Source organism: Pseudomonas sp. fls2-241-R2A-110 (assembly GCF_030209165.1).
Classification (GTDB): Bacteria; Pseudomonadota; Gammaproteobacteria; order Pseudomonadales; family Pseudomonadaceae; genus Aquipseudomonas.
Genome location: NZ_JARVSN010000014.1, coordinates 1 through 56855, shown reverse-complemented (window position 1 = coordinate 56855; position 56855 = coordinate 1). Strand labels below are relative to the sequence as shown.

The 56855-nt window shown below is 57.8% G+C and carries 57 protein-coding genes and 1 tRNA gene (1 of these 58 running past the window's edge); 23 read left to right on the top strand and 35 right to left on the bottom strand.

Translation table 11 applies throughout. The features are described from left to right. The 8 genes from hscA to trmJ all read right to left on the bottom strand — a co-directional run. Window positions 1-1109: the 5' portion of a Fe-S protein assembly chaperone HscA gene (gene hscA, locus QRN31_RS12195; protein WP_285432244.1), read on the bottom strand. Its footprint begins 754 nt before the window's first position; 1109 of the gene's 1863 nt are visible here — the first part of the coding sequence; the start codon lies at window positions 1107-1109; the stop codon falls past the left edge of the window. Between the two features lie 51 nt (window positions 1110-1160). Continuing rightward, window positions 1161-1682: a co-chaperone HscB gene (gene hscB, locus QRN31_RS12190; protein WP_285432242.1), complete on the bottom strand. Its 522-nt coding sequence runs from the start codon at window positions 1680-1682 to the stop codon at window positions 1161-1163. Between the two features lie 8 nt (window positions 1683-1690). After that, window positions 1691-2014: an iron-sulfur cluster assembly protein IscA gene (iscA, locus tag QRN31_RS12185; protein ID WP_007903589.1), complete on the bottom strand. Its 324-nt coding sequence runs from the start codon at window positions 2012-2014 to the stop codon at window positions 1691-1693. A gap of 34 nt (window positions 2015-2048) precedes the next feature. Further along, window positions 2049-2435: a Fe-S cluster assembly scaffold IscU gene (iscU, locus tag QRN31_RS12180; protein WP_003443374.1), complete on the bottom strand. Its 387-nt coding sequence runs from the start codon at window positions 2433-2435 to the stop codon at window positions 2049-2051. An 83-nt stretch (window positions 2436-2518) separates the two neighbouring features. Beyond that, window positions 2519-3733 (bottom strand): IscS subfamily cysteine desulfurase, encoded by a 1215-nt coding sequence (locus QRN31_RS12175; RefSeq protein ID WP_090180466.1) that lies wholly within the window; start codon window positions 3731-3733, stop codon window positions 2519-2521. Between the two features lie 51 nt (window positions 3734-3784). Next, window positions 3785-4276, bottom strand: coding sequence for a Fe-S cluster assembly transcriptional regulator IscR (gene iscR, locus QRN31_RS12170; RefSeq protein ID WP_007903581.1), 492 nt, complete (start codon window positions 4274-4276; stop codon window positions 3785-3787). Window positions 4277-4460: 184 nt separating this feature from the next. After that, on the bottom strand, window positions 4461-5237 hold the full coding sequence (gene cysE / locus QRN31_RS12165; protein WP_090180462.1) for a serine O-acetyltransferase: 777 nt from the start codon (window positions 5235-5237) through the stop codon (window positions 4461-4463). Window positions 5238-5239: 2 nt separating this feature from the next. Next, window positions 5240-6010: a tRNA (cytosine(32)/uridine(32)-2'-O)-methyltransferase TrmJ gene (trmJ, locus tag QRN31_RS12160; RefSeq protein WP_201193707.1), complete on the bottom strand. Its 771-nt coding sequence runs from the start codon at window positions 6008-6010 to the stop codon at window positions 5240-5242. Window positions 6011-6156: 146 nt separating this feature from the next. On the opposite strand from trmJ, the gene suhB reads away from it, so the two are divergent. Further along, window positions 6157-6975 carry a type III secretion system regulator SuhB gene (suhB, locus tag QRN31_RS12155; protein ID WP_008014726.1) on the top strand — a complete coding sequence of 273 codons (819 nt, stop codon included), beginning with the start codon at window positions 6157-6159 and terminating at the stop codon, window positions 6973-6975. 250 nt (window positions 6976-7225) lie between these two features. Here the strand turns inward: suhB and QRN31_RS12150 are convergent, their stop codons facing one another. From QRN31_RS12150 to queA, 6 genes are all read right to left on the bottom strand, one after another. Beyond that, window positions 7226-7777 (bottom strand): glycine zipper 2TM domain-containing protein, encoded by a 552-nt coding sequence (locus QRN31_RS12150; RefSeq protein ID WP_285432238.1) that lies wholly within the window; start codon window positions 7775-7777, stop codon window positions 7226-7228. 120 nt (window positions 7778-7897) lie between these two features. Then, complete coding sequence (gene secF, locus QRN31_RS12145) at window positions 7898-8812, bottom strand: protein translocase subunit SecF (protein ID WP_285432237.1); 915 nt, start codon at window positions 8810-8812, stop codon at window positions 7898-7900. A gap of 9 nt (window positions 8813-8821) precedes the next feature. After that, the gene (secD, locus tag QRN31_RS12140) at window positions 8822-10690 is read right to left on the bottom strand and encodes a protein translocase subunit SecD (protein ID WP_090180453.1); all 1869 of its coding nucleotides are present in this window, start codon (window positions 10688-10690) and stop codon (window positions 8822-8824) included. A 63-nt stretch (window positions 10691-10753) separates the two neighbouring features. After that, window positions 10754-11092: a preprotein translocase subunit YajC gene (gene yajC / locus QRN31_RS12135; protein WP_285432235.1), complete on the bottom strand. Its 339-nt coding sequence runs from the start codon at window positions 11090-11092 to the stop codon at window positions 10754-10756. Window positions 11093-11135: 43 nt separating this feature from the next. Beyond that, window positions 11136-12251, bottom strand: a complete 1116-nt coding sequence (gene tgt, locus QRN31_RS12130; protein WP_167360532.1) for a tRNA guanosine(34) transglycosylase Tgt — start codon at window positions 12249-12251, stop codon at window positions 11136-11138. A gap of 14 nt (window positions 12252-12265) precedes the next feature. Further along, window positions 12266-13315: a tRNA preQ1(34) S-adenosylmethionine ribosyltransferase-isomerase QueA gene (gene queA, locus QRN31_RS12125; protein ID WP_285432234.1), complete on the bottom strand. Its 1050-nt coding sequence runs from the start codon at window positions 13313-13315 to the stop codon at window positions 12266-12268. Between the two features lie 107 nt (window positions 13316-13422). On the opposite strand from queA, the gene QRN31_RS12120 reads away from it, so the two are divergent. Further along, window positions 13423-13507: transfer RNA gene (locus QRN31_RS12120), tRNA-Leu, on the top strand. Between the two features lie 149 nt (window positions 13508-13656). After that, window positions 13657-13986, top strand: coding sequence for a hypothetical protein (locus QRN31_RS12115; RefSeq protein WP_285432233.1), 330 nt, complete (start codon window positions 13657-13659; stop codon window positions 13984-13986). Window positions 13987-14189: 203 nt separating this feature from the next. On the opposite strand, the gene QRN31_RS12110 is transcribed toward QRN31_RS12115, so the two are convergent. The 3 genes from QRN31_RS12110 to QRN31_RS12100 form a co-directional block, all read right to left on the bottom strand. Further along, window positions 14190-14939, bottom strand: coding sequence for a hypothetical protein (locus QRN31_RS12110; RefSeq protein ID WP_285432232.1), 750 nt, complete (start codon window positions 14937-14939; stop codon window positions 14190-14192). A 5-nt stretch (window positions 14940-14944) separates the two neighbouring features. Beyond that, a complete protein-coding gene (locus QRN31_RS12105; RefSeq protein WP_285432231.1) occupies window positions 14945-16039 on the bottom strand; it encodes a DUF8426 domain-containing protein in 1095 nt (364 codons plus the stop codon). Between the two features lie 218 nt (window positions 16040-16257). Next, window positions 16258-18528 carry a KAP family P-loop NTPase fold protein gene (locus QRN31_RS12100; RefSeq protein ID WP_285432230.1) on the bottom strand — a complete coding sequence of 757 codons (2271 nt, stop codon included), beginning with the start codon at window positions 18526-18528 and terminating at the stop codon, window positions 16258-16260. Between the two features lie 533 nt (window positions 18529-19061). On the opposite strand from QRN31_RS12100, the gene QRN31_RS12095 reads away from it, so the two are divergent. After that, window positions 19062-19376, top strand: coding sequence for a DUF3077 domain-containing protein (locus tag QRN31_RS12095; protein WP_285432229.1), 315 nt, complete (start codon window positions 19062-19064; stop codon window positions 19374-19376). 206 nt (window positions 19377-19582) lie between these two features. Here QRN31_RS12095 and QRN31_RS12090 read toward each other — a convergent pair whose 3' ends face one another. Together QRN31_RS12090 and QRN31_RS12085 are read right to left on the bottom strand one after the other, a co-directional pair. Continuing rightward, window positions 19583-19951: a PH domain-containing protein gene (locus QRN31_RS12090; RefSeq protein WP_090180398.1), complete on the bottom strand. Its 369-nt coding sequence runs from the start codon at window positions 19949-19951 to the stop codon at window positions 19583-19585. Between the two features lie 76 nt (window positions 19952-20027). After that, complete coding sequence (locus QRN31_RS12085; RefSeq protein WP_285432228.1) at window positions 20028-20369, bottom strand: potassium channel family protein; 342 nt, start codon at window positions 20367-20369, stop codon at window positions 20028-20030. A gap of 417 nt (window positions 20370-20786) precedes the next feature. Between QRN31_RS12085 and QRN31_RS12080 the strand changes: the two genes are divergently transcribed. From QRN31_RS12080 to QRN31_RS12050, 7 genes are all read left to right on the top strand, one after another. Further along, window positions 20787-21263: a formate dehydrogenase subunit gamma gene (locus tag QRN31_RS12080; RefSeq protein ID WP_285432227.1), complete on the top strand. Its 477-nt coding sequence runs from the start codon at window positions 20787-20789 to the stop codon at window positions 21261-21263. Next, window positions 21260-22807, top strand: a complete 1548-nt coding sequence (locus QRN31_RS12075) for a formate dehydrogenase beta subunit (RefSeq protein WP_285432226.1) — start codon at window positions 21260-21262, stop codon at window positions 22805-22807. The genes QRN31_RS12080 and QRN31_RS12075 overlap by 4 nt, the downstream gene beginning before the upstream one ends. Continuing rightward, window positions 22804-25686, top strand: coding sequence for a formate dehydrogenase subunit alpha (fdhF, locus tag QRN31_RS12070; RefSeq protein WP_285432225.1), 2883 nt, complete (start codon window positions 22804-22806; stop codon window positions 25684-25686). Before QRN31_RS12075 ends, fdhF begins: the two co-directional genes overlap by 4 nt. Beyond that, window positions 25683-25904, top strand: a complete 222-nt coding sequence (locus tag QRN31_RS12065) for a formate dehydrogenase subunit delta (RefSeq protein ID WP_285432224.1) — start codon at window positions 25683-25685, stop codon at window positions 25902-25904. The genes fdhF and QRN31_RS12065 overlap by 4 nt, the downstream gene beginning before the upstream one ends. A gap of 298 nt (window positions 25905-26202) precedes the next feature. Next, window positions 26203-26583: a hypothetical protein gene (locus QRN31_RS12060; protein WP_259156720.1), complete on the top strand. Its 381-nt coding sequence runs from the start codon at window positions 26203-26205 to the stop codon at window positions 26581-26583. An 80-nt stretch (window positions 26584-26663) separates the two neighbouring features. Beyond that, the gene (locus QRN31_RS12055; RefSeq protein ID WP_285432223.1) at window positions 26664-28586 is read left to right on the top strand and encodes an alkaline phosphatase D family protein; all 1923 of its coding nucleotides are present in this window, start codon (window positions 26664-26666) and stop codon (window positions 28584-28586) included. Window positions 28587-28600: 14 nt separating this feature from the next. Beyond that, window positions 28601-29101, top strand: coding sequence for a P-loop NTPase family protein (locus QRN31_RS12050; protein WP_285432222.1), 501 nt, complete (start codon window positions 28601-28603; stop codon window positions 29099-29101). A 338-nt stretch (window positions 29102-29439) separates the two neighbouring features. Here QRN31_RS12050 and QRN31_RS12045 read toward each other — a convergent pair whose 3' ends face one another. Then, on the bottom strand, window positions 29440-30615 hold the full coding sequence (locus QRN31_RS12045; RefSeq protein WP_285432221.1) for an aspartate aminotransferase family protein: 1176 nt from the start codon (window positions 30613-30615) through the stop codon (window positions 29440-29442). Between the two features lie 102 nt (window positions 30616-30717). Here QRN31_RS12045 and QRN31_RS12040 point away from each other — a divergent pair, with 102 nt between their 5' ends. Both QRN31_RS12040 and QRN31_RS12035 read left to right on the top strand, forming a co-directional pair. Further along, window positions 30718-31623 carry a LysR family transcriptional regulator gene (locus QRN31_RS12040; RefSeq protein WP_285432220.1) on the top strand — a complete coding sequence of 302 codons (906 nt, stop codon included), beginning with the start codon at window positions 30718-30720 and terminating at the stop codon, window positions 31621-31623. A 75-nt stretch (window positions 31624-31698) separates the two neighbouring features. Then, complete coding sequence (locus tag QRN31_RS12035) at window positions 31699-32712, top strand: sensor domain-containing diguanylate cyclase (protein WP_285432219.1); 1014 nt, start codon at window positions 31699-31701, stop codon at window positions 32710-32712. Here the strand turns inward: QRN31_RS12035 and msrA are convergent. From msrA to msrB, 3 genes are read right to left on the bottom strand one after another with little or no spacing between them, the layout of a single operon-like run. Next, complete coding sequence (msrA, locus tag QRN31_RS12030; protein ID WP_285432218.1) at window positions 32709-33422, bottom strand: peptide-methionine (S)-S-oxide reductase MsrA; 714 nt, start codon at window positions 33420-33422, stop codon at window positions 32709-32711. The two genes, QRN31_RS12035 and msrA, sit on opposite strands and share 4 nt — an antisense overlap. Window positions 33423-33453: 31 nt before the next feature. Next, entirely contained in the window at window positions 33454-35217 is a 1764-nt protein-coding gene (locus tag QRN31_RS12025) for a cytochrome c biogenesis protein DipZ (RefSeq protein WP_285432216.1), read from the bottom strand. 43 nt (window positions 35218-35260) lie between these two features. Next, window positions 35261-35779: a peptide-methionine (R)-S-oxide reductase MsrB gene (msrB, locus tag QRN31_RS12020; protein WP_285432215.1), complete on the bottom strand. Its 519-nt coding sequence runs from the start codon at window positions 35777-35779 to the stop codon at window positions 35261-35263. A gap of 152 nt (window positions 35780-35931) precedes the next feature. On the opposite strand from msrB, the gene QRN31_RS12015 reads away from it, so the two are divergent. The 4 genes from QRN31_RS12015 (at window position 35932) to QRN31_RS12000 (ending at window position 39838) form a co-directional block, all read left to right on the top strand. Beyond that, window positions 35932-36648 (top strand): response regulator transcription factor, encoded by a 717-nt coding sequence (locus QRN31_RS12015; RefSeq protein WP_285432213.1) that lies wholly within the window; start codon window positions 35932-35934, stop codon window positions 36646-36648. Then, a complete protein-coding gene (locus QRN31_RS12010) occupies window positions 36645-38162 on the top strand; it encodes a sensor histidine kinase (protein ID WP_285432212.1) in 1518 nt (505 codons plus the stop codon). Before QRN31_RS12015 ends, QRN31_RS12010 begins: the two co-directional genes overlap by 4 nt. Window positions 38163-38220: 58 nt before the next feature. Continuing rightward, window positions 38221-38961, top strand: coding sequence for a DUF72 domain-containing protein (locus tag QRN31_RS12005; protein WP_285432210.1), 741 nt, complete (start codon window positions 38221-38223; stop codon window positions 38959-38961). A 172-nt stretch (window positions 38962-39133) separates the two neighbouring features. After that, window positions 39134-39838, top strand: a complete 705-nt coding sequence (locus QRN31_RS12000) for a hypothetical protein (protein WP_222588362.1) — start codon at window positions 39134-39136, stop codon at window positions 39836-39838. 60 nt (window positions 39839-39898) lie between these two features. Here the strand turns inward: QRN31_RS12000 and QRN31_RS11995 are convergent, their stop codons facing one another. After that, window positions 39899-40390, bottom strand: a complete 492-nt coding sequence (locus QRN31_RS11995; protein WP_285432208.1) for a RidA family protein — start codon at window positions 40388-40390, stop codon at window positions 39899-39901. A 122-nt stretch (window positions 40391-40512) separates the two neighbouring features. Here QRN31_RS11995 and QRN31_RS11990 point away from each other — a divergent pair, with 122 nt between their 5' ends. Then, entirely contained in the window at window positions 40513-41922 is a 1410-nt protein-coding gene (locus tag QRN31_RS11990; RefSeq protein ID WP_285432207.1) for an aminotransferase-like domain-containing protein, read from the top strand. 7 nt (window positions 41923-41929) lie between these two features. Here the strand turns inward: QRN31_RS11990 and QRN31_RS11985 are convergent, their stop codons facing one another. The 9 genes from QRN31_RS11985 to hmpA form a co-directional block, all read right to left on the bottom strand. Further along, the gene (locus tag QRN31_RS11985) at window positions 41930-42382 is read right to left on the bottom strand and encodes a hypothetical protein (RefSeq protein WP_285432206.1); all 453 of its coding nucleotides are present in this window, start codon (window positions 42380-42382) and stop codon (window positions 41930-41932) included. Continuing rightward, complete coding sequence (locus tag QRN31_RS11980; RefSeq protein WP_285432204.1) at window positions 42366-43004, bottom strand: DUF6036 family nucleotidyltransferase; 639 nt, start codon at window positions 43002-43004, stop codon at window positions 42366-42368. Before QRN31_RS11980 ends, QRN31_RS11985 begins: the two co-directional genes overlap by 17 nt. Window positions 43005-43303: 299 nt before the next feature. Further along, on the bottom strand, window positions 43304-44191 hold the full coding sequence (gene cyoE, locus QRN31_RS11975; RefSeq protein ID WP_090180333.1) for a heme o synthase: 888 nt from the start codon (window positions 44189-44191) through the stop codon (window positions 43304-43306). An 11-nt stretch (window positions 44192-44202) separates the two neighbouring features. Continuing rightward, window positions 44203-44544 carry a cytochrome o ubiquinol oxidase subunit IV gene (gene cyoD, locus QRN31_RS11970; protein WP_027922712.1) on the bottom strand — a complete coding sequence of 114 codons (342 nt, stop codon included), beginning with the start codon at window positions 44542-44544 and terminating at the stop codon, window positions 44203-44205. After that, window positions 44544-45170 (bottom strand): cytochrome o ubiquinol oxidase subunit III, encoded by a 627-nt coding sequence (locus tag QRN31_RS11965; protein ID WP_027922711.1) that lies wholly within the window; start codon window positions 45168-45170, stop codon window positions 44544-44546. Before QRN31_RS11965 ends, cyoD begins: the two co-directional genes overlap by 1 nt. Before the next feature lie 3 nt (window positions 45171-45173). Then, window positions 45174-47204, bottom strand: a complete 2031-nt coding sequence (cyoB, locus tag QRN31_RS11960; protein ID WP_285432202.1) for a cytochrome o ubiquinol oxidase subunit I — start codon at window positions 47202-47204, stop codon at window positions 45174-45176. A 3-nt stretch (window positions 47205-47207) separates the two neighbouring features. Continuing rightward, window positions 47208-48152: a ubiquinol oxidase subunit II gene (gene cyoA, locus QRN31_RS11955; protein WP_285432201.1), complete on the bottom strand. Its 945-nt coding sequence runs from the start codon at window positions 48150-48152 to the stop codon at window positions 47208-47210. Between the two features lie 816 nt (window positions 48153-48968). Next, the gene (locus QRN31_RS11950) at window positions 48969-49478 is read right to left on the bottom strand and encodes a disulfide bond formation protein B (RefSeq protein WP_285432200.1); all 510 of its coding nucleotides are present in this window, start codon (window positions 49476-49478) and stop codon (window positions 48969-48971) included. Window positions 49479-49762: 284 nt separating this feature from the next. Continuing rightward, window positions 49763-50944: an NO-inducible flavohemoprotein gene (gene hmpA / locus QRN31_RS11945; protein WP_285432199.1), complete on the bottom strand. Its 1182-nt coding sequence runs from the start codon at window positions 50942-50944 to the stop codon at window positions 49763-49765. A gap of 146 nt (window positions 50945-51090) precedes the next feature. Between hmpA and norR the strand changes: the two genes are divergently transcribed. The 5 genes from norR to QRN31_RS11920 all read left to right on the top strand — a co-directional run bounded on the left by norR (window position 51091) and on the right by QRN31_RS11920 (window position 55467). Then, the gene (gene norR, locus QRN31_RS11940) at window positions 51091-52641 is read left to right on the top strand and encodes a nitric oxide reductase transcriptional regulator NorR (protein WP_285432197.1); all 1551 of its coding nucleotides are present in this window, start codon (window positions 51091-51093) and stop codon (window positions 52639-52641) included. Between the two features lie 123 nt (window positions 52642-52764). Then, a complete protein-coding gene (locus tag QRN31_RS11935; RefSeq protein WP_017340667.1) occupies window positions 52765-53667 on the top strand; it encodes a chemotaxis protein CheV in 903 nt (300 codons plus the stop codon). A 27-nt stretch (window positions 53668-53694) separates the two neighbouring features. Then, entirely contained in the window at window positions 53695-54153 is a 459-nt protein-coding gene (locus tag QRN31_RS11930) for a GNAT family N-acetyltransferase (protein WP_285432297.1), read from the top strand. 153 nt (window positions 54154-54306) lie between these two features. After that, complete coding sequence (locus QRN31_RS11925; protein WP_285432195.1) at window positions 54307-54633, top strand: hypothetical protein; 327 nt, start codon at window positions 54307-54309, stop codon at window positions 54631-54633. An 84-nt stretch (window positions 54634-54717) separates the two neighbouring features. Continuing rightward, on the top strand, window positions 54718-55467 hold the full coding sequence (locus tag QRN31_RS11920) for a YkgJ family cysteine cluster protein (protein ID WP_285432193.1): 750 nt from the start codon (window positions 54718-54720) through the stop codon (window positions 55465-55467). A 137-nt stretch (window positions 55468-55604) separates the two neighbouring features. On the opposite strand, the gene QRN31_RS11915 is transcribed toward QRN31_RS11920, so the two are convergent. Continuing rightward, window positions 55605-55862, bottom strand: a complete 258-nt coding sequence (locus QRN31_RS11915) for a hypothetical protein (RefSeq protein WP_259156762.1) — start codon at window positions 55860-55862, stop codon at window positions 55605-55607. A gap of 213 nt (window positions 55863-56075) precedes the next feature. Next, complete coding sequence (locus tag QRN31_RS11910) at window positions 56076-56447, bottom strand: DUF6124 family protein (protein ID WP_285432190.1); 372 nt, start codon at window positions 56445-56447, stop codon at window positions 56076-56078. Between the last annotated feature and the right edge of the window lie 408 nt (window positions 56448-56855).

Below are 56855 nucleotides of genomic sequence, written 5' to 3'. Positions count from 1 at the left end.
GCACCAATGGCCACCACTTGATCCGGATCGATTTCGGTCAACGGCTGACGACCGAAGGCTTCGGCAACTGCTTCGCGAACACGCGGCACGCGAGTCGAACCGCCGACCATGACCACCGCGTGCACTTCTTCCAGCTCAACGCCGGAATCACGCACTGCGCGACGGCAAGCTTTCAAGCTGCGAGCAACCATCGGCTCGATCAGCGCATTGAAGGCTTCGCGGGTCAGCTCGGCTTTCCAGTCGCCATAAGCGACTTCAACGGAAGCGGCATTGGTCAGCGCTTCCTTGGCCGCACAAGCGGCTTGCAACAGATGACGCTGCGCGCCCGGATCGAGGTCGGCGGACAAACCGGCGCTCTCGATGATCCAGCCAGCAATCGCGTGATCGAAATCGTCGCCGCCCAGGGCGCTGTCGCCACCGGTGGCGAGCACTTCAAACACACCGCCAGTCAGGCGCAGAATCGAAATATCGAACGTACCGCCGCCCAGGTCATAAATGGCAACCAGGCCTTCGGCGTGTTGATCCAGACCGTACGCCACGGCAGCGGCAGTCGGCTCATTGAGCAAGCGCAGCACGTTCAGACCGGCCAGCTTGGCCGCATCCTTGGTGGCTTGACGCTGAGAGTCGTCGAAATAGGCTGGAACGGTGATCACCGCGCCCACCAACTCGCCACCCAACGTCGCTTCGGCGCGCTGACGCAGCACTCTGAGGATATCGGCGGAGACTTCAACCGGGCTTTTCGGCCCCTGAACCGTGTCAATGAACGGCATGTGCGATTCGCCGCCGACAAAGCGGTACGGCAGTTGATCGCCCAATTGCTTGACGTCGGACAGACCACGACCCATCAAGCGCTTGACCGACAGCACGGTGTTCAAGGGATCGGTAGCGGCAGCCAGCTTGGCCGACTCGCCCACTTCGACGCGGTCGGCGTGGTAGCGCACGGCGGACGGCAGGATGACCTGCCCGTCAGCGTCGGCCAGGGGCTCGGAAAGACCACTGCGCAACGCAGCGACCAGCGAATTGGTAGTGCCCAAGTCGATCCCCACAGCCAGACGACGCTGGTGCGGTTGAGGACTTTGGCCGGGTTCGGCGATCTGCAGTAGGGCCATCGTGATCAGGACTTATCTGTATATCAGGCGTGCGACCGGAGCGGCACTGGGTTAATCGTCGAGGCGCTCTTCTAACTGGCGCACTTCGTAGGTGAGCTTGTCGAGGAACTGCATGCGCCGCATCAGGCGTTCGGCCTGCTCACGTTGCGCTGCATCATTCCAACAGGCTGCGAAGCTTTGGTTCAGTTCATCCTGCGCCGTTTTCAGGCGACGCTTGAACGCTGCAATACCGGCCATGTCGGCGCTGTCTTGCAGGTCTTCGAGCTCTTCACGCAACTCCATCTGCTGCAGAAGAAACTCCGGATCATGCACCGTGACCTCCAGCGGCAGCTCGCGACCACCCATGGCGAGCAAGTAACGCGCGCGCTTGGGGGGACTTTTGAGCGTCTGGTAGGCCTCGTTGAGGCTCGCGGATTGCTCTAGCGCCAGCCGTTGCTCGCGCTCGGAAGCATCCGCAAAACGGTCCGGATGAACGCCGCGCGCCAACTCACGGTAGCGCGTAGCCAGCTGGTCGAGATCCAGATTGAAGCTCGGTTGCAGCTCAAATAAAGCGAAATGACAAAGAGTACCCACAAGCAGCCTCAGATGTTGAAGCTTTCGCCGCAGCCACACTCACCGCGCACGTTGGGGTTGTTGAACTTGAAGCCTTCGTTCAACCCTTCCTTGACGAAATCGAGCTCGGTGCCGTCCAGGTACGCCAGGCTTTTCGGGTCGATGATCACTTTCTCGCCGTGACTTTCGAACACCTGATCCTCTGCAACCACCTCGTCGACAAACTCCAGCACGTAGGCAAGGCCGGAACAGCCTGTGGTACGAACACCCAGACGAATCCCTTCACCTTTGCCGCGCCCGTTGAGGGAGCGCCGCACGTGTTGAGCAGCCGCTTCTGTCATGCTGATAGCCATCGGTGACTCCTTACTCGTCGCCAAATCTTGAAAGTCAGATCAAGCCTTTCTTCTGCTTGTAATCGCGAACAGCCGCTTTGATAGCGTCTTCAGCGAGTACGGAGCAGTGAATTTTTACCGGCGGCAGTGCCAGTTCTTCGGCCAGCTGAGTGTTCTTGATGGTCTCTGCTTCATCCAGAGTCTTGCCTTTCATCCACTCGGTCGCCAGGGAGCTGGAGGCGATAGCCGAACCGCAACCGTAGGTCTTGAACTTGGCGTCTTCGATGATGCCTTGCTCGTTGACCTTGATTTGCAGACGCATTACGTCGCCGCACGCTGGCGCGCCGACCATGCCGGTGCCGACATCCGGGTCTTCCGCGTCCATCTTGCCGACGTTACGCGGGTTTTCGTAGTGGTCGATGACCTTTTCGCTGTAAGCCATGATTCTTAATCCTCACTCATCAGAGAGTCGCTCTAGAGCCCTACACCCGAAGGTTCACAGGGCCGGTTGGCGGCGACTTGAAATCAGTGTGCCGCCCACTCGATTTTCGAGATGTCGACACCGTCTTTGTACATGTCCCACAGCGGCGACAGGGTGCGCAGCTTGGTAACGGCCTCGCAGACTTTCTTCGCGGCGTAATCGATTTCTTCTTCGGTGGTGAAACGACCGAAGGTGAAGCGGATCGAGCTGTGTGCCAGTTCGTCGTTGCGACCCAGGGCGCGCAGCACGTACGAAGGCTCAAGGGACGCCGAGGTGCAGGCCGAACCGGACGAAACCGCCAGGTCCTTGAGCGCCATGATCAGCGACTCGCCTTCAACGTAGTTGAAGCTCAGGTTCAGGTTGTGCGGTACGCGAGCGGTCATGCTGCCGTTGACGTACAGCTCTTCCAGGCCTTCGACCTGCTTGAAGAAACGGTCGCTCAACGCTTTGATGCGCACGTTCTCGGCAGCCATGTCTTCCTTGGCTACACGGAAAGCTTCACCCATGCCGACGATCTGGTGGGTCGCCAGGGTGCCGGAACGCATGCCACGTTCGTGACCGCCGCCATGCATGGTCGCTTCGATGCGAACACGCGGCTTGCGGCTGACGTACAACGCGCCGATGCCTTTAGGGCCGTAGGTTTTGTGAGCCGAGAACGACATCAGGTCGACTTTCAGCTTCGACAGGTCGATCTCGACCTTGCCGGTGGACTGAGCCGCGTCGACGTGGAACAGAATGCCCTTGGAGCGGGTCAGTTCGCCGATGGCTTCGATGTCGTTGATGGTGCCGATTTCGTTGTTCACGTGCATGACGGAGACCAGGATGGTGTCATCGCGCAGCGCGGCTTCAATCATTTCAGGGGTGACCAGACCATCGGTGCGAGGCTCGATGTAGGTCACTTCGAAGCCTTCACGTTCCAGTTGGCGCATGGTGTCGAGGACAGCCTTGTGCTCAATCTTGGTGGTGATCAGGTGCTTGCCCTTGGTGGCATAGAAATGCGCCGCACCCTTGATAGCCAGGTTGTCGGACTCGGTAGCACCGGAGGTCCAGACGATTTCACGCGGATCGGCGTTGACCAGGTCAGCGACCTGACGACGAGCGTTTTCGACGGACTCTTCAGCTTTCCAGCCGAATACGTGGGAACGGGACGCCGGGTTACCGAAGTTTCCGTCGACCAGCAGGCATTCACTCATCTTTTGCGCGACACGCGGATCAACCGGGGTGGTCGCAGAGTAATCAAGGTAAATCGGCAATTTCATGGACTATCTCCTAAATCAGGCTGGCTGGCGTGCCGCTTGGCTCTTTGGCTGTCATTCGACGGCGGACGCTTCAATCTTGTCCAGGCGTGGCGCCTTGCTGTTGCAACGGCGCTGGTCCTGACGCTGGGCTACTTCTTGTACCTCACGGCGAGTGACAAGGTCAGCCAAGCTGATACCGCTCAGAAATTCGTGAATCTGCAGGCTCAGATCGCACCACAAGTGGTGAGTCAGGCAGGTGTCGCCTTGATGGCAATCACCCTGGCCCTGGCATTTGGTCGCATCGACCGATTCGTTTACCGCATCGATCACCTGGGCGACCTGGATGCCCTGCATGTCGCGGGACAGTTGGTAGCCACCGCCTGGGCCACGAACGCTGGAAACCAGATTGCTGCGGCGCAATTTGGCGAAAAGCTGTTCGAGGTAGGACAGGGAGATGCCTTGGCGCTCGGAGATATCGGCCAGGGACACCGGCCCGTGCTGCGCGTGCAACGCCAGGTCAAGCATGGCGGTCACGGCGTATCGGCCTTTTGTAGTCAGTCGCATGGACAATTACCACGGAGTTCGGAATGGGGCGAGTATGCAATTCCCGAGTGTTTAAGTCAACTATAAGACCTAGTACTTTAGTCAGGATTACCCGCAAAATAGCGGCGGCATCATATCAGGGTCTGCGGCCTAATGGCACACCGCCGAGCGCTGCGCCATTGCCTGAATACGACCTGCCTTGGCCTTAACCGGCCTTTGTTTCGTCTTTGCCTTTTACGCAGGCAAAGTCTTCTTCGCGCAGCTCAGGCAGATCCTTGGCACAGTAATTACTGCCCAGGTCCTTCAACGCCCCGCACATCCCTTCCAGGCGACCATCGACCGCCTGCAAGTGATCCAGCAACTGGCCGATCGCACGCGCCACCGGATCCGGCATGTCTTCGCCGACACCATAGGCATCGAAGCCGATCTTCTCGGCCATGGCCTTGCGCTTGGCGTCCTGCTCGTCATCGGACTTGACGATGATCCGCCCCGGAATCCCAACGACTGTCGCACCCGGCGGAACCGCTTTAGTCACTACCGCATTGGAGCCGACTTTGGCACCGGCACCGACCGTGAAAGGGCCGAGCACCTTGGCGCCCGCCCCCACCACAACACCATCTTCGAGAGTCGGGTGACGCTTGCCCTTGTTCCAGCTGGTGCCACCCAGAGTCACGCCCTGGTAGAGGGTGACGTCGTTGCCGATCTCAGCGGTTTCACCAATGACGATGCCCATGCCATGGTCAATAAAGAAGCGACGGCCGACCTTGGCACCCGGATGGATCTCGATCCCGGTCAACCAGCGACCGAAGTTCGACACCAGTCGCGCCAGCCACTTCCAGCCCATGCCCCACAGGGCCGACGACAGGCGATGGATCCAGATGGCGTGCATGCCGGGGTAGCAGGTCAGGACTTCAAAGGCGTTGCGCGCTGCCGGGTCACGATGGAAAACACTCTGGATATCTTCACGCAAACGCTCGAACATTTTTAATCCTTCCGCTTTAGAAGCTCGCCACGGGCCGCTTTCTGGGTTTCCGTGAGGATGCCACGCAATATATTCATTTCCGCCCGGCTGACCGAGCTGCGTCCGTACAACCGGCGCAGGCGCGCCATCAAGTGCCGTGGTTTTTCCGGGTCGAGGAATTCGATGGCCACCAGGGTTTGCTCCAGATGCTCATAGAATCGTTCCAGCTCATCCATGGTCGCCAGTTCACCGCTTTTGGTGGACGCCACTTCATCCTTCTCGACCTTGCTCGGCTGCCCTTGGGCTGCGAGCCAGGACATGCGCACTTCATAACTCAACACCTGCACCGCTGCCCCAAGGTTCAGCGAGCTGAACTCAGGGTCTGATGGGATGTGCACGTGATAATGACATCGCTGCAGCTCTTCGTTGGTCAGGCCGGAATCTTCACGACCAAAGACCAACGCGATCTCAGCGCCCTGCCCAGCTTCCTCAACCACTTTCACACCGCATTCGCGGGGATCAAGCAGCGGCCAGGGAATACGACGATCACGGGCGCTGGTGCCGAGCACCAGGTTGCAGCCGACCAAGGCATCTTCCAAGGTGGCGACGACTTGCGCGTTTTCAAGGATGTCCCCGGCGCCGGATGCACGCGCATCGGCTTCGTGGTGCGGGAACAACCGTGGCTCGACCAGCACCAGCCGCGACAGGCCCATGTTCTTCATGGCACGCGCAGCCCCGCCGATATTGCCGGGGTGGCTGGTATTGACCAGGACGACACGAATGTTTTGCAGCAAGGGAGGCGCTCTCGAACACAATAATCGGGAGCAGAATCTTACAGCTCAACCTACCGTTAAGCTATGAATGCGAACACCAACCTTCACCTGTAGAAAAGTTCTGATAGAATGCCCGGCTTTCTTTAACAACCTTAGGTGACACATCCATGCAGCCCATGCTGAATATCGCGCTGCGCGCCGCCCGCAGCGCCAGTGAATTGATCTTCCGCTCCATCGAGCGCCTGGATACCATCAAGGTCGACGAAAAAGACGCCAAGGATTACGTATCCGAGGTGGATCGCGCTGCTGAACAGAAAATCATCGACGCGCTGCGCAAGGCCTACCCGAACCACTCGATCATGGGTGAAGAAACCGGCATGCACGCTGGCACCGGGATCGAAGGCGAAGAATACCTGTGGATCATCGATCCGCTGGACGGCACCACCAACTTCCTGCGCGGCATTCCTCACTTCGCTGTCAGCATCGCCTGCAAATACCGCGGTCGCCTGGAACACGCTGTTGTTCTGGACCCGGTTCGCCAGGAAGAATTCACCGCCAGCCGTGGTCGCGGCGCTCAACTGAACGGTCGCCGCCTGCGTGTCAGCGGTCGCACCAGCCTCGACGGCGCCCTGCTGGGCACCGGCTTCCCGTTCCGCGACGACCAAATGGACAACCTCGACAACTACCTGGGCATGTTCCGCGCCCTGGTTGGCCAGACTGCCGGCATCCGCCGCGCCGGTTCGGCGAGCCTGGACCTGGCCTATGTAGCTGCCGGTCGTTTCGATGCGTTCTGGGAGTCGGGCCTGTCCGAGTGGGACATGGCTGCAGGCGCCCTGCTGATCCAGGAAGCCGGCGGCTTGGTGAGCGACTTTACCGGCGGCCACGATTTCCTTGAAAAAGGCCACATCGTTGCCGGCAACACAAAGTGCTTCAAAGCCGTACTGACGGCCATCCAGCCGCACCTGCCGGCCTCGCTGAAACGCTAAGCGACCGCGCACAAAAAAGCACCCTTCGGGGTGCTTTTTTTATGCCTGCATTTCCACCCAAGGCACACCGCAGATCCCTGTGGGAGTGAGCCTGCTCGCGATAGCGGCCTCACATTCAACATCTGTATTGTTTGATCCACCGCCATCGCGAGCAGGCTCACTCCCACAGGGGTTTTGCTGTGTCGCTTAAATCGTGAGCACAAAAAAAGCACCCCGAAAGGTGCTTCTTTTTGACTCTAAGCCTGAATATTTAGCGATTCTGTTCGTTGTTCTGCGACAGGATCAGCTTGCCTTCTTTGTCGACCGGAATCTGGTTGCCCGGATCACGATCCATCCGCACCTTGCCTTCCTTGCCATCGAGCGAATAACGAACGTCATACCCTACGACTTTGTCGCTGATGTCATTCACCGTGTTACAGCGAGTTTGGGTCGTGGTGTAGGTGTCACGCTCCTGCATGCCCTCCTGAACCTTATTGCCCGCGTAACCGCCACCGACCGCGCCCGCCACCGTGGCGATTTTCTTGCCGGTGCCGCCGCCGATCTGGTTACCCAACAGGCCGCCTGCCAGCGCACCCACCACCGTGCCGGCGATCTGGTGTTGGTCTTTCACCGGCGCTTGCCGGGTTACAGCTACATCCTTGCACACTTCACGTGGCGTTTTGATCTGTGTCTTGACCGGTTCAACGGCTAGAACTTGCGCATACTCAGGGCCGCTTTTAACCAGGCTGTAGGTGGCAACAGCACCCCCGGCAGTCACACCGACAGCACCCAATACCGCACCAACCAGCAACGACTTGTTCACATGAACCTCCTGACCATCACCCGCGGAACATGTCCGCGCTTCTCCCAGCCTTGGAGCACAAAAAAAGGCGCGAGTTCAACTCGCGCCTTTTTGGGCTGACAACTGGAAGAGCGATGGCCGTTATGGACGGTCGTCGACTTCCTTCTCGCTTGCCGCAGGAGGAATCAGATCCTCGCTGTTCAGGTTCAGCCAGATCAGCACCACGTTCGCGATGTAGATCGACGAGTAAGTACCCGCCAGTACGCCGATGAACAGCGCAATGGAGAAGCCGAACAGGTTGTCGCCACCGAAGAACAACAGCGCTGCAATCGCCAGCAAGGTGGAGATCGACGTCGCCATGGTCCGCAGCAGAGTTTGCGTGGTCGAGATGTTGATGTTCTCGATCAGGTTGGCCTTGCGCAAAACACGGAAGTTCTCACGAACCCGGTCGAATACCACGATGGTGTCGTTGAGCGAGTAACCGATGATCGCCAGTACCGCCGCCAACACCGTCAAATCGAAGGTGATTTGAAAGAACGACAGGATACCGATGGTCACGATCACGTCGTGGATCAGGGAAACGATGGCACCGATCGCGAACTTCCACTGAAAGCGGAAAGCCAGGTAGATCAGGATGCCGCCCAACGCCATCAGCATGCCGAGGCCGCCCTGGTCGCGAAGCTCTTCACCTACCTGAGGACCGACGAACTCAACGCGCTTGACCACCGCTGGGTTATCGCCACCGACCTTCTGCAAGGCCTCGGCAACCTGGTGACCCAGCTGCGGGTCTTCACCCGGCATGCGCACCAGCAAATCGGTAGTTGCACCGAAGCTCTGCACGATTGCCTCGTGATAACCCGCTGTAACCAGTTGCTCACGCACTTTGGTGACATCGGCCGGACGCTCGTAGGTCAGCTCAATGAGCGTACCGCCGGTGAAGTCCAGGCCCCAGTTCATGCCCTTATGAAAGACACTGAAAATGGCCAGCGCGGTGAGGAACAATGTGACGCCGAACGCAAAGTTGCGAACGCCCATGAAGTTGATTGTACGTAACATGGCAGCCCCTTAAATCCACAACTTCTTGAAGTCACGACCGCCGAAGATCAGGTTGACCATCGCGCGGGTCACCATGATGGCCGTGAACATCGAGGTAAAGATCCCGAGGGACATGGTCACTGCGAAGCCTTTGACGGGACCGGTGCCCATCGCAAAGAGAATCCCGCCGACCAACAGTGTTGTCAGGTTGGCGTCGAGAATCGCGGTGAATGCCCGGCCGAAGCCTTCGTTGATTGCCCGTTGTACCGTCATGCCTGCCGCGATCTCTTCACGAATCCGCGAGAAGATCAGTACGTTGGCGTCGACCGCCATACCCATCGTCAACACGATACCGGCGATACCCGGCAGGGTCAGCGTTGCACCCAGCAGCGACATCAGGGCCAGCAGCAACACCATGTTCACAGCCAGTGCGACGGTGGCGATGATGCCGAAGAAGCGGTAGATGGCGATGATGAACAGCGAGACAAACAGCATGCCCCACAACGATGCATCGATACCTTTGGTGATGTTGTCGGCACCCAGGCTCGGGCCAATGGTGCGCTCTTCAGCGAAGTACATTGGTGCAGCCAGACCACCGGCACGCAACAGCAGCGCCAGTTCGGACGACTCGCCCTGGCCGTTCAGGCCAGTGATGCGGAATTGAGCACCGAGCGGCGACTGGATGGTCGCCAGGCTGATGATCTTCTTCTCTTCTTTAAACGTTTGTACCGGTACGTCTTTCTCGACGCCGTTGACCATTTGCTTGACGTAAGTGGTCACCGGGCGCTGCTCGATGAAGATCACCGCCATGCTGCGACCGACGTTGCTGCGAGTCGCACGACTCATCAGCTCGCCACCGTGGCCATCCAGACGGATGTTCACTTCTGGCGTGCCGTGCTCGCCGAAGCCAGCCTTGGCATCAGTCACCTGGTCACCGGTGATGATCAGGCCACGCTCGATCTGTGCAGGCGGACGCTTGCCTTCACGGAACTCGAAGGTTTCGGAAGTGGCTTTCGAGGCACCCGGCTCAGCAGCCAGACGGAACTCGAGGTTGGCCGTCTTGCCGAGGATACGCTTGGCTTCTGCGGTGTCCTGCACGCCTGGCAGCTCAACCACGATGCGGTTGGCGCCCTGACGCTGGACGATCGGTTCGGCAACACCCAGCTCGTTGACGCGGTTACGTACCGTGGTCAAGTTCTGCTTGATGGAGTATTCGCGGATTTCCGCCAGCTTGGCCGGGGTCATCGCCAGACGCAGCACCGGTTGGCCATTGAGGTCGGCCGGAACAATGTCGAAATCGTTGAAGTTCTTGCGGACCAGCGCGCGGGCCTGTTCGCGGGAAGCTTCATCACTGAAACCCAGCTGAATGGCACCGTTGAGTTGCGGCAGGCTGCGATAGCGCAGTTTCTCTTTACGCAACAGGCTCTTGACGTCGCCTTCGTAGACTTTCAGGCGTGCGTCGAGGGCTTTGTCCATGTCCACTTCGAGCAGGAAGTGCACACCACCGGACAAGTCCAAACCCAGCTTCATCGGGTGCGCGCCCAGGCTGCGCAGCCATTGCGGGGTGGTTTGCGCCAGGTTCAGTGCAACGACGTAGTCATCGCCCAAAGCCTTGCGCACGACGTCTTTGGCCGGCAGCTGATCTTCAGCCTTGGTCAGACGGATCAGGCCGCCCTTGCCGTTTGCCGCCAGAGTGGCCGCCTTGACGCTGATCCCGGATTCCTTGAGCGCAGTGCTCACACGGTCCAGATCAGCCTGATTGACCAACAGCGCAGTACTTGCACCGCTGACCTGAATGGCCGGGTCATCAGGATATAAATTGGGAGCGGAATAAATCAGACCGACCGCCAGCACCGCCAGGATCAGAATGTATTTCCACAGAGGGTATTTGTTCAGCATCACGCCGCCCGCTTATGACGCGGGGCGCCTTGCGCGCCCCGTCGATTGAGTAGAAGTTGAAACTTAGATCGCTTTTAGCGTGCCTTTTGGCAGCGTGGCGGCAATAGCGCCTTTCTGGAACTTCATTTCGACAGTGTCGGAAACTTCCAGAACAACGAAATCGTCGGCTACTTTAGTGATCTTGCCGGCGATACCACCGGTGGTCACAACTTCGTCGCCTTTCTGCAGGCTGCTCAGCAGGTTCTTCTGCTCTTTGGCGCGCTTGGCCTGTGGACGCCAGATCATCAGGTAGAAGATGACCAGGAAACCGACCAGGAAAATCCACTCAAAACCGCCACCCAGTGGGCCTGCAGCTGCCGGTGCAGCAGCGTCAGCCATGGCATTAGAGATAAAAAAGCTCATTTAGCACTCCAGTTGCAAATGTTGAATCTTGGGGTCAGAAAACTCAGTCCAAAGGCGGAACAGGTAACCCGCGTTTGGCGTAGAAGGCATCGACAAAGGCGGCCAATGTACCCTGTTGAATAGCCTCGCGCAAACCAGCCATAAGCACTTGATAATGACGCAAGTTATGGATGGTATTGAGCATGCTTCCCAGCATTTCGCCGCACTTGTCCAGGTGGTGCAGATAAGCACGGGAGAAGTTCTGGCAGGTATAGCAATCGCAGGTCGGATCGAGCGGCGAATCATCATGGCGATGGAACGCGTTACGGATCTTCAGCACGCCGGTATCAATGAAAAGATGCCCATTGCGGGCATTACGGGTTGGCATCACGCAATCGAACATGTCCACACCGCGGCGCACACCCTCAACCAGATCTTCCGGTTTGCCAACGCCCATAAGGTAACGAGGTTTGTCAGCCGGCATCTGACCCGGCAAGTAATCCAACACTTTGATCATTTCGTGCTTGGGCTCGCCCACCGACAGACCGCCAATGGCCAGGCCATCAAAGCCGATGTTGTCGAGGCCTTCCAGGGAGCGCATGCGCAGATCCTGGTGCATGCCGCCCTGAACGATGCCGAACAGCGCCGCCGTGTTGTCGCCATGGGCTTCCTTGGACCGCTTGGCCCAGCGCAACGACAGTTCCATCGATACCCGCGCGACGTCTTCGTCGGCCGGGTACGGCGTGCATTCGTCGAAGATCATCACGATGTCCGAACCCAGGTCGCGCTGGACCTGCATCGACTCTTCCGGCCCCATGAACACTTTGGCGCCGTCCACAGGCGAGGCGAAGGTCACGCCCTCCTCCTTGATCTTGCGCATGGCGCCCAGGCTGAACACCTGGAAACCGCCGGAGTCGGTCAGAATCGGGCCTTTCCACTGCATGAAATCGTGCAGGTCGCCGTGCTTCTTGATCACTTCGGTGCCAGGACGCAGCCACAAGTGGAAAGTGTTGCCCAGAATGATTTCCGCGCCGGTGGCGACGATATCCCGCGGCAGCATGCCCTTGACCGTGCCGTACGTGCCCACCGGCATGAAGGCCGGGGTCTCGACGGTACCGCGAGGGAAGGTCAAACGACCGCGACGAGCCTTGCCGTCTGTGGCAAGCAACTCAAACGACATACGACTTTGGCGACTCATTCTTTGTCCTCAGGGCCACGTGGTGCGGGATTACGGGTGATAAACATCGCATCACCGTAGCTGAAAAAGCGGTATTCGTTGTCGACGGCGGCTTTATAGGCGGCCATGGTCTCGGGATAACCGGCGAACGCCGAAACCAACATCAACAGCGTGGATTCGGGCAAATGGAAGTTGGTGACCAGGGCGTCGACCACATGAAAAGGTCGGCCCGGGTAGATAAAGATGTTCGTGTCGCCACTGAAAGGCTTGAGCACGCCATCACGCGCGGCGCTTTCCAGGGAACGCACGCTAGTGGTCCCCACCGCCACCACACGACCACCGCGAGCGCGGCAAGCCGCCACGGCATCAACCACGTCCTGACCGACTTCCAGCCATTCAGTGTGCATGTGGTGATCTTCGATCTTCTCGACGCGCACCGGCTGGAACGTGCCCGCACCAACGTGCAAGGTCACGAACGCGGTCTCGACGCCCTTCGCGGCAATCGCCTCCATCAGCGGCTGATCGAAATGCAGCCCCGCCGTCGGCGCCGCCACCGCGCCCAGGCGCTCGGCGTACACCGTCTGATAACGCTCGCGGTCCGAGCCTTCATCCGGGCGATCTATATAAGGTGGCAGCGGCATGTGCCCGACGCGGTCGAGCAGCGGCAACACCTCTTCGGCAAACTCCAGCTCGAACAACGCATCGTGACGCGCGAGCATCTCGGCCTCGCCACCGCCATCGATCAGGATCTTCGAACCTGGCTTGGGCGACTTGCTGGACCGCACATGGGCCAGCACGCGATGACTGTCGAGCACCCGTTCCACCAGGATTTCCAGCTTGCCGCCGGAAGCCTTCTGGCCAAACAGCCGCGCCGGAATCACCCGGGTATTGTTGAACACCATCAAATCGCCCGGGCGCAAATGCTCGAGCAAATCAGTGAATTGACGGTGTGCCAGGGCGCCGCTGACCCCATCAAGGGTCAACAGGCGACTGTTGCGACGCTCGGCCAAAGGGTGGCGAGCAATCAGCGAATCAGGGAGTTCGAAAGTAAAGTCAGCAACGCGCATGATGGGGTTCGTCTAGCAGGGGCCGGAAGTCTAGCCGAAATAGTGAAAATTCTCTATGTACCTGATTGACCGACGGTAATCTCATCTCTATACTTCGCCGCCATTGAGCCCTGATGGCGGAATTGGTAGACGCGGCGGATTCAAAATCCGTTTTCGAAAGGAGTGGGAGTTCGAGTCTCCCTCGGGGCACCAAAATTAAGAAAGGTCTTGCTTAGCAAGGCCTTTTTTTTCGCCTGCCAAAAAGTGCCTGACACAACGCCGACCTGTAGGAGCCGGCTTGCTGGCGATGCTTTTGACCCTCTCGTTCACGAGTGTTACGACACCTCTCAAGGATTCATCCCATGGAACTGCTGCTGGAAACTGTTGCTCTGTTCTGCCTCAAGCTTGCGTATGAGACGGAGGATTCGAGTCCGATTCTGCGGGATGATCCGATCATGAGCGATTACGAGCGGGAGGTTTTTGGATTGTTGGTGCGGCGGGGGGATGTTGAGGGGATTCAGGTGAAGGTGGGTGAGTGCCTGAGATTGTCGCTGAATGCTGTCGGTGGTGTTGATACGGTTTTGGGGCGTGAACTGCATAGATTGGCGACAGATTTCAGCACTGTACGGTCGATGGAGCAGTTAGGCACCCCACTTATCGCGCTCAAGGATTATCTGAAAGACATTCAATGAATGAAGGCGGGCAGCCTGAAAAGCGGGAACGCCCGATAGCCGGAACGATACTGGTCGCCATGCTTTATCTAATAACTCAGTGCCTTTTCCGTTTGTTTTTGTCTGAAAATAATCTGCTCGAGCCCCCCCCCCAAAAAAAACACACAAACACACAAACACACAAACACACAAACACAGGAATAATAAACCGCACGCCTTACAATTCAATTTTTCTTAATTATTATATAAGCCGAAGCAAACCATATTGAGTCCTTACCGTTAATTCTAGTCTCGTCCGCTCTACCTAAAATATTATTTCCCTGCGTAAAGCTGCAATCACCATTCCGCTTTTGATTATTCGGCGTTTTTGAAGACAGCGCCGAAAACGTCACATAGTAGACACCCGACTCCTTGACCGGCAAAAAGAAATTTAAATTACGCTCTGAGGATATCGGCACTCTAACATCGTAAATCGGGCTATTATTAACCTTCAGATCATCCGAAATCATCTCATAGAAAAGCGGGTGGTTTGTACACATAGACATGACCCTACCCTCAAAATTATAAGAAAGCTGGCTTATCGACAAAGAATCCTTACACAGTTGAAAATACATCGCCTCATTGCTACTATTTTTTATAGTCACCACAGGAGTCAAATAAAACCCACCAGAATATTTTGTACTACCAACTGCAACACTAAGAAATGTAGCCTCCGTATCCTTTATTCTTTTTTGTATTTCAGACAGTTCAGCCAAAGCTTTCCCTTTCTGCTGTAGTGCATCAAACGTGTACGCTCCCCAAATCAATGTAAGCAAGGCACACGTGGCCATAACAACATTGTTATAAGCTAACTGATCAGGAAAAACCCCGCGAACAAAACGAACACAGGGATCACGAAAAGCCCAAAACAGAGTTAGCAGCAGAGCGCCAGCAAAAAAATAATACCACTCAATCCCAGCAATAGAGCTAACCATATTATTCACCTAGTAGAATAGCGGGGATCGCCATCATTCGGAAACTCTTGCTTCGGCGATTGCTCTCGCTCTACAAAACTTTTATTCTGTTTGGAAACTCCTACCCAGAGCTTCTTCTTCACATCCACGAAGTCAACATCCTTTTTCAGCGTCTCGATATTCTGAGCCACAATCGGAGTAACTTCTTTACATACTGCATTCAGATGAGGATCGGCAAATGCTATGCTTTGATCAAAAAGCAGCGCAACGCCAACTAAAAAAGCAACACCAGTCCGAACAGATGTGCTTTTCAGTCCGTACCATAGATCACCTGGCGACATGACAACTTGCTGAGACGTCAGGAGTAACAGACCCTGCTCATCAAACTGCGACATAAAACTCAAAATTTGATCTAGCGAAAGATTCTCTACAAACTCTTGATCAAGCCTACCACCATGGCACTCTCCAATAAGTATGGAAAGAACTTGCAGCCTATCCATTATCTCTGACAGATTTTTAAGAGAATGGTGACTTAAGGATCCCGCCTGATCTACTCGAAGACTGCTAAAATAATGCTCATCACTTATGAAAAACGAACTGAGCCAGTGATGAATTTCTTTCGAACTTTCACCCAACGAAAATACAGCTTGGTAAGCATTGAAGCTTTTGGTCAGCGTTACGGGTATTTTTTCCCTATCAATTCTATCGCCCCAATTCACTCTTCGTCTAACCTGAAAGCTTTCATTTGCAGAAAGGGCTAAACGTTCAACAATTGGGTCAGAAGTGATCACGCCAGGGTAGATATAGTTTTTGGAAAGCGTGAAGACAACATCGCCCACACACATTTCATTCACAAACGAAATTACTTGAGCCCGCGTATTTATGGAAAGCTTCTCGTTAATCTCACTGCAAATTGAATAGATCCGCTCCCCTTCCGCATCCCTCAAACAATCAAGACTTTCTTGCTCAAGCCATTCATCGTCCAAATGGCCCATTGCAACAAAGCCATCATCCAAAAAATGCTCAATAAATCGATATCTAACCCCAGGCCTAACAACCCAACATTTCGACTTTAAATTAGCGCTTTTAACAACGATATTACTACTTTTAGTATCATCCATGCCGAATATTCAACTCAACCATAATGTTCATCCAAGTTGTTCCTGCTAAAAACAGCAGCGACAACCCAATTAGCAATGATGGCAAATTTATATCACCAAATCTAATTTGTCAATTTTTGAAAAAAATCAGAAAATCTCTCAGCAATAGATACTGAAAACAGAACAGTATTTATCTTTTTTCAAAAATAAAACCACCACCCCCTTTCCCTTTATTTAAATCATTTTCCCACGCCGGAATCGACATCTTCAACAAGCCATATTGGTTTCGGCATATTTTCGACAGAAACATTGATTCCTATTAAATCTGCATGCAACTTTCGTAATGTAGATCTCATCCGAAATGGAACCGCAACGTCAATTATTGCAGACCATGCAGTAGGGATGAGCTCGGGGAGTACTTCATTTATTGCGATTGCATGCTCAACCCCACCCCAACTAGCATCCCGTGTCTGAAAGATAAGTTGCCTCAGATAAAGCTGCGTATTTTTAGATAACTCAGTGCGAACTGACTCACTTTCTCCACGTCCAGATTTCAGAGTTTCGACCAACATATTTGACATCTCTGCACTTGTGTACAAAGGGGATTCTTTATTTTCTACCAGCCATGGACCGAGCAACTCGTCTCCCGCGGAAACAGAGAGCAACCCGTCAATTTCCAGAAATTTTTGACAGAGTCGAGAGACAACACGTGGTGCTAATGCGTCCCTTAAGATGCAACGCCACTCCTTCATTATTTCCACGCCCTGTCTACTATCTGTCAAATATGAGTTCCAGAACGGGTCCGTTTCCGCATAAATCAACTCAGGATCAACACAATGATTAGTTGCGATAAGCGCAAGGCACTTCTCCCGCTCACGGAGACTAAGTTCCCCTTCGTTTTTCGTCCACGTTAGCCATCTAGTTACGAGGCCGTGAAGTTTCACTGTTATCGGCCCCAAGGCAGTTGCTCCAACGAGAGCCACATTGTTTTTTTGGGTCCACAAGTATTCAAGCAGAAGCAGTGACTTCTGCGCGACAACATGCCGTTTTTCCCATTCGCCATTCGTGCGTGCTTCCGCCATCGCATCGAGTGCCTGATCGTAGATTGATACCGCAGCTGCGAGGTAGTCAGTTGCAGACTCAACCTCAGAAACTCCGGCTATATCCATTGCTTGACGGATACCAGCGTCGATAGCAGATGGAAGCTCGTGATTATCAAATTGATCGCGCAGTTCTCGGATTTCACTAAGAGTGACTGCAGGCTCGTGATACACGATCCCCACCCAATACAAGATCGTGTCACTGGATGTCATGTCCCAATGTTGGAGTAGGCGCAAAGCAGCTGCAACGACTCGTTCAGCGTCGACAGGAGGCTTGGGGGTAGATAGCAGCGCTAGTAACTCTGCTCTTGTGTCTTCTTCCTTTTTCTTTCTCTCTTGCTCATTGCCAGCCCAAAGAATCCAATCCGTTCCATCAGCCATCGCCGACTTCACAACCCAATCTGCCAGCAACTCACTTGACTCTTTAACCACGAGGTAGAGACTAATTCCAACCCAATCGACTTCATCGATTGAGTGTCGAACTAAAGATGGACGTAGCGCTCCCATCATTCGAGCAATCAACTTTACCCGTCGAGGCTGACTCGGTAAGACAGGCAAAATTGCTACAACAGCCTCCATAGGCATGACGTCACAACACGCTTTAAATACAGGTAATGAGAGCCGCTTTTTCAGTGCTTCTCCTGCAACCGGTACTTCAAACGGTACATCAATTACCTTTTCGAGAAAGCCTTGCGCATCATCTCCGAAGGCCGTTGAGTATTCTGAGAGCGCACTGGAAATTGCACGTTTGTCAAAAGCAAGGACGAAGGAGAATCCTGGCCAATCCAAGAGTTCTCGCATCGCCAACAAAGTCTTAGGTATGAGTCTCGGATCCGCCCTGTCCAAGTCATCGATGAACACAACGACTCGTCGACCTTTAAGTAACTTAGCGATAGCCTCCAGATCCTTAGCGCCAATCTTTGTCCAGTCTGACGTTGCCGATGACAGTTTAGAAAGCGCTTCTGTCGCAATTTTTGTTACCGACGGAGGTACAAGAGCCAACTCCTCAATACTCGTTTTGAAAAATCCTGCAACGCCCCCGAAACGCCCAAATTTTGCCATAACTGACTTTGTACGTTGCTTGATAGGCAACCGAAAACTTTCCCGCCGAAGCCGCTCCTCAAGTGTCGTGTAAAACTGACTGATCACACCGCACTCGCCTGCAGCAAACCAAGCTGAAAAGCTTAGAACCATCGCACCATCAGCCTCCTCAAGCGTTCTTAGTAAGTTAAGGATGCTTGTCTTTCCGCTTCCCCAAGCGCCGTATAACCCGACACGAGTCGACCAATTTGATGGTGTCGTAGTGAGTACACGATGAATCGCACGCGCTACCCCCAGGCCATTAAGTAGGTCGTCGTTGATCGACTCAATTGGCGCATCATGTCCACCAACTGATGAATATTGAATCACTCTACCTCCTGCCATCACGATCCAAATCAAGAGTTCATAAGCGGTTTGGGGGGCGTGCAACTAACTCCTACAGAATCTAGGTTAGTGGGTATTGAGAAAAGGGTGTACCCGATTGCCTCGCCTCGCAACGATGGTCAAAACGTTCGAAGGTTGCAGGAAAGGGGTCTCCACGATACCCTCCCACCGTCGCTGCCAATTCAGCGACCGGGTGTGGTAACCCGAGTTATTCAAGGCGCAACAGCGCCCCAGACACGTCATCAGGCGCTTTTTTTATGCCTGCGGCGTGAGTCATGGCGGCTGTGCGTGGGACGCCTTCGGGCGTGCCGGTTTCCTTGATACCCGGTTTACCACCCTGCGCACAGCTGTCACCCATTCGTGTGGTAACGAATCTGGCAGCTCCATATATCAAGGAGTCTGATAATGCGCAGCATCAATCCGTACACAATTTGGCTTTTCCCTCAACGCGACGCCCAGTTGCGTAACGCCCCACCATCCGCCCTCTCCCACCGCCTCTCCATCATCGGAGGTGGCCAATGACCGATCAATCCGAGCTGAAAACCATCGGCCTAACCCCTGCCATTTACTGCGCAGATCAACCGCTCTTCCATGTCACTCGCGGCGTCCCGCTCGGTGATGCTCTATCCATGGCTTCTGACTTTCTCTTCCTCGCCAAAAAGCTGAACGAGGATGCAGCCTACGCCACAGACACCGACCGCCACTCTTGGGCCGCGCATTATTTGACGGCGATGAGTAAGGCGGTGGTGGATGATGCGGTGAAGGTGCTGACTCGGGATCGGGCTTCTGCATCGACATCTAAGCAGCAGATGTCGGAGAAGTCTGAAGCGTAGCGGTTGAACGATGACGGGATGGTTTTGATGCCTGTCGTTGTTGGGTATGACGCTTGGGGGAGTGAGCTGCTTGGGAGGGTCGTCGGGCTTCAGCATTGATGCTGGCTGGTCTGGCGCTTTCGCGGGCAAGCCCGCTCCCACAGGAATTGCGGCTGACTTTAGTGTGTTGTTGGCCCCGAGTTTTTCGGGGCTTTTTCGTGTTTAGGTCACAGCAAGTGTTGGGATATCAGTTTGGAAATTTCAACCATCGATGTCCTGCCGGTGAATTCGAATTTCACTTTTCCCAGCGACGAGAAGTAAATCTCCAGTTCGGAGTCCAGGTCGAACGTGCCAGAGGTTTCCACCGAGTACGCCACGATGTTTTTGTAGGGCAATGAGGTGAAGTCTTTTTTGCTGCCGGTGATGCCTTGGACGTTGACTGCGATGATGCGTTTGTTGGTAAACACCACGCCGTCGCGCATGGATTTATAAGAGTCGATGACGTGTTCGCCGTCGATCAAAAGGTCGGAAACGCGTTCGGCGTATTCGTCGTTTTGCTTGAGTTTGAAGAATCCTTTGTTGTTGAAATCAATCATCAGTCTTTCCCTGCTTTTCAAATGAGCGTCGTGAACATGATGTCATAGCGCATTTCGCATTACGTCGCCGCGCCCCCTACTCCAAGTGTTCTGTCGCCCGCACCGCATTCTCAATCGCCCGAATGCTGATCGCCGCAAATATCGCCGTCATCAGCACCCCGTTGAACCCCAGCATAATCGCCAGCACCCGCGAGACAGCCAGTTTCGGGACGAGGTCTCCATAACCGATGGTCAGGCCGGTCACGAACGCGAAGTAGATACCGTCAAACGGATCCCATCCTTCCAGATAGCTGATGATCAGACCGAACAGCACAATCAAGAACAGCAGGACGGAAAAAATCGGCCAGACCACGTGAAAGTAGAACTTGACTGCTTTATAGAACTCTCGACGCACGTGTGCTGCATGGATGATGTTCATGTCATGGGCCCTTTGGGGGTTAGCCTGACCGGCAATTGAATGCTCGGCGTTTCAACCTCCCTTCAGCTTGGCACAAGCGAGGTCGATGGGCCGTTCATCGTCCTCAAGGGGTATCTGAAAGATATTTGATGAGCAAACGCTACGCTTTGCGCTCTTCTAGACTTATTGGAGAGTCGTAGGCAGAACTGAGCACGTCGCTTTGGTGCAGATGAATCAAAAGCGGCGTGGCAAGCTGCCTTAATGCCCTTTATGAGGTGCGGCGAAGACCGTGCCGGGCACAACAAGATGCCCGCTCAGGGTGCCCTGGCCAACGGCCTGAAAATGCCACGATTCCGTGACGTGGTGTGAATGCCGCAGCCGACACTTTCGGACGACCGACAACCGCCTGGTTTGTCCGTGACCCGTGAGGAATGCTGTATGCCTGATGAGATGTTGCAATTGCCGATGGTCAACAGCGTGCTGGAGCGTCATAAACGCTCCCCGGGCGCTCTGTTGCCCATTCTCCATGAGATTCAGGAGGGCATCGGTTACATCCCTGATGCCGCCATCCCCGAGATTGCCCACGCCCTGAACCAGAGTCAGGCGGAGATTCGTGGGGTGATCAGCTTTTACCATGACTTCCGCACCGCGCCGCCCGCTCGGCATATCTTGCGCCTGTGTCGCGCCGAGTCCTGCAAGAGCCGTGGTGCCGAGGCGCTTGCCGCGCAATTGCGCGAACGCCTGCAACTGGACGATCACGGCAGCAGTGCCGACGGCAGTATCAGCCTGCGTCCGGTGTATTGCCTCGGCGCCTGTGCCTGTTCGCCCGCCCTGGAGTTGGATGGCCAGGTGCATGCGCGGCTGAATCCTGAGCGTCTCGATGCCTTGCTCGACGCTTGCCGGGAGGACGCATGATGCCGTCTCTCTATTTACCGTGTGATTCGTTGGCCCGTGCGGTCGGTGCTGATGACGTGGCCCTGGCACTTTCGAATCAGACTGATGTGGACCTGCAACGCACCAGTTCTCGCGGCTTGTACTGGCTGGAACCGCTGCTGGAAGTGGACACCCCGCAAGGCCGTATCGGCTTTGGTCCGCTGACCGCTGCCGATGTGCCGTCCGTGCTCGATGCGCTGCAAGGCGAGCCGTCCTCGCATCCACTGGCCTTGGGTCTTGTGGAAGAGTTGCCTTATCTCAAGTCTCAACAACGCCTGTTGTTCGCCCGCGCCGGTATTACCCGGCCGCTGTCGCTGGACGATTACCGAACCCATGGCGGTTTCGAGGGTTTGAAAAGAGCCGTCACCATTGGCGGCGAGCAGACCGCGACGGACGTGTTCGATTCCGGCCTGCGTGGCCGTGGCGGCGCGGCGTTCCCGGCCGGGATCAAATGGCGCACGGTGCGCGCCACTCAGGCGGCGCAGAAATACATCGTGTGCAACGCTGACGAAGGCGACTCCGGCACTTTTGCCGACCGCATGTTGATGGAAGGCGACCCCTTCCTGTTGATCGAAGGCATGGCCATTGCCGGCATTACCGTCGGCGCCACGTATGGCTACATCTATGTGCGCTCGGAATACCCACAGGCTGTGGCCACTCTGCGCGAGGCGCTGGAGATTGCCCGGTCCAACGGTTACCTCGGCGCCAATGTCGGCGGCAGCGGCCTGGCTTTCGATATGGAAGTGCGCGTCGGTGCCGGCGCTTACATCTGCGGTGAAGAGACCGCGCTGCTGGACTCGCTCGAAGGCAAGCGCGGGATCGTCCGCGCCAAGCCGCCGATCCCGGCGTTGCAGGGCCTGTTCGGTCTGCCGACGTTGGTGCACAACGTGCTGACGCTGGCTTCGGTGCCGCTGATTCTGGCCAAGGGTGCGCAGTTCTATCGCGATTACGGCATGGGCCGTTCCCTGGGCACCATGCCCTTCCAGTTGGCGGGCAATATTCGTCATGGCGGTTTGGTAGAACGGGCGTTTGGCCTGACCCTGCGCGAACTGGTGGAAGAGTACGGCGGTGGCACCGCCAGTGGCCGTCCTCTAAAAGCTGCGCAGGTCGGCGGTCCGCTCGGCACGTGGGTGCCGCCGTCGCAATTCGACACGCCGCTGGATTACGAAGCGTTCACCGCCATCGGCGCGATGCTCGGTCACGGTGGTGTGGTGGTGGCGGATGACACGGTGGACATGGCCCAAATGGCGCGTTTCGCCATGCAGTTCTGCGCCGAGGAATCCTGTGGCAAATGCACGCCGTGCCGCATCGGCTCGACCCGGGGCGTGGAGGTGATCGATCGCCTGCTCGCCGCGCCTGACCAGAACGGTCGCGAAGAACAGGTGATCATCCTCAAGGACCTGTGCGACACGATGCAATACGGTTCGCTGTGTGCGTTGGGCGGCATGGCCCCGTTTCCGGTGGCCAGCGCCCTCAAGTACTTCCCCGCCGACTTCGGTCTGCAGCCCTCGGAGGCCGACCAATGATTACTCTCTTCGACCCGAAAACCGATATCGACCTGGGCACACCCGCCCGCGACAGCGACGTGCAAGTCACCCTGAACATCGACGGTCGCAGCATTAGCGTGCCCGAAGGCACTTCGGTGATGCGCGCCGCCGCGCTGCTGGGCACCACGATTCCCAAACTGTGCGCCACCGACAGCCTGGAAGCCTTCGGCTCGTGCCGCATGTGCCTGGTAGAAATCGACGGCATGCGCGGTTATCCAGCGTCCTGCACCACGCCGGTCACTGAAGGCATGACCGTGCACACCCAGACGCCAAAGCTTGCGACCCTGCGCCGCAACGTCATGGAGTTGTACATCTCCGATCACCCGCTGGATTGCCTGACCTGCTCGGCCAACGGCAACTGCGAGCTGCAAACCGTGGCCGGTCAGGTGGGCCTGCGGGAGGTGCGTTACGGCTATGAAGGCGACAACCATCTGGCCGACGTGAAGGACACCTCCAACCCTTACTTCGACTACGACCCAAGCAAGTGCATCGTCTGCAACCGCTGCGTGCGCGCCTGCGAAGAAACCCAGGGCACGTTTGCCCTGACGATTACCGGGCGCGGTTTTGAATCCCGGGTGGCGGCGGCCGGTGGCGATAATTTCCTTGATTCGGAATGCGTGTCCTGCGGCGCCTGTGTGCAAGCCTGCCCGACCGCGACTTTGATGGAAAAAAGCGTAGTCGAACTGGGCCAGCCCGAGCGCAGCGTGATCACCACCTGTGCCTATTGCGGCGTGGGCTGCTCGTTCCGCGCCGAGATGAAAGGCGACCAGTTGGTGCGCATGGTTCCGGACAAAAACGGCCAGGCCAACCACGGCCACTCTTGCGTCAAAGGGCGCTTTGCCTGGGGCTACGCCACTCACCCGGATCGCATCACCAAGCCGATGATCCGCAAACACATCAACGACCCGTGGCAGGAAGTCAGCTGGGATGAAGCGGTGACCTACGCCGCCAGCGAATTCCGCCGGTTGCAGCAAAAATACGGTCGCGATTCCATTGGTGGCATCACCTCCAGTCGCTGCACCAACGAAGAAACCTATCTGGTGCAAAAACTGGTGCGCGCCGCGTTCGGCAACAACAACGTCGACACCTGTGCGCGGGTTTGCCATTCGCCGACCGGTTATGGCTTGAAGCAAACTTTGGGCGAGTCCGCCGGCACCCAGAGTTTCGACTCGGTGATGCAGGCTGACGTGATCCTGGTGATGGGCGCCAACCCCAGCGATGCCCACCCGGTGTTCGCCTCGCAGCTCAAGCGCCGCCTGCGCGAAGGCGCGCGGCTGATTGTCATCGACCCTCGGCGCATTGATCTGGTGGACTCGGTGCATGCTCGCGCCGAACTGCACCTGGCCCTGCGTCCGGGCACCAACGTCGCCATGCTCAACGCCCTGGCCAACGTCATCGTCACCGAAGGCCTGCTCAACCAGGCCTTTATCGACGCTCGTTGCGAGGACATCGATTTCGACCACTGGCGCGAATTCGTCAGTCGCGCGGAGAACTCACCGGAAGCCTTGGGTCCTGTCTGCGGTGTAGAGCCTGCCGACATACGCGCCGCTGCGCGCCTGTACGCAACCGGCGGCAACGCGGCGATCTACTACGGCCTGGGCGTCACCGAACACAGCCAGGGCAGCACCGCTGTCATGGGCATCGCCAACCTGGCCATGGCCACCGGCAACATCGGCCGCGAAGGCGTGGGCGTGAACCCGCTGCGTGGGCAGAACAACGTTCAGGGTTCCTGCGACATGGGTTCCTTCCCGCACGAGTTGCCTGGCTACCGGCATATCTCCAACGAGGTGGTTCGGGCGCAGTTCGAGCAGGCGTGGAACGTCTCTTTGCAACCCGACCCGGGCCTGCGCATCCCCAATATGTTCGAATCTGCCTTGGCTGGCAGCTTCAAGGGCCTGTACTGCCAGGGCGAAGACATCGCCCAGAGCGATCCGAATACCCAACACGTCACTGCAGCCCTGTCGGCGATGGAATGCATCGTGGTGCAGGACATTTTCCTCAACGAAACCGCCAAGTTCGCCCACGTATTCCTGCCGGGCGCATCGTTCCTGGAAAAAGACGGCACCTTCACCAACGCCGAGCGACGCATTTCGCGGGTGCGCAAGGTCATGGAACCGCTCGGCGGCCTGGCCGACTGGGAAGGCACGGTGGCCCTGGCCAACGCCTTGGGCTATCCAATGAACTACAAACATCCATCAGAAATCATGGATGAAATCGCCAGCCTGACGCCGACCTTCACCAACGTCAGCTACGCCGAACTGGACCGCCATGGCAGCCTGCAATGGCCGTGCAACGCCGAGGCACCGGACGGCACGCCGACCATGCACATCGAGGAGTTCGTGCGCGGCAAAGGGCGTTTCATGCTGACCGGCTACGTGCCCACCGAAGAAAAGGTCAACAGTCGCTATCCGCTGCTGCTGACCACCGGGCGCATTCTCAGCCAGTACAACGTTGGTGCACAGACACGGCGTACCGAAAACGTCGCCTGGCACGACGAAGACCGCCTGGAAATCCACCCGACCGACGCCGAGAGCCGTGGCATCAACGAAGGTGACTGGGTCGGCATCGGCAGTCGCGCCGGCCAGACCGTACTGCGTGCGCGGGTCACTGAACGCGTCGCTCCGGGCGTGGTGTACACCACGTTCCACTTCCCGGAATCGGGGGCCAACGTCATTACCACCGACAATTCCGACTGGGCGACCAACTGTCCGGAGTACAAGGTCACCGCCGTTGAAGTCAGCCGCGTCTACCACCCTTCCGAGTGGCAAAAACGCTACCAGGCCTTCAGTGATGAACAGGACCGCTTGCTCAAGGAACGCCGGCATAGTCGTGGCGCAAAAGCGGAGGTGCGCCGATGAGCACTGAGAACCTGATCAAGATGGTCAACCAGATCGCCCAGTACTTCGCCATCGAACCGGACCATCAAAAAGCCGTGCTCGGTGTGCGTAATCATCTGCAGCTGTACTGGACGCCCGGCATGCGCAAGGAATTGCTGGCCTGGCAAACCGAGCATCAGGGGGCTGACTTGCTCCCGCTGGCGCAAGAGGCGGTCAGCGGGGCGGGTTGGGAGGCTTAGGTTCTCGCGATCCTGAGACTGGCTAAAAAATCTGTGGGAGCGAGCCTGCTCGCGATAGCGTCAGTTCAGCCAGCAATCATGCTGAATGTTTTGACGCCATCGCGAGCAGGCTCGCTCCCACATTCGGTTGTGTTAAGTGCCTGAGATTTGTGATGCCCCCCCAGGCAATCATCTTTCGCCTTTGGTTGCCTGTTGAATCGCCCCTCTCACTTCAACTCCCTGCCACTGATTTGATATCGTGCATGCCATCGCCTCACCTCATCAAAGGCCAACGATGTTGGTTAACAGGGAAGATTGAATGTTTTTAATCAGTATGTTGCTGTTCTTCGTCGCATCAGCAGGGATGTGGATTTGGATCGTGAAGAGCCGTGGCCCGTTGAATATCTGGCTGGCGAACCTCGGTGGTGCCGTGGCAAGTTTTATCGTCGGGACGGCGGTGCTGATTCTTTGCTCGAGATGGCTAACCCCGGACACTCACGCCTCACAACCCACGGCAGCATTCGCGCTTTACACGTTGATGGCATTTTTGGGCGCCCTCAGCGGGACATGGCTCTTGGTGATCACCCGATTCAACAAGGAACAATCTCCTGCCTATCGTCATTTGGCTGCGGTGGCCTGCAGTCTGGTGACCGCACTGATTGCGCTGGTGGTGTCGGTCACGATCTTTCCCCTCAAATGACCCCCTCGGGCAATTGATGAAGTCCAGCCAGAGCTCTGCGCTATCATCGCCGACTTGTGCACCAAGAGCCTTGAACCCGGATGTCCCCATCTCTTCCATTGCCTGATGACTGCAACTCACTGCCGCCGGTGCTGGTCGGCCCGCTGTTGCGGCGGCTGGAACCTGCGCGGCTGCTCATGTGGCTCGTGGGCTCCCGGGCGCTGTCGCTGACGTTGCGCCTGCAAGATTGCAGCGACATCCGCCTGGACGCAGGACAGTGCACCGTCATCCCGATCGGCACTCACGCGTTTATCCACCTGATCGATGTGCCGCTGGCAACCGCCCTGCCCTGCGACACGCTGATCGAGTACGACCTGCTGATTGATGGCGCCGACGATGGCATCGCCAACTGGGCGCCTCATCTGTTGTACGGTGAAGCGCGCTGTCCGAACTTTGTTTTGCGCTCGAGAATCGATCAATTGCTGCATGGCTCTTGCCGCAAACCTCACCACCCGGCGGCAGACGGTTTGCTTTGCGTTGATCAGCTGTTGGCGACCGAACATGACGCAACTGAACGCCCGGCGCTGTTAATGATGAGCGGCGATCAGGTGTATGCGGATGATGTCGCCGCCCCGATGCTGCGGGCGATTCATGCCTTGATCGAGCGCCTGGGATTGTTCGAAGAACACCTCGAAGGCGCCGTGGTCAGTGACAGCGCCAGGCTCTACGAGCACCCCGCCAGTTATTACCATCGTGCGGATTTGTTACCGGCGCTGGAGAGCAACGAAACCCTGCGCGAGCGATTTTTCGGTGGCGCGCGCAAGCCGATTTTCACCAGCAGCAGCGCCGACAACCATCTGGTGACGTTCGCCGAAGTCATGGCCATGTACTTGCTGGTCTGGTCACCGACACCCTGGACGCTGATCGCGCCACAACCACCGGCACTGACGCAGGAAAGGCGCGAGCGATATGCCCTCGAACAAACGCGCATCGATCACTTCAAGGCTGGCCTGGACGGCGTCGCGCGCGCAATGGCTCACCTGCCGTGCCTGATGATTTTCGACGACCATGACGTCACCGACGACTGGAATCTTTCCGCGCAATGGGAGGAAACGGCCTACGGCCATCCGTTCTCCAAACGCATCATCGGCAACGCGTTGATCGCCTACATGCTGTGCCAGGGTTGGGGGAATAACCCGGATGCGTTCGGCGGTGTCCTGGAAAAAACCCGTTTATTGAGCGCCACTGGGGATGACCGTTATCTCGACAGCCAGGCGCAGGATGACCTGATCGATCTGCTGTTGGGCTTTCAGCACTGGCATTACGTGCTGCCCACCACCCCGGCGCTGGTGGTGATCGACACCCGCACCCGACGCTGGCGCAGCGAGATGAACCTCAAGCAACCCTCAGGCTTGCTGGACTGGGAAGCGCTCAGCGAACTGCAACAGGAACTGCTCGATCACCCGTCGGCGATCATCGTTTCGCCGGCACCGATCTTCGGCGTCAAGCTGATCGAAACCGTGCAAAAAGTGTTCAGCTGGTGCGGTTATCCACTGCTGGTGGATGCCGAAAACTGGATGGCCCATCGCGGCGCGGCCCAGGTGATCCTGAATATTTTCCGCCACTCGCGTACACCGGGTAACTACGTGGTGCTGTCGGGTGATGTGCATTATTCCTTCGTCTACGAAGTGCTGATCCGACACCGCAAGGCCGGCCCACATATCTGGCAGATCACCAGCAGCGGCATCAAGAACGAATTTCCACCCGCGCTGCTCGAATGGTTCGACCGCCTCAATCGCTGGCTCTACTCGCCACGCTCGCCGCTGAACTGGTTCACCAAACGCCGCCGCATGCGCATCATCCCGCACGTCCCCGAGCATGCCAAAGCGGGCGAACGGCTGTGGAATTCGGCAGGGATCGGCCAAGTGTTCTTCAATGAGAAAGGACAGCCGCAGGCTATTTATCAGCACAACTCAAACGGTGCACCAAAGACGCGAATGGTTGCGCCCGAAAACAACGACTAAGCGTGTGAGCCGCCATGAACCTCACCCGAACCTTGATCATCGGCAACTCTGGCTCAGGCAAAAGTTGGCTGGCTAAACGATTGGCCGAACAACTTCATGTGCCTTCGGTTGATCTCGATCAGATCCACTGGACGTCAGACGAATGCAGCATCGCCCGCCCCCGCGCCGACGCACTCGCCATGGCGCGGGTCGCGGCGGACGAACCACGCTGGGTGATCGAAGGTGTGTACGGCTGGATCGTCAGCGAACTTATCCACCGTGCAACTGCGCTTGTCTGGCTGTGCATCGACGACGACACCTGCGTCGCCAATATCCGCCAGCGGGAAAACCGGCGGGACGATGACGCGTTGCTGATCGCGCTGCTGGAATGGGCTGGCAGTTATCGGTCGCGCGAAGACGCCTGTGGATTTAACGCGCACCGGCAATTGTTTGAGGGGTTCAGTGGTTCGAAAATCAAGCTCGTGGATTGGGCTGATGTGAGCGCATTTGCCAATTCCCTGTTGCAACCCGAGTAATTGATCGTCCCCACGCTCTGCGTGGGGATGCAGCCCGGGACGCTCCGCGTCCCAACAGCGGACGCAGAGCGTCCATTGAGGCATTCCCACGCAGAGCGTGGGAACGATCTCCATACTTCTGAAGTCCAGCAATAATGCAGATCGTTTGCTCAGATCGATTGAACACTGCAAACAAGGAAAACTACTGCGGAACAACTTATTACTTTGATGGAGATTGCTTGATCGTTCCCACGCTCTGCGTGGGAATGCAGCCCGGGACGCTCCGCGTCCCAAGAGCGGACGAAGAGCGGACATTGAGGCATTCCCACGCAGACGGTTCGACGTGGGAACGATCTCCACTAGGCAGTGATTAGCGCCCGACAAACCCCTCTGACAATCATCTCCACTTCCCGCTCATCAATCGTCAACGGGGGCAGTAGGCGTATGGTCTTGCCCCGTGTCACGTTGATCAGCAAGCCGTGGTCCCGGGCGGCGATCAGGGTCAGGTCGCGGATCGGCTGTTTCAGTTCGATGCCGATCATCAAGCCTTGGCCACGAATCGCCAGTACATTCGGGTCATCCGAAAGCTCGGCACGTAGCCTGGCCAGCAGGCGCTCACCCTGGAGCCTGGCGTTTTCCAGCAGCTTTTCTTCTTCGATGATTTCCAGCACGGTGCAACCGACCCGGCACGCCAGCGGATTGCCGCCGAAGGTGCTGCCGTGGCTGCCGGGGGTGAACAACTCGGCGGCTTTTCCCCGGGCCACGCAGGCGCCGATGGGGATGCCGTTGCCGAGGCCTTTGGCCAGGGTCATGACGTCCGGGACGATGCCTTCGTGCTGAAACGCGAACCACTGGCCGGTACGACCGATGCCGGTCTGGATTTCATCGAGCATCATCAGCCACGCACGCCGGTTACACAGTTCGCGCACGGCTTTGAGGTAACCGGGAGGCGCCATCTGCACGCCGCTTTCGCCCTGAATCGGCTCCATCAGGATGGCCACGATGCGGTGGCCATGGGCTTGCTGCACTTTTTCCAGCGCCTGTAGATCACCAAATGGCACTTTGACGAAGTCGCCCGGCAGCTCATTGAAACCCAGGCGCACGGCTGGGCCATCGCTGGCGGACAAGGTGCCCAGGGTGCGGCCATGAAAAGCGTTTTCCATGACCACCACCAGCGGCTGTTCGACGCCTTTGTGCCAGCCGTAAAGCCGCGCGAGTTTCAGCGCGGTTTCATTGGCTTCAGCACCGGAATTGTTGAAGAACGCCCGCTCCATGCCCGCCAACGTCGTCAATGTCTGCGCCAGCCGCTGTTGCCAGTCGATGCTGTAGAGATTGGAAGTGTGCAGCAACAACCCGGCTTGCTCGCTGATCGCCGAGACGATTTTGGGATGAGAGTGGCCGACATTGGTCACCGCCACACCGGCCACTGCGTCCAGATACTCACGACCGTCCTGATCCCAAAGTCGGGTGCCCAGGCCTTTGTTGAAACTCAGGGCCAGAGGTTGGTAAGTGGTCATCAGGCAAGCGGCGGTCATGACATCAAGCTCCATCAATTGTCGGTGTTTTTGCAGTATGGTTAGCCACCTGAGCTGGATAAACGCTGCAACACTTCAATCATCTTAAAGCTGGGCTTGATAATGGATCTGTTCCAGGCAATGACGGTTTACGTAAGAGTGGTGGAAACCGGCAGCATGACGGCGGCTGCTCAGCAGTGCGATATGTCCACGACCATGGTCGGCAATCACCTTCGAGCCCTTGAGCAGCGCCTTGGCGTACGCTTGCTTAACCGGACGACACGGCGCCAGCGCCTGACCGAATTCGGCACCGCGTACTATCAGCGTTGCCTTGAGGTGTTGGGTTTGGTGGCTGATTCCGAGCGACTGGCGGAACAGAGCCAGGACACACCGACCGGCACCTTGCGCATCACGGCTCCCCTGACCTTCGGTACAGAAAGACTCGCGCCCGCACTCAGCGAGTTCGCCCTGCAGTGCCCGCAAGTCAAACTGGATGTGGTGCTTACCAACGGGCGCCCTGATCTGCTCGAAAACGGTCTCGACGTGGCGTTTCGCCTGGGGGCTATCGAACCCACCAACCTGATCGCCCGCCCACTTATCGATTACACCCTGACCATGTGCGCCTCGAAGGATTATCTGGCGCGTCGGGGCACACCGGAAAAACCCGAAGATCTGCAACATCACGACTGCCTGTCCTTTGCGTATCCGGTCGGAGACGACTGGCATTCCGTGGGCAAACAATGGCGTCTGAGCGGCCCTGAAGGCGAAGTCATGGTGACGGTCAGCGGGCCGATGCTGATCAACAGTTCGGCAGGCCTGCATCAGGCCGCTCGCACGGGCATGGGCGTCGTGATGTTGCCCGATGCCCTGGTCGAGCAGGATTTGCGCGACGGCAAACTGGTGGCCTTGATGCCGGATTTCCAGTTGCCGAGCCGGCCCATGAGCCTGTTGTATGCCCAGGATCGCTACCGATTGCCGAAACTACGTCGCTTCGTCGACTTTGCCATGCAGATGTGGGGCAAACACTAGCCGCAACAATAGGCCATGCCTTAATCTCCGCGACTGACGGGTCACTTTGATATCAGTGCGGCAGGGAGAGCGGTGATGGGTGAGGCATCAAATATCGAGCCGTTGAAATTCAATGTGTCGGATATGAACGAAGACATGTTGCACACCATTCTGGAACTGGTCAGTGACGGCATTTGGGACTGGAACGCCAACACCGGGTTTGTCTACCGCAATCCAGCGTGGTACGAGATGCTTGGCTACGCCGCACACTCCCTGGACAACACCGTGTTTACCTGGGAGAACGTCATCCACCCCGACGATTTCCCTCGGGTGATGGCCGTGTTCGATGATTACTTGAGTCAACGGGCTCCGGGTTATCAGGCCGAGTATCGCTGTCGCAGACAGGATGGCAGTTACATCTGGATCGAAGATCGTGGCTACATACTGGCCCGCAATGTCGACGGATCGGTCGCGCGAATGGTCGGCGCTCACCGCAGTATCGACGACAAGAAACGCCTCTTGGAAGAGATGGAGAGGCGCAATCAATCCCTTGAAGCCATCGTCGAAGAGCGCACTCGGGAGTTGTCCCGGGTTAATCAGCAGTTACAGATTCAACTGGAAGAAAACCGCAAACTGGCGGAAACCGATGCACTGACATCGATCGCCAATCGCTATCTTCTAGAGAAAACCCTGCCCCAGGAATGCGAGCGAGCCCAACGTTTTCGGCAACCGTTATCGCTGATCGCCATGGACATCGATGACTTCAAGAACATCAACGATTACTACGGCCATGCGCTGGGAGATGCCGCGTTGGTGCAGGTCGTCGAAAGCGTGAAGCGCTACGTGCGCGAAGGCGACCTATTGGCGCGCTGGGGCGGCGACGAGTTCATCATGATCCTGCCCAACACTGCGCTGGCCGATGCCCGATCCTTGGCCGAGACCATCCGCCATGGGCTGGCGAGCCTGCCGCCCGTGGGCGAGTTTCACGTAACCATGAGTTTTGGCGTGGTCCAGCGTTTCGAGGAAGAGCAACAGACCGGCCTTCTGGCGAGGGCTGATCAGGCGCTGTATCGCTCGAAAGTCGCTGGCAAGAATGTGATTTCGGGCTAACTGCTGCTCCCCGCCTTCACCAGCACCGGTTTCTCCTGATACCGCTCTGGATACAGCTGTTTCAGCTGCGCCACTTTCGGCAGATCGTTGATCACAATGTACGGATACGTCGGGTGTTCGGTCAGGAAGTCCTGATGCTCCTCCTCAGCCGGGTAGAAACCGTTGTAGGTTTCCAGTGTGGTCACAATCGGCTTGTTGAACAAATGCGCGGTGTTGAGCTGAGCGATGTAGGCCTTGGCCACGCGCTGCTGTTCAGTGTTCTCGGGGAAGATCGCGGACCGATACTGGGTGCCGCTGTCGGGCCCCTGACGGTTCAACTCGGTGGGGTTATGCGCCACCGAGAAATAGATTTGCAGCAAGGTGCCGTAACTGACCTGCGCAGGATCGAAGGTGACCTCGACCGATTCCGCATGACCGGTATCGCCCTCACTGACGCGTTCATAGCGGGCGTTGTTCGCTGCACCGCCGGCATAACCTGACACGGCTTTCTTTACGCCTTTGACGTGTTGGAACACGCCTTGTACGCCCCAAAAGCAGCCGCCGGCGAAAACCGCCGTTTCGCTGTGGGCCTGGGTGGTTTCGTCGAGGGCTGGCGGCGGAATGACGACCGCCTCTTCGGCGGCACCGAAAGAGAACGCCGTGCATTGGCCGATGACACCCGCAGCAGCCAGACCCAACAAGGTGCGGCGCCAGGTAAACGGGGTTTTCATGAGTCTGACTCCTGAGTAAATGAAAAGGCTATCAACCGAACGTAAACGCATACGCCGACACACCTGGATCGAGAAACTCGATGCTGAAGGTGTGGTCGTTCACAACGCTGCTCTGGCGCACCAATTGATACAAACGCTGTTCGGTGACGAGGCCACGACCATCGGGTGCCACGTCAGTGCCGTGGGCATCGCCGGGCGCTTTTCCGTCAATCAGCACTTTGAAGCGCACCGGTTTACCGTCCGCATTGGGCCCCAAGACCAGATGCAGATCCCGTGCGTGAAAGCGGTAGACGATTCGACTGGCCGGCGCGCTTGACGTGGCACGTTCGGAGCCGACTTTCCATTGACCGTCGAGGCTCCAGTCGTTGAGGGCCAGTTGGGACGGCGGGTTGTACGTCGCGACCGTGTCGGGAGCCAGACTGGCCTCAGGTACAAAATGCTCCGCGCGCTGATAGCCGACATAGGTTTCCGGCGATTGCACTTCGTTCATGTCCGGCGCGAGTTGAACACCGGTGGCGTTGGCATTGATCAACCCGTTGTCGACCTTTGCGGCGCCCGCTTCACGCAGCAACTGCTGGATAACCCTTTCCGATTCGGCGTACTCGCCTTCACCAAAATGGTGATAGCGAATGCGGCCTTGAGCATCGGCAAAATAATGAGCCGGCCAGTATTCGTTGTTGAAAGCACGCCAGATCCGATAGTCGTTATCGACTGCCACCGGGTAGTTGATGCCCAGGTCCTTCATGGCTTTGGTGACATTGCCCACATCACGCTCGAATGCGAATTCGGGGGCATGAACACCAATCACCACCAGCCCCTGATCACGGTATTTTTCGGCCCAGGCTTTCACATACGGCAAGGTACGCAGACAGTTGATGCAGGAGTAAGTCCAGAAATCCACCAACACGACTTTTCCCTTCAACGCCTGCGCGGTCAGAGGCGGTGAATTGAGCCATTGGACCGCACCGTCAAGCGGCGGGAGGTTACCTTCGACCGGCAATGCACCCGGCGCTTGCGCCGACACTTTCATCGCCCCGCCAGCGGCCATCATTGCCCCGCCGTTACTCGGTGACTGACCGGCCAACCGGCCAACCAGCGCTTGTTCGATGCCGCCAGTGGAAGCGGTCGAAAACCGCGCCAGAATCCCGGTATCCAGCCCCAGGGCAATTGCCGCCACACCGGCCAGCATTGCCGCGCCCAATCCTCGACGCACCCACTCGCCAGCGCCAATCGAACGCTTCATCGCCGCAAAGACTTTACCGCCCAGCAACAGAGCCACGGCGAGGGAGGTAGCGGCACCCGCGGCGTAGGCCAGCAACAACAAGGTGGTTGCGATGCTTGCCCCTTGCAGCGCGGCCCCGGTCAGCAGCAGGCCCAGAATCGGCCCGGCGCAGGGAGCCCAGAGCAGGCCCGTGGCGACGCCGATCAGGAACGAAGCGCCGGGGCGCGGTTGGGAATCGGCGCCCGCCGCTTCCGACAGGCGACTGCCGGCGGCCACCAGTGGCCGGGTCAGGCGCTCGGCAAGCCGGGGCAGCAACAGCGTCAGACCGAACAGTGCCACGAACAGCAACGCGAGCCAGCGACCGTACTGATTGACTTGCACCACCCAGCCGCCGCCCACCGCCGCCAACGAGGCGACGAGCGCGAAAGTCAGTGCCATGCCCGCCAACAGCGGCAAACCACTTTTCATAAATGGCTGCCCGGTGCGCGCGAAGACAAAGGGCAGTACCGGCAGGATGCACGGACTGACGATCGTCAGCACACCACCGAGATAAGCGAGAACCAGAAGCCACATAGCATCGACCTGAATGACGTGAGTGAAAGGATGGGCCCACGGATCAAACCGTCCGGGGCACGAAGGTCAGCGCCAACCCGTTCATGCAGTAGCGCAGACCGGTGGGTTTGGGCCCGTCATCGAAGACATGACCCAGATGACCACCGCAACGTCGGCAATGGACCTCTTCACGCACGACGCCAAAGGACCGGTCCTGACTGGTGGCCACCGCGTTGTCCAGCGGCGCCCAGAAACTCGGCCAGCCGGTGCCGCTGTCGAATTTGGTGCTGGAAGAAAAAAGCGGCAGATTACAACCGGCGCAGACGAACATACCCTCGCGGTGCTCATTGTTCAGCGGGCTGCTGTAGGCCCGCTCCGTGCCCTCTTTTCGCAGGATTTCGTATTGCTCGGGGCTGAGCATGGCGCGCCATTCGCTGTCGCTGTGAGTCACCTCGAAAACCTCCGCTGCACTGGCTTCGCTGACCAGCGCCGTGCTGGTGGAAAATTTTGGCAATACACCGATCACCAACGCTGCAGCCCCCAGCCCGCCGCTCGCTGCAAGAAATTGTCGCCGTGAAAACATGGCCTTCTCCAAAATTCCAGGTGCCTGACATGGAACACAGCCTAGGCTTGGGTTGATCGCCAAATCCTCACGGGGAGTTAAACAATTCGTGATAACTCGACCCGAGGAAAACCCGCACAATGTGCCCATTGCGCTACAAAGGATTGAGCTTTATGGAACAGACCAAACGTGTCCTGGTGGTCGAAGACGACCTGCACATCGCCGACCTTATCTGCCTGCATCTACGCGATGAGCAGTTCGAGGTGGTGCACTGCGCCGACGGTAACGAGGGCATGCAACTGCTGCAGCAAGGAAGCTGGGACGCCCTGATCCTCGACCTGATGTTGCCCGGTGTCGATGGCCTGGAAATCTGCCGTCGAGCGCGGGCAATGGCTCGCTACACACCGATCATCATCACCAGCGCACGCTCCAGCGAAGTGCACCGCATTTTGGGGTTGGAGCTCGGTGCCGACGATTACCTGGCCAAGCCTTTTTCCATGCTTGAACTCGTCGCCCGGGTCAAAGCCCTGCTGCGACGTGTCGATGCGATGGCGCGCAATCTGAAAATGGATGCCGGCAGCCTGATCGCCGACGGTCTTTCCGTCGATCCGATCACCCGCGACGTCACGCTCGACGGTCGACGCCTGGACCTCACGCCACGGGAATTCGACCTGCTGTATTTCTTCGTCCGCCAGCCGGGCAAGGTGTTCTCGCGCATGGACCTGCTCAACGCCGTCTGGGGCTACAGCCACGAAGGCTACGAACACACGGTCAACACGCACATCAACCGCCTGCGGGCCAAGATCGAGGCCGATCCGGCACAACCCGCGCGCATCCTCACGGTATGGGGTCGTGGTTATAAATTCGCGGCCCGGGAGGAGCAGCCATGAGGCTGACCCTGACACAACGCCTGTCCCTGGTGTTTGCCGCTCTGTTGCTGGTGTGCTGCGGCACATCGGCCTGGATGCAAGTGCGCTCCAACCAGATGCATGAACTGGAAGTGGTGCAAGGGTTGTCCCGGGACCTGGCCCAGCACATTGCCCGCGACACGGTGCTGATGGACAGCAATGGCCTGATGCCCGATGCCGTGCGTGAATTGTTCAGCAAACTCATGCTGGTCAATCCCAGTGTCGAGGTGTACCTGCTGGACACCGAAGGCCGCATTGTCGGCAGTGCCGCGCCGGAAGGCCGGATACATCGCGAGCGCATCGATCTGACGCCGATCAAGCGTCTGCTCAAGGGTGATGCGCTGCCGATTCTCGGTGACGACCCGCGCAGCACCGAGGGGCGCAAGGTGTTCAGCGCCGCGCCGTTGCAGGTCAACGGTAAACCGGCGGGCTATCTCTATGTGGTGTTGCTCAGCGAAGAACACGACCGCTTCGCCGAGCGCGGTGCCACCAGCGCCGCGCTCAATACCGCCCTGTTGTCCATTGGTCTGGTGGCGTTGTTGTGCCTGATCGCCGGCCTTACGGCATTTGCCCTGATCACCCGGCCGCTGCGACGCTTGACCGAAAGAGTCAGCCAGTTCGACATCGACGCCGCTCCCACCACACCGCCCGCCCCGGAACCGGTTGAAAAGGCAGCCAGTCACGATGAAATCGCCGTGCTCGACGCCGCCTTCCGCCAGATGCAAACCCGCCTCAGCGAACAATGGCGTTCGCTGACCCGCCAGGATCAGGAACGCCGCGAACTGGTGGCCAACATCTCCCACGACCTGCGCACACCGCTGGCTTCGCTGCACGGTTATCTGGAAACGCTGTCGCTCAAGGACACCACGCTGTCTCCCGCTGACCGTAGGCGCTACCTGGGCATCGCGCTGGATCAAAGCCGCAAGGTCGGCGGCCTGGCGCAATCACTGCTGGAACTGGTGCGGCTTGAACACGGTTTTGTACAACCCGTGCTCGAACGTTTCTCGCTGACCGATCTGGTGCAGGACATCTTCCAGAAATTCGAACTCACCGCCGAGGCACGCCAGATCGAACTCAAGGCGAGCTTCGCACCGAACATTTCGACGGCCTGCGCCGATCTGGGGCTGATCGAACGGGTGCTGACCAATCTGTTCGACAATGCCCTTCGCGATACACCACAAGGTGGCGAAATCGAGTTGAGCCTGCGCCCTCACGGGTCGTTTATCGAAGTCACCGTCAGCGACACCGGTCCGGGCATCGCCCCGCAACTGCGCGAAGGCTTGTTCCTGCGTCCGTTCAACATTGGCGGTGCCCGACGCGATGGCGGATTGGGATTGCGCATCGTGCATCGGATCCTGCAGCTACACGGTATCGAGATTCAGTTGATCGATGTTCCAGGGCGCGGCGCGACTTTCCGTTTCTCCTTGCCGGTGGATGAGCAAACCGCTGAACAATGGGCCGTTCGCTCGATGAACCTGAACTCGATGGGGAAATAGCCTCTTTTCAGCGGTCACAGCTTTGAACCTGACCCGACGCGGAGGCGAGAAACCCTCGATGACTGCCACGACGCCCTTGTACATCGGCTGCGCCGGCTGGAGCCTGCCCCGTGATCATTGGGAGGCATTTCCCACAGCAGGCACGCACTTGCAGCGCTATGCCGCCCGGATGACGTGCGTGGAAATCAACAGTTCGTTCTATCGACCCCACCGCCCGGCAACGTATGCCCGGTGGGCCGAGAGCGTACCGGAGCGCTTTCGGTTCTCGGTCAAAGTCCCCAAGCAGATTACCCACGAAGCGCGTTTGCTGGGCTGTGAACAGTTGATCGATGAGTTCATCGGGCAATGCTCCCATTTGGGCCAGAAGCTTGGTTGCCTGCTGATCCAGCTCCCACCTTCCTTGGCCTTTGAAGGCGAGACAGCTCAACACTTCTTCAGCGTGTTTCGATCACGCTACGACGGGTTTGCGGTGTTGGAACCCAGGCATGTCAGCTGGCAAACACCGCAGGCGCAGACACTGTTGATTGAGCATCGAATCGGGCAAGTGGCAGCCGATCCTTCGCCGATCCCCGAGGGTGACGTGCCCGGCGCCTGGCCAGGCATCCGCTATTTCCGATTGCACGGCTCACCGAGAATTTACTACTCAAGCTACGAGTCGCCATGGCTGGAAGAGCTGGCTATAACGCTACAACCCCAGGCGCAAGACAGGCCCACCTGGTGCATTTTCGACAATACGGCCAGTGGCGCGGCGACCGCCAATGCGCTGGAGCTTCAACATTTGGCCAGCCCAAGCGCCTGACGCAAGAAACAACCCCAACCCTGAGCCGCAGGCTAAAGCCTCCACGGCAAAAATCATGACCAGCGGCCTGTTCATCCGTGACAACTCAGGCTGGGTCCAATAGATTAGGCGGCCTGAAAAGGCCCAGTGCTTTCTCGCCTAAACCCAAGTTAAAAGAAGTAGTGAAATTTCAATGTCCGATTCCAATACCGCTGAATCCGTAGTCACCTTGTCGTCCAAAGCGGAATACGAAAACTCCATCAATCTTTCACAGCACGTCCCACAGGCCAAGACCATCAGCGAGATGGTCCTGGACGCGTTTCAATCCACTCGGGAAAGTGACCAGATCCGCGAGCTGCGCACTGCGATCCGCCAGGCCCACGACAGCTTCGACGACGATAAAGCCTACGAATTGATGGGTGAGCTCAAGCAACTCAAAGATGCCGAAGCCGCAGACATTGCCGCGCTGGAAGACTTGAGCAGCAAATTCCCGATCAGCCGCATTCTGTCCAGTTTCAAGGACGACCCGGCCTTTCAGGAAATCGTCTATGGATTGGCCTTGAAGGTGCTGAACCAGACGCATCAGGCCATCAGCAACCCGAGCAGCGGCAAGAGCAAAGCGGCTCGCGCCAAGAAAGATCTTGAAGTGTTCACCATCAGCAAGGACGGCGTGAGCGTCACGCTGCCGCTGCGCACTCCCCGTTCGAGCCTGAACGTTGATCGCAAAGCGCTGGAATTCCTCGGCTTCACCTTCGTCGGCGAAGGCGATGACGCAGAGATCGAGAGCGAGACATTCCTGGACAACACCGGGGCCGAACAAGCGGTCAACCGCAAGAACATCATCACCGCCCTTCAGCAGCAAACCGCGTTCGACGGCTACAGCATCGCCGCGCAGTAACACGCCACACCTCAAAGCCCCGCCCTCGCAAGCGGGGCTTTTTATTGCCCGCTGGATTGATTACATCGACGGATGCAGGGCCGCGATCATGTCGATTTCGATGGGGGCGTTTTTCGGCAACTGGTAAACACCGACAGTCGTTCGCGTATGTTTACCGGCATCGCCCAGTACATGGGTGAGGACATCCGAGGCGCCGTTGGCCACTTCGCTCAGGTCCACAAAATCGAATGTGGACTTCACATACACTGTGATGCGAAGGAGCGCCTTGACGTTATCCAGTGAACCAATGGCCTCTCGGATCAGCGCCAGCCCGCGTATCGCACTGATGCTGGCGGCTTCTTGAGCATCGGCCATATTGAGTTCCAGCCCGACGCGGCCGGGGTACTGGATTTTGCCGTTCATGCGCGGCACCAGGCCGCTGACATACACCTCGTCGCCGTGCCGAAGCAGCGGCGCGTAATGCCCTCCGGCAGCGTTCTCGTCGTAGATATCAAAGCCGAGTTCTTTCGCCATCGCGAGGAAACGTTCGTCGCGGGTTATCTGCTGAATCATCTACTGGACCCCCTTGGTCAATGATGCGAACCGCGCAGATGATGGTAGAGACAGACGTTTGCGTTGATCAGGGCAAGTTCGTATAGAATCCAGCGAACTTTACTGCCAGGGAGACCAGTAAAATGCAGGCTCAGCGCGCAGTGATCGCCGCCATCGAATTCCAGCCGGGAGTTCCGTTGGTGCAGCAGATTGTCGATCAGCTGTCTGTGGCAATCAGCCAGGGTGGCTTGCCTCACGGGGCCAAGTTGCCACCGATTCGCGAACTGTCCGAGTTGATGAACGTGGGCAAATCCACGGTGGTCGATGCCTTGGACCGATTGCGCGCCAAGGGACTGGTGGTTTCACGCCAGGGCTCGGGGCACTACGTGCAACGGGCCATCAACCAGCCACCGGCTGCGGCAGGCCCGGACCTGCAACCCCAGGACATACTCAGTCGGGTCCGCCGCGCAATTCTGTTGAACAATGGCGCGTTGCGCCCCGGATGCGGATTCTTGCCGGGTTCGTGGCTGCCCGCCGAAGAGCTCCTAAAAGCCGTGCGCGGCACCCTTCGTGCGACCGCGCTGCGCATGGGTGAATACGGTGAGGTGGGTGGTTACCTGCCGCTGCGCGAGGCCTTGCGGGTGAAGTTGTCGACTGTCGGCATCGAGGTGCCGCGGGAGCAGATCATCACCACCGCCAACACCGTACAAGCCATCGACCAGCTGATGCGCCTGTTGATACAACCCGGCGACACAGTGCTGCTGGACGATCCGTGCTACTTCAACATGCACGCCAACCTGGCGCTGCACGGCGCCAAGGTCATCACCATTGCCCGCGATTGCGAGGGCCTGAATCTGGAGGCGTTCGAGCAATTGCTGATTGCCCATCGCCCCGTGTTGTACATGACCAACAGCACACTGCACAACCCGACCGGGCACTCGTTCTCCGCCGCCCAGGTTTACCGTTTGTTGGAGCTGAGTCACCGTTACGGTTTCCACATCGTGGAAGACGACCTCTATGGCGATCTTCAGCAAAAACACACGCCACGACTGGCTGCCAGTGGTCTGGACAACGTCAGCTACGTTTCCGGTTTTTCCAAGACCCTGACCGCCAACAGCCGGGTCAGCTACGCAGTGCTCTCGCCACAACTGGCCGCACGGTTGATCCGTTTGAAGATGAGCTGCGGCGGCGTGACCTCAGAGTTGGCGGAACAAATTATCTGCACGATGCTCACCAACGGCACTTACGCCAAACACACACGCCGCACCGTCGATCGCCTCTACGAATCGAGCAGCCGCGTGGCTCGCTGGCTGGCGGAGGCCGGATGCTCGGTGTCTTCGTTGCCGGGCGAAGGCCTGTTCATCTGGACCCGTTTGCCCGATGGATTGCACGCCGAGACGCTGGCCAGTAAAGGCCTTGAAAACGACCTCGTCCTGGCACCCGGCACCTTGTTGAGCAAAGCGGCTGATGCCAGCAGCTTCCTGCGCTTCAACGTTGCGCACAGCGATAGCCCGCAGGTGCGTGAACGCTTTTTTCGATTGCTCGATAGCTGATAAATCTTCAGGAAAACGTGGCGTGTTGCTCTGCTGCGTAATGTCGAGTCTGAAAAGGCATCAGGGTCTGGGCCTTCAAGCCCAGGCCTTCACTCAACCCCCATGAAGCAGCAAGTTCATCACGGCGACGGCGAAGCGGAGCGGCTGGTTGTGGCTTCACGTCTTGCTTGAAAGTCGAGTATGCAAAAAGCTCAAGGACATTGAAGGTTTCCAGCACGCGGCTATCAGACACGCATGCAAAACGAGTGAAGCGTTCGAGCAGGTAGCCTGCACGGCGGATTTCGATCTCATCAGAATGCCGACTCAAAAATGCCGAGACTTCACTTTCAAGGTTCGAGTCCGAGTACCAAACAGCTTCGGCCGCGCTTACAAGCGCAGCATCATCTGCTTGATTCAAAGGGCTTTTGACCAGCGTGTCCAAAGCGGATGAGAGGACGTGGCCGTTAAGGGGCTTCGTCATCTGTTATCTCCAGATAATTTTGCAAAATATTGTCGAGAACGGACGTTGGTGGCTCTTTGTTGCCAACATATACATCAATTGCCTGCAACGCCAATCGACGGAGTTCGGTAGTGATTATGAAGCCGCTCCTGAGAAGCGCCATGATATCGCCAATGTCTTGATCCGTAGCTCTGCCCAATTTAGATATCGCAATGTCGATGGGCGATGCAATGTGAACATGTAGAGGAGACTCGGTCGGAAACTCGGCAAGTGGCAGGCTCCGCTCCCAATAGTCCTCGTGAATGGGGCCAAAGCTTGTGTTGTATTGAAGGTCATAGTTCAGCTCCATCAACCGACCGGAGCGTTCATCGATAAATTGTTCGGGAACCTCTGCGAGCATGGTTTGGAGGTGAAGACTTTTGGGGACATTCGCTTCGTAAACTTCTGCATCGACATCTGTTGAAACACGGTGACTTGTATAAAGGTGAACTGCGCACCCACCGAAAACGATAATTTTTACCGCCCCTGTCTCTGCGTACTCAAGTACCAGCTCCGCTTCGACAGATTTGAACATCGAAATCAAAGCCTGCCCCAACGCCGTGCTCGTATTGACGCGGGGGATAATTACATCCGACAACTCCATGTTCGAACCTCAAACTGATGTGGGATAGCGATGCCAGTGATGGCGCGCGGGTCAACGCCTGGCGGCTATTGCGACTGAATTAGCCACACCCCCGAGGTTAGAAAGGCGACTTCCGAGCGACAACCTGAAAACCTTGTAGGAGGGTTCTGCTGCATGAGTAGGCATGGACTTCGATACCCTTGGGGACGCGTTTCAATGGCAGCCTTGCTCTCAACCGACACCAAACCGACTGAATCGCCCCCAACAAAAAGCCCCGCTCTTCTCTCGAAGGCGGGGCTTTTCTTTACAGCGTCCGACGCTTAAGGCGCGTACGTCAGCAACAGCTCGCTCGGCACTTTGAAGTCCAGGGACATCATCACGCTCAACGCGGTAATGGTGAAGATCGAGAACACGAACAGCTTGCGTGCCCAGACCGTGTCATCCACTGCCTTGTAACCGGTCCAGGCCATGTACAACCAGTACATGCCCATGGCCGCGGCGACGGCGAGGTAGCTCATGCCGGCGTAGCCGCTGAAGGTCAGCATCAAGGTCGCCACGAGGAACGCCAGGATGTAGAGCAGGATGTGCTTCTTGGCCACTTCGATCCCGCGTTTAACAGGCAGCACCGGAATCGATGCAGCCAGGTAATCGTTGAAGCGGAAAATCGCGATGGCGTAAGAGTGCGGCATCTGCCACAGGCTGAACATCACCAGCAACGTCAGTGCGGCCATGTCGAAGCTGTTGGTCACAGCGACGTAACCGATCACCGGCGGCATGGCGCCCGACAGACTGCCCACCAGCGTGCCGTGAACCGACTTGCGCTTGAGGTACAGGCTGTAGAAGCCGACGTAGATGACGAAACCGATCACGGCGAACAGCGCGGCCAACGGATTGGCCACCTTGTACAACAAGGCAACGCCGGCAACGCCGAGGACGGTCGCGTAGATCAGTGCCAGTTTCAGGGAGATCAAGCCCTGGACCAGCACACGATTCTTTGTGCGTTCCATCTTCAGGTCGATGTCGCGGTCGATGCAGTTGTTGAACACGCAACCGGAAGCCACCACCAGGGACGTGCCGATCATGGCGGCCAGGAAAATGGCCAGATCGACATGCCCTTTCGAGGCCAGGAAAAATCCGCCCGCCACAGAAAGCACGTTACCGAAAATGATCCCCGGTTTGGTGATTTGGATAAAGTGCTTAAAGGACATCCGGACTTTCCTCAGTGCGCCATCATGACGGTGTGGATGCTGAACATGATCCACAGCGACAGGCCTACCAACAAGACGATTACCAGTGCGGCGAAAACAAACGCGATCACGTTGTTACGCTGGGCAGCCGAACGGTCCAGGTGGAGGAAGTACACCAGGTGCACCAGCACCTGGATTACTGCGAAGGCCAGTACGATCCACAGGGTCATTGCTTTAGGCAGCGATGGGTACATCACCAGGCCAAAAGGAATGATCGTCAGGATCACCGACAGGATGAAGCCGATGGCGTAGGACTTGACGCTGCCGTGGCTGTCGTCGTGGCCGTGACCATCGTGGGAGTGTGCGTTAGCCATTACAGAGTCCCCATCAGGTAAACAACGGTGAATACGCAGATCCACACCACGTCCAGGAAGTGCCAGAACAGGCTCAGGCAGCTCAGACGGGTCTTGTTGGTCGCCGTCAGGCCGTTTTTCTGGACCTGATACATCATGATCGCCATCCAGATCAGACCGCTGGTCACGTGCAGACCGTGGGTGCCGACCAGGGTGAAGAATCCGGACAGGAAGCCAGAGCGGTTAGGACCGTAGCCTTCGGAGATCAGCATGTGGAACTCGTTGATCTCCATGCCGATGAAGCCCAGGCCGAACAGGAAGGTAATGGCCAACCAGCCCAGTACCGCCTTCTTGTTGCCCTTGAACAACGCCAGCATGGCGAAGCCGTAGGTGATCGAACTGAACAACAGGCAGGCGGTTTCGCCCAGCACGTATGGCAGCTCGAAGATGTCGTGGCCCGACGGGCCACCCGCTACGTTGTTAACCAGTACCGCGTACACCGCGAAGATCGACGCAAACAAAATGCAGTCGGTCATCAGGTAGAGCCAGAAACCGAATACGGTCATCTCGCCCGAGTCGTGGTGATGGTCATCGTGCCCATGTCCATCGACATGGGTGTGTCCAGCATTGGTCACTAAGTTCGACATGGTTTAAGCCTGTTCCAACGAGGTTTCAACACGGGTGGCAGTGGCCGGGAGTTTCCCTGCGGCTACCAGACGTTTGCGCTGCTCGGCTTCGGTGCGCTCGATCACGTCGACCGGCACCATGTAGCCCTGGTCATCACGGGCAGCGTGGATCACGAAGTAGATCACGGCGCCGGCGAGGCCGAAGATGGCCATCCACCAGATGTGCCAGATCATCGCGAAACCGAACACAGTCAACAGAGCACCCATGACCAGGCCGGTCGCGGTGTTGTTTGGCATGTGGATCGGCTCGTACTTGACCGGAGTCTGGTACGCAGTACCGTCTTCCTTGGCTTCAGTGAACGGGTCGATGCAGTCGGCTTTTGGCAGTACGGCAAAGTTGTAGAACGGTGGTGGCGACGAGGTCGACCATTCCAGCGTGTGGGCATTCCACGGGTCGCCGTGCTCGCACATGTTTTCCGGCTTCTTACGGTCACGGACACTGACGTAGAGCTGGATCAACTGGCAGGCGATACCGCAGGCGATCATCACCGCACCGAACATGGCAACGTACAGGTACGGCACCCACTCAGGGTTGGTGGTGGCGTTCAGACGACGGGTCATGCCCATGAAGCCCAGTGCATAGAGCGGCATGAACGCGACGAAGAAGCCCGAGATCCAGAACCAGAACGCAGCCTTGCCCCAACCTTCGTGCAGCTTGAAGCCGAACGCTTTAGGGAAGTAGAAGCCGAAGCCTGCGATGTAACCGAACACGGCGCCGCCGATGATCACGTTGTGGAAGTGAGCGATCACGAACAGGCTGTTGTGCAGGACGAAGTCCGCACCCGGAATGGCCAGCAGTACGCCGGTCATGCCGCCGATGGCGAAGGTCACCATGAAGCCCAGGGTCCACAGAACCTGGCTGGTGAAACGCAGACGCCCTTGGTAAATGGTGAACAGCCAGTTGAATAGCTTCACCCCCGTCGGGATCGAAATCAGCATCGTCGCCAGGCCGAAGAAGGCGTTGACGTTGGCACCCGAACCCATGGTGAAGAAGTGGTGCAGCCAAACCATGAAGCCCAGGATCGAGATCGCGCCCGAGGCGTAGATCATCGAGTGGTGGCCGAACAGTTTCTTACCGGTGAACGCCGAGATGACTTCGGAGAAGATCCCGAACGCCGGCAGAATCAGGATGTAAACCTCGGGGTGACCCCAGGCCCAGAACAGGTTGACGTACATCATTGGATTGCCACCAAGTTCATTGGTGAAAATGTGGAAATCCATGTAACGGTCAAGCGTCAGCAAAGCCAAGGTAGCGGTCAGGATCGGGAAGGAAGCGACGATCAATACGTTGGCCCAGGTGCAGGTCCAGGTGAAGATCGGCATGTCCATCAGTTTCATGCCTGGGGTACGCATTTTCAGCACGGTGGCCAGGAAGTTGACCCCCGTCAGTGTCGTCCCGAGTCCCGATAGCTGTAGGGCCCAGATGTAGTAGTCGACACCCACGCCAGGGCTGTAGCCCAGTTCCGACAGCGGTGGATACGCAACCCAACCGGTACGGGCGAATTCGCCGACACCCAGGGACACGTTGACCAGCACCACGCCGGACATCAGCAGCCAGAAGCTCAGGGAGTTCAGGAACGGGTAGGCAACGTCACGCGCGCCGATCTGCAGCGGCACCGCAAGGTTCATCAGGCCGGTGAAGAATGGCATCGCCATGAAGATGATCATGATCACACCGTGAGCGGTGAAGATCTGGTCATAGTGTTCAGGCGGCAGGTAGCCAGGCGAACCCTCGGTGGACATGGCCAACTGGGTACGCATCATGATGGCGTCGGCAAAACCGCGCAGCAGCATGACCATGGCAACGATGATGTACATCACGCCGATTTTCTTGTGGTCGACCGACGTCAGCCACTCGGACCACAGGTAGGTCCACTTCTTGAAATAGGTGATTGCAGCGAACACGCCCAGACCGCCGAGCGCGATCATGGCGATGGTCACCATCACGATCGGTTCGTGGAACGGGACCGCTTCCCAACTTAATTTACCAAACATCGTTTACTCCTCTGCCCCGGCAGCTGAATGCGAACTCATGTCCATCCCTTCCATCTGGGCCACTTCTTTCTCTTTCTTCTCGTGGTCCACTTTCGGACCCGGTTTCATGCCTTCGTACTTGTCGACGATGGTCTGGAACAGGTTCGGCGTGAACGAGGAGTAGAGCTCTACTGGATTGTTCTGGCTTGGTTTGGAAAGGGCTTCGTATTCAGCTTTTTCAAGCTGTTTAGGTGCCTTCTTGACATCACTGACCCAGGCATCGAAATCCGCCTGAGAGGTGGCGATTGCTTTGAACTTCATGCCGGTGAAACCCGCGCCGCTGTAGTTGGCGGAGATACCGTCGAATTCAGCGTTCTGGTTGGCAATCAGGTGCAGCTTGGTCTGCATGCCCGCCATCGCGTAGATCTGGCCACCCAGGCCCGGGATGAAGAACGAGTTCATCACGGTGTCGGAGGTGATCTGGAAGTTAATCGGCGTGTTGGCCGGGAAGACGATCTTGTTGACCGTGGCGATCCCTTGCTCGGGATAGATGAACAGCCACTTCCAGTCCATCGACACCACTTGAATGGTGATCGGCTTGACGTCGGATTCCAGCGGCTTGTACGGGTCCAGAGCGTGGGTCGACTTGTAGGTGACATAACCCAGGGCAATGATGATCAGTACCGGAATCGCCCAAACGGCGACTTCGATCTTGGTGGAGTGCGACCATTTTGGCGTGTACACGGCGTCCTGGTTAGAGGCGCGGTATTTCCACGCAAACAGGAAGGTCATGACGATGACCGGTACCACGACCAGAAGCATCAGCAGCGTTGCGGTGATGATCAGGTTTCGCTCGTCCAGGCCGACCTGACCCTTGGGATCGAGCAAGGTCATGTTGCAGCCTGACAGCAACAACGTGCCGAGCAGCGGCAATAAGCCTAGTAGTCTGGGGTACCTGTTTTTACTCATCTCACGACCTCTAAAGCAGCTTGCGCAATGCAGTTGGGTTTTGATCGCCAACACTTCACCCTGCCAAGGGTTGGCATTTTTCTTGGATTGAATAAGTGGCTGCCCGTCGCGCGTCAGACGCTGTTCGACAAATCCTGGGCAAGCGTTAAGTTCTTATTCGAATTCGTGGTCAAAGGCCTTGTTACAGACCAATTCCATTTGGTGCGGATAGTTGGAAGGCTCCGACACCTGGGGGTCGCATGGAGCATTCATGCTCCTCGACGCCCTACTTCATGCTCAAGGTGAGCAGTGCCGGGAATTCAGTGCGGGCGATTGTAGATATGTAACGATTCATAAACCATGTCTCATCCCGAAATAATTTTTATCCATTCCAGCAACAATCATTAACGGTTTTTGCAAAAGTGCGGCATCTTATCGAAATTCATTCTCAACAAAAACACCAAAATTAGTAGGTCTACCTAGCGCAGTTCAGACAGCATCGATGCCGTCGCCACCGCCCTCGACCCTGCCCAAGCCCCTATGTGACAAGGGTTCTGGCAATTCGCCAGGACCTGTTAAAACTGCCTGCTTTGTTGTTTTCGGCAGGTGGCGTTCGAACGTTGAAAAAGACCAATGTTGTTGCGCGGCCGTGCACCAATTCACGGCGTTGAAACGCCTTGCGACAGCCGCGCTGTGACAACATGTCGCACACGTGTCGCACCCTTCCCTGTCACACATCACGTGTCTTTTAAATTGAGCCCTGAAATGCAAAACGCCCCGGTCCTCTCAACGAGGTCCGGGGCGTTTTCAGGTTGACTCAACGGTGCAGCGACAGCCTCAGCGCAGTGCTTTGCGGTTACGCACAGTGAGCAGCGGAACCAGCACCACGATCAGCACGAACGCCACCAGCGCCCATTGCGCCAGCGACAAACCGAGGATCGGCGGATACGGCGTGGAGCAGAAACCATCGACCTGGAAGCCCAGCGGGAAGATCTTCGCCAGCGGCAGGCCATCGACAATGGGTTGCAGCACATCGATGCCGCAACTGACCGCCGGATAGAACTGGGTAAAGACGTGATGCCCGGCCACCGCGACGCCAGCCACTGCGCTGATCACCACCAGGGTTTCAAACACCGTGATGCTGCGACGGGTGCGCATGGCCGCGCCGATGAAGGCAAACAGCGCAACCAGCAACAACGCATAGCGTTGCAGGATGCACAGCGGGCATGGCGCCTCGCCCAGCACAATCTGCATGTACAGCGCGCCACCGATCAGCGCCAGGCAGATGATGCCCAGCAGCACCAGATAACGCCGTTCACGTCCCAACCGCATCGTTTCCTCGCTCATCGCGCTTCCCTTTTAAAAATCGATTGCCCGCAAGTCTACACGCAGGCTCCAACCTTTGAGAGCCCGGCGCGTTCCGGTGGTGACTGGGGAATAGACGACAAAACAGTTAAGGAGGGATTAACTTTCGAAGGATTTTTACGAAGGAAGACCGAGGTGGGCCAATCGCGGGCAAGCCCGCTCCCACAGGTGTTGTGTTGTTCGCGCGATCACGGCAAACACAAATCCTGTGGGAGCGGGCTTGCCCGCGATGAAGGCGACCCGGTCTCCCGAGTCGCCGCAGAGGTTTATTCCAGCGCCGAAGCCGGCCCGAAGAACTCGTAACGGCTTTGCTTCTCCGGCACACCCAAGGCTTTGAGGTGGCGCTTGATGGCCGCCATGAAACCTTTAGGCCCGAGGAAGTAAGCATCCAGATCGCGCTGCTCCGGCAGCCACTCGCCCAGTTGCTCACGGCTCAGCAGCCCGACCTTGTCCGCCGCCGGACTCACGCCGTCATCCTCGTCGTAGCAATAGAAGCGCTTGAGCTGCGGGTAACGCTCGGCCAGACCATCGATCCAGTCGCGGAAAGCGTGAACGCTGCCGTTGCGCGCGCAGTGGATAAAGTGCACCGGACGCTCAGTCGCCAGCGCCGCTTCAAGCATTGCCAGGGTCGGCGTGATCCCGACGCCGCCGCTGATCAGCACCAGCGGTTTGTCGCTGGCGGTCAGCGTGAACTCGCCCGATGGCGGGAACAGCTGAATGCTCGCGCCAACATGCAACTGATCGTGCAAGTGATTGGAGGCGCGGCCACCGGTCTCGCGCTTGACGCTGATGCGGTACTGGCCTTTGTTGGCCAGCGCCGACAACGAATAGTTGCGACGGATCTCTTCGCCATCAAGGATCAGCTTCATGCCGATGTATTGGCCCGGTTCAGCGGCCAGAATCGCGCCTTTGTCGGCAGGTTCGAAGTAGAACGAAGTGATTTCCGCGCTTTCCTCGACTTTGGCCGCGACGATGAATTCCCGCGCCCCGCGCCAGCCGCCCGGCGCCTGTTCTTTTTGGTCGTAGATGCTGGTTTCGGCGCCGATCAGGATCTCGGCCAATTGACCATACGCCGCGCCCCAGGCGCTCATCACTTCAGGCGTGGCAATTTCGTCGCCCAGCACTTCGCTGATGGCGCGCAGCAGGCACGTGCCGACGATCGGGTAATGTTCAGGCAGGATTTGCAGGGCCACGTGCTTGTTGATGATCTTGGCCACCAGATCGCCCAATTGATCGAGCTGATCGATGTGCCGCGCATACATCAGCACGCCGTTGGCCAGTGCGCGGGGCTGATCACCGCTGGCCTGGTGAGCCTGGTTGAATAGAGGGCGGACTTCCGGGTATTCGGAGAGCATCATGCGGTAGAAGTGCGTGATCAACGCTTCACCACCGCTTTCGAGCAGCGGCACGGTGGATTTGACGATGGCACGGTCTTGAACGCTAAGCATAAGGTCGACTCCAGCTTTATGTGAATTACCTTAGCTTTATCAGTTTCCGTGCCAATGTTTTAAACCTTAAAAATCAACAACTTAAAAACAACGTAGTCATATCGACACTCGCTGACTTATAGTCATGTCGACTACATGGAGTCACTATGACTGCAAAATCGCTGCTCACCGCCCTGCTGCCCCTGGTCTCTGATCTTTCCCGCGAACTGCCCGAGGGCGAGCGCTATCGACGCTTGCTCGAAGCCATGCGCGCCCTGCTCCCCTGCGATGCCGCCGCCCTGCTGCGCCTTGATGGCGAATGGCTGGTGCCGCTGGCCGTGGACGGGTTGAGCACCGACACCCTCGGCCGACGCTTCAAAGTCAGCGAACACCCGCGTTTCGAAGCACTGCTCAGCAGTCACGGCCCGACGCGGTTCGCCGCCGACAGCGACTTGCCCGACCCTTACGACGGCCTGGTCGATGGCCTCGACGAACATCTGGAAGTTCACGATTGCATGGGCTGCCCGCTGTTTATCGACGAGCGCCCGTGGGGCTTGCTGACCCTCGACGCCCTCGACCCGGAACGATTTGAACCGATTGAACTGGATGCCCTGCAAGCTTTCGCCAGCCTCGCCGCCGCCACCGTCAACGCCGCCGAACGTATAGAACGCCTGGCCAATCGTGTCGAAGATGAGCATCAGCGTGCCGAGGTTTATCGTCAGGCCAGCGGCCAGCAGAACCGCGAGATGATCGGCCAGAGCAAGACGCATAAACGCCTGGTCGAAGAAATCAACCTGGTGGGCGGCAGCGACCTGACCGTGCTGATCACCGGCGAAACCGGCGTCGGCAAGGAATTGGTCGCACAGGCGATTCACGCCGCCTCCCCTCGTGCGGACAAACCGATCATCAGCCTCAACTGCGCCGCCCTGCCGGACACGCTGGTCGAAAGCGAACTGTTCGGCCATGTGCGCGGCGCCTTCACGGGTGCGACGAATGATCGTCGCGGCAAGTTCGAACTGGCCAATGGCGGCACGCTGTTTCTCGATGAAGTCGGCGAACTGTCGCTGACCGTGCAGGCCAAACTGTTGCGGGTGCTGCAAAGCGGTCAGTTGCAGCGCTTGGGGTCGGACAAAGAACATCAGGTGGACGTGCGACTGATCGCGGCGACCAACCGCGACCTGGCCGAGGAAGTGCGCAGTGGCCGCTACCGGGCCGACTTCTATCATCGCCTGAGTGTTTACCCGCTGCAGGTGCCGGCGCTGCGGGATCGCGGACGGGATGTGTTGTTGCTCAGCGGCTACTTCCTGGAACAGAACCGCTCGCGCATGGGCCTCAATAGCCTGCGGCTGACCAGCGACGCGCAAGCTGCATTGCTGGCTTACGACTGGCCGGGGAATGTGCGGGAGCTGGAGCATCTGATCGGGCGCAGCGCGTTAAAGGCGCTGGGCAATTGCAAGGAACGGCCGAAGATTCTCAGCTTGAGTGCGGCGGATCTGGACTTGCCCAATGGCAGCGTCGAACTCCCCGCTGAACAACCCGCTGTCGTGCCTGTCGCGTTGGTCGCCGGAGATTTGCGTGAAGCCACCGAAAATTATCAGCGTCAATTGATCAGCGCCTGCCTGGAACGGCATCACGACAACTGGGCGAGTGCGGCACGTGAGCTAGGCTTGGACCGGGCAAATCTGGGCCGGATGGCCAAGCGATTGGGGATGAAGTGACGCCCCTATCGTCGGAACGCCGCCTGATTTACTAAAGCCTGCCCCCAACAAGTCGATAACCCGGCATCAATAGATTTTGGCGATTCTTTACTCGCCCATCACCTTTTTCCACAGAAGGTTTTTATGTCCACCACCAAAGCCCGCGCAGACTCACTTTCGCTTCTGCTGTTTACCTTGCGCAGCGGCAAGCTGATGGCAATCAACCTGCTGAAAGTCAGCGAAATCATTCCCTGCCCGCCGCTGACCAAGCTGCCGGAGTCGCACCCCCACGTCAAAGGCATCGCCACATTGCGCGGCGCCTCGTTGTCGGTGATCGACCTCAGCCGCGCTATCGGCGAGCGACCGCTGGAAGACCCGAACGGTGGCTGCCTGATCGTCACCGACGTCAGCCGCTCCAAACAGGGCCTGCATGTTCAGGCCGTGAGCAAGATCGTCCATTGCCTGACCACCGACATCCGCCCGCCGCCCTTTGGCTCCGGCGGTGTGCGCTCGTACATCACTGGCGTGACCTCGGTCGACGGCACGCTGGTGCAAGTGCTGGACATCGAAAAAGTCATCCACGGCATCGCCCCGGCACAGATCGAAATGGCCCCGACCGAACTGAGCATGGAAGACGCTGAAGTGCTGGGCAACGCACGAATTCTGGTGGTCGACGACAGCCAGGTCGCCCTGCAGCAATCGGTGCACACCCTGCGCAACCTCGGCCTGCAGTGCCACACCGCCCGCAGCGCCAAGGAGGCCATCGACTGCCTGCTGGACCTGCAAGGCACGGCGCAGCAGATCAACCTGATTGTCTCGGACATCGAAATGTCGGAGATGGACGGCTATGCCTTCACCCGCACCCTGCGCGAAACCCCGGATTTCTCGCACCTTTATGTATTGCTGCACACGTCTCTGGACAGTGCGATGAACAGCGAAAAAGCGCGCCTGGCCGGGGCCAACGCGGTGCTGACCAAGTTCTCGTCGCCGGAACTGACCAAGTGCCTGATCGAGGCGGCCAAGGCTGTCGCCGAACAAGGTCACTGAGTCTTGGCCGAGCAATTCTGCTTTTTGATGCGGCGCAACCTGGCGCAGGCCGTGCCCGACATCACCTGGCCCAAGGGAATCGTCCTCGTTCAATACCGCCCCGAACTGGCCGAAGTCGTTCATCGCTTGATGGAAACGGGTTATCAGGAAGGTGGCGGCCGCGTGCCTACCCTGGACGTTTGGCAACAGCGCTTTGAGACCGATCCCGAATACGATCCTTCCCTGTGTTTCATTGCGCTCGAGAGCGAGCGCATCGTCGGCGTGTGCCAGTGCTGGACCAGCGCCTACATCAAAAACCTGGTGGTGCATCCTCAGGCCCAAGGCCTCGGGCTCGGCCGTGCGTTGCTGCTGCATGCATTCAAAGTGTTTCAGGATCGCCGGGAAGGCTTTGTCGATTTGAAGGTCCTGGAAGACAACCTTCGGGCGCAGCGGTTGTATGAAAGCGCCGGGATGTATGTGGTCCGCCGGGAATTGGTTCCGGTCTGAACCACCGCCATCGCGAGCAGGCTCGCTTCCACAGTTGATCGCGTACCCTCTGTGGGAGCGAGCCTGCTCGCGATGAGGCCGACACATTCAACACAAAACCATCAGGCATACTCCGACCCTCGGCTAACTCAATGCCCAAGGATGCCTGCCCCCATGAAAGCCACCACCCTGACCTTCCTCTGCCTCACCGCCCTCGCCACCCAGGCCCACGCCTCCAGCCCCGACGCCTGGGCCGCCTACGACAAAGCCGTCCTCGCCAGCTGCACCAAGGCCAGCGGCCTGAAAGACGCCAAACCCGTTGGCACCGCCGCCCAGTTTGACGACCGCGTCGGCTACACCGCATTGCTGCTGCAAGGCCAATACCCGCAAAAACACATGAAAGGCCAGCAAGGCACCGAACTGTGCCTCTACAACAAGAAAACCAAAACCGCCTACGTGACCGAATGGGACGCCATCCGCCCCGCCACCAAAGCCCAGTGACTGGCGCATAACTTGCTTCGACGCAGGTCTGTGCGGTGAGATTCTGGCGCCGCTTCCTGCCTTCTACCTGCGACCTGAAGCCTGATGAATACGACGTTTTCCTGCGTAGGCTGCGGCAAATGCTGCAACGACCACCACGTGCCCCTGACCCTGGCCGAAGCCCGCATGTGGGCGGCTGACGGCGGTCAAGTGATCGTGCTGGTGGAAGGTTTCCTGGGCAACGGCCTGGGCCTGCCGGTGCAACAACGCGAACACGCCGAACGCCGCTCAGCGCGGGTTCGAAGCGGCGCGTCTGATGCCTACGTCGCGATCACCTTTGCTGCCTACAACGTCGGTCCCTGCCGGAATCTTGACGAAGACAACCTCTGCCGCATCTATGAACGGCGACCGCTGGTGTGCCGCATCTACCCGATGGAAATCAACCCGCACATCGCGCTGAATACCGCCGTGAAGGAATGCCCGCCGGAGTCGTGGGAACAAGGCCCGGACTTGATTGTCGGCGGCCAGTTGGTGGATCACGAACTGGCAGGATTGATCCAGCGTTCACGTCAGGCGGATCGCGACGACATTCAGACCAAGGATGCGATTTGCGGCTTGCTGGGGATTCGGACTACAGCGCTGAAAGGGGATGGGTTTACCGCTTATCTGCCGGACATGAGCGCGTTTGCCGCGGTCATTGATCAGGTTTCAGAGAAACCGCTGGAGACGTCTGGCAGTGACTGGTTGTTTCATGTGTCGGGGGAGGATATCGCCGGGCAGGTACAGGCAGCCGGGGCGCAAGTGGCGACGGATGCGCCGTTGAACTATGCGTTTATTTCGTTGCGGGCGGCTTGATTCAGAAGATGTATTGCCTTTGATGGCCCCTTCGCGAGCAAGCCCGCTCCCACATTGGGTCCGTGTCGTACACAGATCAAATGTGGGAGCGGGCTTGCTCGCGATGACGGAGGATCAGACACCGCAGAGTTTGAAACTCAGCGCTTACCCATCGAACGACGCGTCCCGGGAGGCGCAGCCCCCGGCGTCTTGGTATGGCCATTCTTCGCGCCATTCTTGTACCAAGGCTGGCTGGCATTCTTCGCAGCGGCCAACTCACCCGGTTTGAACGGGAACTTGAACGCCGGAATCGCGGCTTTGGATTCGCTGTCTGCGCTGGAGTCGACGCTGTCTGGCAGGTCTGCCTGGTCGTCGCTCAAAGCGTCGGCAACCGGCGGTTGTGTCGGGGAAGTCATGAAAGCTCCGGGTGATGCAAAAGAGTCGGGCCCGGTCAGCGAGCCGCGAAAGGCGGCAGTATACCCGTGTCGAGCGCCGCAAGCTTCACGCTGCAAGCGAGTCCGTCGGGTTTAGTGCTGACTGACACACCGCAATCGCGAGCAACCCCAGCACCTGTGGGAGCGAGCCTGCTCGCGAAGAACGATAACGCGGTCAACCTGACCGAACGCTATTTACGCCGGAACCTCAACCCTGTCCAACACCCGATTCACCGCCAACTCCGCCAACATGATCACCTGCTGAATCGCCAACACCGTATGCCGCTGCGGCCCCACCAGACTCGTCGCAAAATCACTCGCCATCACACTCGCCGACGCCAAAGACTCACAGGCATGGGCCAACAGACTTTCAGAATCAACTTCGGGGACAACCATGAACATCGTGCTTGGACGACGGGGTTTTACGCTGTATTGCCCGGGCGGATCGAGGTAGTAATCGAGTGCGCGTTTTATCGCTTCGCGGTCTTTGATGAGCGCTTCGGCCTGGGTGGTCTCGGCGTTGGGGGTTGTGGTGTTGAGGGGTGGGTCGGGGATTAACTTATCCATGCAAATTTCCTTTTGATGTTGGAGCCATCAATTTCCGATCTCACTCGGAACAGAGGTGGCAGCTATGTGCGGTGTGAGATTACCGGCAAAAGGAACCCGGCCAGACCGAAGTCCGCCCGCACACAGCCGCCATAAAAAACTTGCAGGCAGCGGATAAGCTGGCGGCAATTATGGGGGGCCTTGCGCTGGTTTCCAATTGTTCAGCCGGAATCTCACTCCCGGTCGCTGAGTTTTCAGCGACAGCCAAAGGTTAGAGAACACGCTTCCTACCCGGCAACCTGAAAAATGCGTGGGAATTCGCTGTGTTTCTTACACATCTTTCAACACACAAAAATGGAACGCGGAGCGTCCCGGGCTGCATTCCCACGCGGAGCGTAGGGAACGATCAATGGGCAGCAGGAAGAGATT

Bases quoted from the DNA above. Each gene is read 5' to 3' on its own strand.
- iscA (WP_007903589.1), bottom strand. From the start codon at position 2,014: ATGGCTATCAGCATGACAGAAGCGGCTGCTCAACACGTGCGGCGCTCC.
- iscU (WP_003443374.1), bottom strand. From the start codon at position 2,435: ATGGCTTACAGCGAAAAGGTCATCGACCACTACGAAAACCCGCGTAAC.
- QRN31_RS12175 (WP_090180466.1), bottom strand. From the start codon at position 3,733: ATGAAATTGCCGATTTACCTTGATTACTCTGCGACCACCCCGGTTGAT.
- iscR (WP_007903581.1), bottom strand. From the start codon at position 4,276: ATGCGACTGACTACAAAAGGCCGATACGCCGTGACCGCCATGCTTGAC.
- cysE (WP_090180462.1), bottom strand. From the start codon at position 5,237: ATGTTCGAGCGTTTGCGTGAAGATATCCAGAGTGTTTTCCATCGTGAC.
- suhB (WP_008014726.1), top strand. From the start codon at position 6,157: ATGCAGCCCATGCTGAATATCGCGCTGCGCGCCGCCCGCAGCGCCAGT.
- secF (WP_285432237.1), bottom strand. From the start codon at position 8,812: ATGTTACGTACAATCAACTTCATGGGCGTTCGCAACTTTGCGTTCGGC.
- secD (WP_090180453.1), bottom strand. From the start codon at position 10,690: ATGCTGAACAAATACCCTCTGTGGAAATACATTCTGATCCTGGCGGTG.
- yajC (WP_285432235.1), bottom strand. From the start codon at position 11,092: ATGAGCTTTTTTATCTCTAATGCCATGGCTGACGCTGCTGCACCGGCA.
- tgt (WP_167360532.1), bottom strand. From the start codon at position 12,251: ATGTCGTTTGAGTTGCTTGCCACAGACGGCAAGGCTCGTCGCGGTCGT.
- queA (WP_285432234.1), bottom strand. From the start codon at position 13,315: ATGCGCGTTGCTGACTTTACTTTCGAACTCCCTGATTCGCTGATTGCT.
- QRN31_RS12115 (WP_285432233.1), top strand. From the start codon at position 13,657: ATGGAACTGCTGCTGGAAACTGTTGCTCTGTTCTGCCTCAAGCTTGCG.
- QRN31_RS12110 (WP_285432232.1), bottom strand. From the start codon at position 14,939: ATGGTTAGCTCTATTGCTGGGATTGAGTGGTATTATTTTTTTGCTGGC.
- QRN31_RS12105 (WP_285432231.1), bottom strand. From the start codon at position 16,039: ATGGATGATACTAAAAGTAGTAATATCGTTGTTAAAAGCGCTAATTTA.
- QRN31_RS12095 (WP_285432229.1), top strand. From the start codon at position 19,062: ATGACCGATCAATCCGAGCTGAAAACCATCGGCCTAACCCCTGCCATT.
- QRN31_RS12090 (WP_090180398.1), bottom strand. From the start codon at position 19,951: ATGATTGATTTCAACAACAAAGGATTCTTCAAACTCAAGCAAAACGAC.
- QRN31_RS12085 (WP_285432228.1), bottom strand. From the start codon at position 20,369: ATGAACATCATCCATGCAGCACACGTGCGTCGAGAGTTCTATAAAGCA.
- QRN31_RS12080 (WP_285432227.1), top strand. From the start codon at position 20,787: ATGCCTGATGAGATGTTGCAATTGCCGATGGTCAACAGCGTGCTGGAG.
- QRN31_RS12075 (WP_285432226.1), top strand. From the start codon at position 21,260: ATGATGCCGTCTCTCTATTTACCGTGTGATTCGTTGGCCCGTGCGGTC.
- fdhF (WP_285432225.1), top strand. From the start codon at position 22,804: ATGATTACTCTCTTCGACCCGAAAACCGATATCGACCTGGGCACACCC.
- QRN31_RS12065 (WP_285432224.1), top strand. From the start codon at position 25,683: ATGAGCACTGAGAACCTGATCAAGATGGTCAACCAGATCGCCCAGTAC.
- QRN31_RS12060 (WP_259156720.1), top strand. From the start codon at position 26,203: ATGTTTTTAATCAGTATGTTGCTGTTCTTCGTCGCATCAGCAGGGATG.
- QRN31_RS12055 (WP_285432223.1), top strand. From the start codon at position 26,664: ATGTCCCCATCTCTTCCATTGCCTGATGACTGCAACTCACTGCCGCCG.
- QRN31_RS12050 (WP_285432222.1), top strand. From the start codon at position 28,601: ATGAACCTCACCCGAACCTTGATCATCGGCAACTCTGGCTCAGGCAAA.
- QRN31_RS12045 (WP_285432221.1), bottom strand. From the start codon at position 30,615: ATGACCGCCGCTTGCCTGATGACCACTTACCAACCTCTGGCCCTGAGT.
- QRN31_RS12040 (WP_285432220.1), top strand. From the start codon at position 30,718: ATGGATCTGTTCCAGGCAATGACGGTTTACGTAAGAGTGGTGGAAACC.
- QRN31_RS12035 (WP_285432219.1), top strand. From the start codon at position 31,699: ATGGGTGAGGCATCAAATATCGAGCCGTTGAAATTCAATGTGTCGGAT.
- msrA (WP_285432218.1), bottom strand. From the start codon at position 33,422: ATGAAAACCCCGTTTACCTGGCGCCGCACCTTGTTGGGTCTGGCTGCT.
- QRN31_RS12025 (WP_285432216.1), bottom strand. From the start codon at position 35,217: ATGTGGCTTCTGGTTCTCGCTTATCTCGGTGGTGTGCTGACGATCGTC.
- msrB (WP_285432215.1), bottom strand. From the start codon at position 35,779: ATGTTTTCACGGCGACAATTTCTTGCAGCGAGCGGCGGGCTGGGGGCT.
- QRN31_RS12015 (WP_285432213.1), top strand. From the start codon at position 35,932: ATGGAACAGACCAAACGTGTCCTGGTGGTCGAAGACGACCTGCACATC.
- QRN31_RS12010 (WP_285432212.1), top strand. From the start codon at position 36,645: ATGAGGCTGACCCTGACACAACGCCTGTCCCTGGTGTTTGCCGCTCTG.
- QRN31_RS12005 (WP_285432210.1), top strand. From the start codon at position 38,221: ATGACTGCCACGACGCCCTTGTACATCGGCTGCGCCGGCTGGAGCCTG.
- QRN31_RS12000 (WP_222588362.1), top strand. From the start codon at position 39,134: ATGTCCGATTCCAATACCGCTGAATCCGTAGTCACCTTGTCGTCCAAA.
- QRN31_RS11995 (WP_285432208.1), bottom strand. From the start codon at position 40,390: ATGATTCAGCAGATAACCCGCGACGAACGTTTCCTCGCGATGGCGAAA.
- QRN31_RS11990 (WP_285432207.1), top strand. From the start codon at position 40,513: ATGCAGGCTCAGCGCGCAGTGATCGCCGCCATCGAATTCCAGCCGGGA.
- QRN31_RS11985 (WP_285432206.1), bottom strand. From the start codon at position 42,382: ATGACGAAGCCCCTTAACGGCCACGTCCTCTCATCCGCTTTGGACACG.
- QRN31_RS11980 (WP_285432204.1), bottom strand. From the start codon at position 43,004: ATGGAGTTGTCGGATGTAATTATCCCCCGCGTCAATACGAGCACGGCG.
- cyoE (WP_090180333.1), bottom strand. From the start codon at position 44,191: ATGTCCTTTAAGCACTTTATCCAAATCACCAAACCGGGGATCATTTTC.
- cyoD (WP_027922712.1), bottom strand. From the start codon at position 44,544: ATGGCTAACGCACACTCCCACGATGGTCACGGCCACGACGACAGCCAC.
- QRN31_RS11965 (WP_027922711.1), bottom strand. From the start codon at position 45,170: ATGTCGAACTTAGTGACCAATGCTGGACACACCCATGTCGATGGACAT.
- cyoB (WP_285432202.1), bottom strand. From the start codon at position 47,204: ATGTTTGGTAAATTAAGTTGGGAAGCGGTCCCGTTCCACGAACCGATC.
- cyoA (WP_285432201.1), bottom strand. From the start codon at position 48,152: ATGAGTAAAAACAGGTACCCCAGACTACTAGGCTTATTGCCGCTGCTC.
- QRN31_RS11950 (WP_285432200.1), bottom strand. From the start codon at position 49,478: ATGAGCGAGGAAACGATGCGGTTGGGACGTGAACGGCGTTATCTGGTG.
- hmpA (WP_285432199.1), bottom strand. From the start codon at position 50,944: ATGCTTAGCGTTCAAGACCGTGCCATCGTCAAATCCACCGTGCCGCTG.
- norR (WP_285432197.1), top strand. From the start codon at position 51,091: ATGACTGCAAAATCGCTGCTCACCGCCCTGCTGCCCCTGGTCTCTGAT.
- QRN31_RS11935 (WP_017340667.1), top strand. From the start codon at position 52,765: ATGTCCACCACCAAAGCCCGCGCAGACTCACTTTCGCTTCTGCTGTTT.
- QRN31_RS11930 (WP_285432297.1), top strand. From the start codon at position 53,695: ATGCGGCGCAACCTGGCGCAGGCCGTGCCCGACATCACCTGGCCCAAG.
- QRN31_RS11925 (WP_285432195.1), top strand. From the start codon at position 54,307: ATGAAAGCCACCACCCTGACCTTCCTCTGCCTCACCGCCCTCGCCACC.
- QRN31_RS11920 (WP_285432193.1), top strand. From the start codon at position 54,718: ATGAATACGACGTTTTCCTGCGTAGGCTGCGGCAAATGCTGCAACGAC.
- QRN31_RS11915 (WP_259156762.1), bottom strand. From the start codon at position 55,862: ATGACTTCCCCGACACAACCGCCGGTTGCCGACGCTTTGAGCGACGAC.
- QRN31_RS11910 (WP_285432190.1), bottom strand. From the start codon at position 56,447: ATGGATAAGTTAATCCCCGACCCACCCCTCAACACCACAACCCCCAAC.